46 protein-coding genes and 1 riboswitch (2 of these 47 running past the window's edge) are annotated in these 57671 nt (G+C 63.3%); of the genes, 23 read left to right on the top strand and 23 right to left on the bottom strand.

The features are described 5' to 3' along the window. The 3 genes from glnE to THIVI_RS03590 all read left to right on the top strand — a co-directional run. Nucleotides 1-2586: the 3' portion of a bifunctional [glutamate--ammonia ligase]-adenylyl-L-tyrosine phosphorylase/[glutamate--ammonia-ligase] adenylyltransferase gene (glnE, locus tag THIVI_RS03600; protein ID WP_014777283.1), read on the top strand. It extends 276 nt beyond the left edge of the window; the window shows 2586 of its 2862 coding nt (coding positions 277-2862); its start codon lies off the left edge, out of view; its stop codon occupies nucleotides 2584-2586. A 29-nt stretch (nucleotides 2587-2615) separates the two neighbouring features. Then, the gene (locus THIVI_RS03595) at nucleotides 2616-3539 is read left to right on the top strand and encodes a branched-chain amino acid transaminase (protein ID WP_014777282.1); all 924 of its coding nucleotides are present in this window, start codon (nucleotides 2616-2618) and stop codon (nucleotides 3537-3539) included. A 71-nt stretch (nucleotides 3540-3610) separates the two neighbouring features. Further along, nucleotides 3611-3808 carry a zinc-finger domain-containing protein gene (locus THIVI_RS03590; protein WP_014777281.1) on the top strand — a complete coding sequence of 66 codons (198 nt, stop codon included), beginning with the start codon at nucleotides 3611-3613 and terminating at the stop codon, nucleotides 3806-3808. Nucleotides 3809-3882: 74 nt separating this feature from the next. On the opposite strand, the gene THIVI_RS03585 is transcribed toward THIVI_RS03590, so the two are convergent. Next, nucleotides 3883-5151, bottom strand: coding sequence for an MgtC/SapB family protein (locus THIVI_RS03585; RefSeq protein ID WP_014777280.1), 1269 nt, complete (start codon nucleotides 5149-5151; stop codon nucleotides 3883-3885). 93 nt (nucleotides 5152-5244) lie between these two features. Further along, nucleotides 5245-6225 carry an MBL fold metallo-hydrolase gene (locus THIVI_RS03580; protein WP_014777279.1) on the bottom strand — a complete coding sequence of 327 codons (981 nt, stop codon included), beginning with the start codon at nucleotides 6223-6225 and terminating at the stop codon, nucleotides 5245-5247. 323 nt (nucleotides 6226-6548) lie between these two features. On the opposite strand from THIVI_RS03580, the gene THIVI_RS03575 reads away from it, so the two are divergent. After that, nucleotides 6549-7334: a DUF2189 domain-containing protein gene (locus THIVI_RS03575; protein ID WP_014777278.1), complete on the top strand. Its 786-nt coding sequence runs from the start codon at nucleotides 6549-6551 to the stop codon at nucleotides 7332-7334. A gap of 19 nt (nucleotides 7335-7353) precedes the next feature. Here the strand turns inward: THIVI_RS03575 and THIVI_RS03570 are convergent, their stop codons facing one another. From THIVI_RS03570 to grxC, 4 genes are read right to left on the bottom strand one after another with little or no spacing between them, the layout of a single operon-like run. Further along, entirely contained in the window at nucleotides 7354-8016 is a 663-nt protein-coding gene (locus tag THIVI_RS03570) for a sulfotransferase family 2 domain-containing protein (protein ID WP_014777277.1), read from the bottom strand. 40 nt (nucleotides 8017-8056) lie between these two features. Continuing rightward, nucleotides 8057-8515, bottom strand: coding sequence for a hypothetical protein (locus THIVI_RS03565; protein ID WP_014777276.1), 459 nt, complete (start codon nucleotides 8513-8515; stop codon nucleotides 8057-8059). A gap of 7 nt (nucleotides 8516-8522) precedes the next feature. Beyond that, nucleotides 8523-8948: an RNA-binding S4 domain-containing protein gene (locus THIVI_RS03560; RefSeq protein WP_014777275.1), complete on the bottom strand. Its 426-nt coding sequence runs from the start codon at nucleotides 8946-8948 to the stop codon at nucleotides 8523-8525. A 9-nt stretch (nucleotides 8949-8957) separates the two neighbouring features. Continuing rightward, nucleotides 8958-9212, bottom strand: coding sequence for a glutaredoxin 3 (gene grxC, locus THIVI_RS03555; RefSeq protein WP_014777274.1), 255 nt, complete (start codon nucleotides 9210-9212; stop codon nucleotides 8958-8960). A gap of 173 nt (nucleotides 9213-9385) precedes the next feature. On the opposite strand from grxC, the gene pepN reads away from it, so the two are divergent. Beyond that, nucleotides 9386-12031: an aminopeptidase N gene (gene pepN / locus THIVI_RS03550; RefSeq protein ID WP_014777273.1), complete on the top strand. Its 2646-nt coding sequence runs from the start codon at nucleotides 9386-9388 to the stop codon at nucleotides 12029-12031. A 69-nt stretch (nucleotides 12032-12100) separates the two neighbouring features. Here pepN and THIVI_RS03545 read toward each other — a convergent pair whose 3' ends face one another. Further along, nucleotides 12101-12448, bottom strand: coding sequence for a TraR/DksA C4-type zinc finger protein (locus tag THIVI_RS03545; RefSeq protein ID WP_245537369.1), 348 nt, complete (start codon nucleotides 12446-12448; stop codon nucleotides 12101-12103). A 12-nt stretch (nucleotides 12449-12460) separates the two neighbouring features. Here THIVI_RS03545 and lptF point away from each other — a divergent pair, with 12 nt between their 5' ends. The 3 genes from lptF to THIVI_RS03530 all read left to right on the top strand — a co-directional run bounded on the left by lptF (nucleotide 12461) and on the right by THIVI_RS03530 (nucleotide 15598). After that, complete coding sequence (gene lptF / locus THIVI_RS03540) at nucleotides 12461-13588, top strand: LPS export ABC transporter permease LptF (RefSeq protein ID WP_014777271.1); 1128 nt, start codon at nucleotides 12461-12463, stop codon at nucleotides 13586-13588. 65 nt (nucleotides 13589-13653) lie between these two features. Then, a complete protein-coding gene (locus THIVI_RS03535; RefSeq protein ID WP_014777270.1) occupies nucleotides 13654-14904 on the top strand; it encodes a lipoprotein-releasing ABC transporter permease subunit in 1251 nt (416 codons plus the stop codon). Beyond that, nucleotides 14897-15598 (top strand): ABC transporter ATP-binding protein, encoded by a 702-nt coding sequence (locus THIVI_RS03530; protein WP_014777269.1) that lies wholly within the window; start codon nucleotides 14897-14899, stop codon nucleotides 15596-15598. The genes THIVI_RS03535 and THIVI_RS03530 overlap by 8 nt, the downstream gene beginning before the upstream one ends. Here THIVI_RS03530 and THIVI_RS03525 read toward each other — a convergent pair. Continuing rightward, nucleotides 15541-16095, bottom strand: coding sequence for a DUF2062 domain-containing protein (locus tag THIVI_RS03525; protein WP_014777268.1), 555 nt, complete (start codon nucleotides 16093-16095; stop codon nucleotides 15541-15543). The genes THIVI_RS03530 and THIVI_RS03525 overlap by 58 nt on opposite strands. Before the next feature lie 170 nt (nucleotides 16096-16265). On the opposite strand from THIVI_RS03525, the gene THIVI_RS03520 reads away from it, so the two are divergent. Together THIVI_RS03520 and THIVI_RS03515 are read left to right on the top strand one after the other, a co-directional pair. Then, a complete protein-coding gene (locus THIVI_RS03520) occupies nucleotides 16266-17321 on the top strand; it encodes a transposase (RefSeq protein ID WP_014777014.1) in 1056 nt (351 codons plus the stop codon). 167 nt (nucleotides 17322-17488) lie between these two features. Next, the gene (locus tag THIVI_RS03515) at nucleotides 17489-19777 is read left to right on the top strand and encodes a DNA internalization-related competence protein ComEC/Rec2 (protein WP_014777267.1); all 2289 of its coding nucleotides are present in this window, start codon (nucleotides 17489-17491) and stop codon (nucleotides 19775-19777) included. A 201-nt stretch (nucleotides 19778-19978) separates the two neighbouring features. On the opposite strand, the gene THIVI_RS03510 is transcribed toward THIVI_RS03515, so the two are convergent. The 6 genes from THIVI_RS03510 to btuB all read right to left on the bottom strand — a co-directional run bounded on the left by THIVI_RS03510 (nucleotide 19979) and on the right by btuB (nucleotide 25670). Then, nucleotides 19979-21034, bottom strand: a complete 1056-nt coding sequence (locus THIVI_RS03510; protein WP_014777014.1) for a transposase — start codon at nucleotides 21032-21034, stop codon at nucleotides 19979-19981. Between the two features lie 106 nt (nucleotides 21035-21140). After that, a complete protein-coding gene (locus tag THIVI_RS03505) occupies nucleotides 21141-21395 on the bottom strand; it encodes a WGR domain-containing protein (protein WP_014777266.1) in 255 nt (84 codons plus the stop codon). A 181-nt stretch (nucleotides 21396-21576) separates the two neighbouring features. Then, nucleotides 21577-22374, bottom strand: a complete 798-nt coding sequence (locus tag THIVI_RS03500) for an adenosylcobinamide-GDP ribazoletransferase (RefSeq protein ID WP_014777265.1) — start codon at nucleotides 22372-22374, stop codon at nucleotides 21577-21579. Between the two features lie 2 nt (nucleotides 22375-22376). Then, a complete protein-coding gene (gene cobT, locus THIVI_RS03495; protein ID WP_014777264.1) occupies nucleotides 22377-23432 on the bottom strand; it encodes a nicotinate-nucleotide--dimethylbenzimidazole phosphoribosyltransferase in 1056 nt (351 codons plus the stop codon). Continuing rightward, nucleotides 23429-23590, bottom strand: coding sequence for a bifunctional adenosylcobinamide kinase/adenosylcobinamide-phosphate guanylyltransferase (locus tag THIVI_RS25525; RefSeq protein ID WP_083845692.1), 162 nt, complete (start codon nucleotides 23588-23590; stop codon nucleotides 23429-23431). The genes cobT and THIVI_RS25525 overlap by 4 nt, the downstream gene beginning before the upstream one ends. Nucleotides 23591-23783: 193 nt before the next feature. Beyond that, the gene (gene btuB, locus THIVI_RS03485; RefSeq protein WP_014777263.1) at nucleotides 23784-25670 is read right to left on the bottom strand and encodes a TonB-dependent vitamin B12 receptor; all 1887 of its coding nucleotides are present in this window, start codon (nucleotides 25668-25670) and stop codon (nucleotides 23784-23786) included. A 175-nt stretch (nucleotides 25671-25845) separates the two neighbouring features. After that, a riboswitch (cobalamin riboswitch) is annotated at nucleotides 25846-26093 on the bottom strand. Between the two features lie 358 nt (nucleotides 26094-26451). Here btuB and THIVI_RS03480 point away from each other — a divergent pair. After that, a complete protein-coding gene (locus tag THIVI_RS03480) occupies nucleotides 26452-26694 on the top strand; it encodes an AbrB/MazE/SpoVT family DNA-binding domain-containing protein (RefSeq protein ID WP_014777262.1) in 243 nt (80 codons plus the stop codon). Further along, nucleotides 26694-27032 carry an endoribonuclease MazF gene (gene mazF, locus THIVI_RS03475; protein ID WP_014777261.1) on the top strand — a complete coding sequence of 113 codons (339 nt, stop codon included), beginning with the start codon at nucleotides 26694-26696 and terminating at the stop codon, nucleotides 27030-27032. Before THIVI_RS03480 ends, mazF begins: the two co-directional genes overlap by 1 nt. 163 nt (nucleotides 27033-27195) lie before the next feature. Here mazF and groL read toward each other — a convergent pair whose 3' ends face one another. Then, nucleotides 27196-28830: a chaperonin GroEL gene (gene groL / locus THIVI_RS03470; RefSeq protein ID WP_014777260.1), complete on the bottom strand. Its 1635-nt coding sequence runs from the start codon at nucleotides 28828-28830 to the stop codon at nucleotides 27196-27198. 61 nt (nucleotides 28831-28891) lie between these two features. Beyond that, nucleotides 28892-29179: a co-chaperone GroES gene (locus THIVI_RS03465; protein ID WP_014777259.1), complete on the bottom strand. Its 288-nt coding sequence runs from the start codon at nucleotides 29177-29179 to the stop codon at nucleotides 28892-28894. Nucleotides 29180-29447: 268 nt separating this feature from the next. Between THIVI_RS03465 and THIVI_RS03460 the strand changes: the two genes are divergently transcribed. From THIVI_RS03460 to THIVI_RS03445, 4 genes are all read left to right on the top strand, one after another. Further along, nucleotides 29448-29855: a DUF6858 family protein gene (locus THIVI_RS03460; protein ID WP_014777258.1), complete on the top strand. Its 408-nt coding sequence runs from the start codon at nucleotides 29448-29450 to the stop codon at nucleotides 29853-29855. A 285-nt stretch (nucleotides 29856-30140) separates the two neighbouring features. Beyond that, nucleotides 30141-31001: a ModD protein gene (gene modD, locus THIVI_RS03455; RefSeq protein WP_014777257.1), complete on the top strand. Its 861-nt coding sequence runs from the start codon at nucleotides 30141-30143 to the stop codon at nucleotides 30999-31001. A gap of 148 nt (nucleotides 31002-31149) precedes the next feature. Further along, complete coding sequence (locus THIVI_RS03450; RefSeq protein WP_157174349.1) at nucleotides 31150-32208, top strand: efflux RND transporter periplasmic adaptor subunit; 1059 nt, start codon at nucleotides 31150-31152, stop codon at nucleotides 32206-32208. Next, the gene (locus tag THIVI_RS03445; protein ID WP_014777255.1) at nucleotides 32205-35297 is read left to right on the top strand and encodes an efflux RND transporter permease subunit; all 3093 of its coding nucleotides are present in this window, start codon (nucleotides 32205-32207) and stop codon (nucleotides 35295-35297) included. Before THIVI_RS03450 ends, THIVI_RS03445 begins: the two co-directional genes overlap by 4 nt. Nucleotides 35298-35333: 36 nt before the next feature. Here THIVI_RS03445 and THIVI_RS22505 read toward each other — a convergent pair whose 3' ends face one another. After that, entirely contained in the window at nucleotides 35334-38957 is a 3624-nt protein-coding gene (locus THIVI_RS22505) for a response regulator (protein WP_014777254.1), read from the bottom strand. Between the two features lie 129 nt (nucleotides 38958-39086). Here THIVI_RS22505 and THIVI_RS03435 point away from each other — a divergent pair, with 129 nt between their 5' ends. From THIVI_RS03435 to THIVI_RS03420, 4 genes are all read left to right on the top strand, one after another. Beyond that, nucleotides 39087-40283 (top strand): Bcr/CflA family multidrug efflux MFS transporter, encoded by a 1197-nt coding sequence (locus THIVI_RS03435; RefSeq protein WP_014777253.1) that lies wholly within the window; start codon nucleotides 39087-39089, stop codon nucleotides 40281-40283. Between the two features lie 16 nt (nucleotides 40284-40299). Next, nucleotides 40300-40989 (top strand): Crp/Fnr family transcriptional regulator, encoded by a 690-nt coding sequence (locus THIVI_RS03430; protein ID WP_014777252.1) that lies wholly within the window; start codon nucleotides 40300-40302, stop codon nucleotides 40987-40989. A 197-nt stretch (nucleotides 40990-41186) separates the two neighbouring features. Further along, nucleotides 41187-41375: a YgaP family membrane protein gene (locus THIVI_RS03425; protein ID WP_014777251.1), complete on the top strand. Its 189-nt coding sequence runs from the start codon at nucleotides 41187-41189 to the stop codon at nucleotides 41373-41375. A gap of 239 nt (nucleotides 41376-41614) precedes the next feature. Then, complete coding sequence (locus tag THIVI_RS03420; RefSeq protein ID WP_014777250.1) at nucleotides 41615-42763, top strand: GGDEF domain-containing protein; 1149 nt, start codon at nucleotides 41615-41617, stop codon at nucleotides 42761-42763. A 16-nt stretch (nucleotides 42764-42779) separates the two neighbouring features. Here the strand turns inward: THIVI_RS03420 and THIVI_RS03415 are convergent, their stop codons facing one another. Then, on the bottom strand, nucleotides 42780-43307 hold the full coding sequence (locus THIVI_RS03415; RefSeq protein WP_014777249.1) for a TIGR00645 family protein: 528 nt from the start codon (nucleotides 43305-43307) through the stop codon (nucleotides 42780-42782). Between the two features lie 331 nt (nucleotides 43308-43638). On the opposite strand from THIVI_RS03415, the gene THIVI_RS03410 reads away from it, so the two are divergent. Together THIVI_RS03410 and THIVI_RS03405 are read left to right on the top strand one after the other, a co-directional pair. Next, on the top strand, nucleotides 43639-45282 hold the full coding sequence (locus THIVI_RS03410) for a tetrathionate reductase family octaheme c-type cytochrome (RefSeq protein ID WP_014777248.1): 1644 nt from the start codon (nucleotides 43639-43641) through the stop codon (nucleotides 45280-45282). Further along, nucleotides 45282-45935: a cytochrome b/b6 domain-containing protein gene (locus THIVI_RS03405; protein ID WP_014777247.1), complete on the top strand. Its 654-nt coding sequence runs from the start codon at nucleotides 45282-45284 to the stop codon at nucleotides 45933-45935. The genes THIVI_RS03410 and THIVI_RS03405 overlap by 1 nt, the downstream gene beginning before the upstream one ends. A 120-nt stretch (nucleotides 45936-46055) precedes the next feature. Here THIVI_RS03405 and ubiT read toward each other — a convergent pair whose 3' ends face one another. Then, complete coding sequence (gene ubiT / locus THIVI_RS03400) at nucleotides 46056-46520, bottom strand: ubiquinone anaerobic biosynthesis accessory factor UbiT (protein ID WP_014777246.1); 465 nt, start codon at nucleotides 46518-46520, stop codon at nucleotides 46056-46058. Between the two features lie 125 nt (nucleotides 46521-46645). Here ubiT and THIVI_RS03395 point away from each other — a divergent pair, with 125 nt between their 5' ends. After that, nucleotides 46646-47599 carry a DUF808 domain-containing protein gene (locus tag THIVI_RS03395; protein ID WP_014777245.1) on the top strand — a complete coding sequence of 318 codons (954 nt, stop codon included), beginning with the start codon at nucleotides 46646-46648 and terminating at the stop codon, nucleotides 47597-47599. 72 nt (nucleotides 47600-47671) lie between these two features. Here the strand turns inward: THIVI_RS03395 and THIVI_RS03390 are convergent, their stop codons facing one another. The 4 genes from THIVI_RS03390 to THIVI_RS22500 all read right to left on the bottom strand — a co-directional run. Then, nucleotides 47672-49135, bottom strand: a complete 1464-nt coding sequence (locus THIVI_RS03390) for a protein adenylyltransferase SelO (RefSeq protein WP_014777244.1) — start codon at nucleotides 49133-49135, stop codon at nucleotides 47672-47674. Nucleotides 49136-49277: 142 nt separating this feature from the next. Next, nucleotides 49278-52790 carry a CHASE domain-containing protein gene (locus THIVI_RS03385; protein WP_014777243.1) on the bottom strand — a complete coding sequence of 1171 codons (3513 nt, stop codon included), beginning with the start codon at nucleotides 52788-52790 and terminating at the stop codon, nucleotides 49278-49280. 22 nt (nucleotides 52791-52812) lie between these two features. Next, on the bottom strand, nucleotides 52813-53736 hold the full coding sequence (locus THIVI_RS03380) for a GGDEF domain-containing protein (protein WP_014777242.1): 924 nt from the start codon (nucleotides 53734-53736) through the stop codon (nucleotides 52813-52815). Nucleotides 53737-53828: 92 nt separating this feature from the next. Further along, nucleotides 53829-57671, bottom strand: partial view of a response regulator gene (locus THIVI_RS22500; protein ID WP_014777241.1) — the 3' portion only. 732 nt of this gene lie beyond the right edge of the window; only the last 3843 of its 4575 coding nucleotides appear in the window; its start codon lies off the right edge, out of view; its stop codon occupies nucleotides 53829-53831.

Here is a 57671-nt window from a genome sequence, read left to right as displayed (position 1 = left end):
CTGGCGTTGCAGAAGTCGCTACGGCTGTTTCGACGCCGCGAGATGATGCGCATCGTCTGGCGCGATCTGGCGGGTTTTGCGCCACTCTCGGAGACGCTGGAGGATCTCTCCGAACTGGCGGATGCCTGCATCCGGCAGGCGCTGGACCGGCTGTCTGACTGGACCCACGCCGAATTCGGCACCCCCCGCGATTCGGCTGGCCGTCCGCTACGCCTGGTCGTTCTGGCCATGGGCAAGCTCGGGGCGCGCGAACTCAATCTGAGTTCGGATATCGACCTGATCTTCGCCTTTCCGCAGGGCGGGGAGGTGACGGACGGACCGCGTCGCCTGAGTCATGAACAATTTTTCGTGCGTCTCGCGCAACGTCTGGTCCAGGCATTGGCCACTCAGACCGTCGACGGGTTCGTGTTCCGGGTCGATACCCGGCTGCGGCCCTTTGGCGAGGTCGGCCCGCTGGCCATGAGCTTTCAGGCCATGGAGGATTATTATCAGTCGCAGGCGCGCGAGTGGGAACGCTACGCCATGATCAAGGCCCGTCCGGTCGCGGGCGATCCCGCCGACCGCGATCAACTCATGCTCATGCTGCGGCCCTTCGTCTACCGGCGTTATCTGGATTTCGGCGCCTTCGAGTCACTGCGCGATCTCAAGCGGATGATCGCCAAGGAACTCTACCGACGCGGCATGGAGGCCAACATCAAGCTCGGCCCCGGCGGCATCCGCGAGATCGAGTTCATCGGTCAGGCGTTCCAGTTGGTCCGCGGCGGGCGCGATCCCGACTTGCAGGTGCGACCGATTCGCCAGGTTCTCGCCTGTCTGGCGGACAAACGCTTGATGCCCGCGGACGCCATCGCTCAACTCGACGCGGCCTATGTCTTTCTGCGTCTGGTCGAGAACCGACTCCAGGCGTATCGCGACCAACAGACCCACAAGCTCCCGGAAGACGCCGCCGGTCAATGGCGTCTGGCGCGTTCCATGGGATTCGCCGACTGGCCGTCCTTTGCGCCGGTGCTGGAGGCGCATCGTCGCCTGGTCCAACAGCAGTTCGATCATGTCTTCGCCGCGCCCGACACCCACGAGGAACCGGGCGAGTCTAGCCTGAACGGTCTCTGGACGGGAACCCACGAAGCGTTGCATGACCTGGAGCTTCTGGAGCAGGCCGGCTTTGCAGATCCCGCGGCCGCCCGCATCCGGATCGAACAGTTTCGCGAAAATACCGCCCGCAAGGGTCTCAGCAGCCGGGGCCGCGACCGTCTGGCGCAACTGATGCCGATGGTGCTGCGGGTCATCGCCGCCAGCGAGCAGCCGGATCTGGTGCTGGAGCGGGTGTTGCGCGTGCTGGAATCCGTCGCGCGGCGAACCGCCTATCTCGCCATGCTGATCGAGTCTCCGGACATCCTGGCCCAACTCGCCCGGCTGTCCGGCATGAGCCCCTGGTTCACCGACCAGATCGGCCGTCATCCGCTTCTGCTTGACGAGATGATCGACCCGCGCCGGCTCTATGCCCCGCTACGCCGCGAGGATCTGGAGTCCGAACTCGACGCCCTGCTGGAGCATCTGGACGCCGACGATCTGGAGCAGCAGATGGAACGGCTGCATCAGTTCGCCCAGGGCAACATGCTGCGGGTCGCCGCGGCGGATCTCACCGAGGCCATCCCGCTGATGGTGGTCAGCGATTATCTGACCGAGATCGCGGAGGTGGCGGTCGCGCGCGTGCTGCGGCTGGCGTTCGCGCATCTGGTTTGCCAGCATGGACATCCGACATCGATCCTGGGCGAGGACAGCGGTTTTCTGGTGCTTGGCTACGGCAAACTGGGCGGGATCGAATTGGGGTACGGCTCGGATCTGGATCTGGTGTTTCTCCATGGCACCGAGCGGGTCAGCGCCATGACCGACGGCAAGAAGTCGATCAGCAACGAGCAGTTTTACGCCCGGCTCGGACAGCGCATGATTCATATGATGACGACGCGAACCGCTTCGGGCGCGCTCTACGAGATCGACATGCGACTCCGGCCGGACGGCAACAAGGGCATGCTGGCGCGTTCGATCAACTCATTCGCCGCTTATCAGGAGAGCGATGCCTGGACCTGGGAGCATCAGGCCCTGGTGCGCGCCCGTCCGGTGGCGGGCGACCGGCGGCTGGCCGAGCGTTTCGGCGCGGTGCGACGGGCGATTCTCTGTCGCGAGCGCAATCCCGAGACACTGCGCGACGAGGTGCGAACGATGCGCGAGAAGATGCGCGCCAATCTCGACAAGTCGCGCGATGAGCGTTTCGATCTCAAGCAGGGTTCGGGCGGTATTGCGGATATCGAGTTTATGGTTCAATACGCAGTCCTGCGTTGGGCGGCGGCGCATCCCGAACTGGCCGATTGGACCGACAATATCCGGCTGCTGGAGACCCTGACGCGGCTCGGCCTGTTGCCCGGACACGCGGCCGAGAACCTCACCGACGCCTACAAAGCACTGCGCGCGGTCTATCATCGCAGCGCGCTTCAGCAGCAGCCGAAGACCGTTCCCTTGGATCGACTTCAGGCCGAGCGCACGCGGGTGCGGGAATGGTGGCGTGTGTTGATGGAGAGCGGCGAGTGATCAATGAATTAAACGAGCGGAGTTGAAACATGTCGACGATGGCGGACCGTGACGGTCTGATCTGGCTGGATGGCGAAATGGTGCCCTGGCGTGAAGCCAAGACCCACGTTCTGACCCATACCCTGCATTATGGCATGGGCGTTTTCGAGGGCGTCCGGGCCTACAAGACCGCGCAAGGCGCGGCGATCTTCCGGCTGGCGGAGCACACCGATCGCCTGTTCAACTCCGCCCATATCCTGGGGATGCCGATGCCCTGGGATCGCGCGAACCTGAACCGGGCGCAACGCGACGTGGTGCGCGAGAACCATCTGGACTCCGGTTATATCCGCCCCATGTGCTTCTACGGCTCCGAGGGCATGGGCCTGCGCGCGGATAATCTCCAGGTCCACTGCATGGTCGCCGCCTGGCCCTGGGGCGCCTATCTGGGCGAGGACAACATGCGCAACGGCATCCGCATCAAGGTCTCGTCCTTCACCCGTCATCATGTGAACACCACCATGTGTCGAGCCAAGGCCAACGGCAACTACATGAACTCCATGATGGCGCTGCAGGAAGCCCTGCGCGACGGCTACGATGAAGCGTTGCTGCTCGATGCCTCCGGTTTCGTGATGGAAGGCAGCGGCGAGAACGTCTTCATCGTGCGCGACGGCATCCTCTACACGCCCGATCTGACCTCCGCCCTGGACGGCATCACCCGCCGCACGGTCATGACCCTGTGCGACGAACTCGATCTTCGGGTGGTGGAAAAGCGCATCACCCGCGATGAGGTCTATATCGCCGACGAAGCCTTTTTCACCGGCACCGCCGCCGAGGTCACGCCGATCCGCGAGGTGGACGGTCGCGCCATTGGAGCCGGAACCCGCGGTCCCATCACCGAACGTCTGCAAACGCTCTATTTCGATCAGGTCCACGGACGCCGCGACCGGCATCCGGAGTGGCTGACGCTGGTCTGAAACCCGCGTCCAGCCGGCCTCGACCGCCGCCTGGACGCGCCGAGATACACTCGATGACGGAGAGCCAACCCATGTCCCAGACCGCTACCGCGAGCCAGCCAGTACAACAGGCCATTCAGGTCGGCCGCAAGGATCTGCCCCTGTCCTGTCCGCCGCCGGACGCCCCCGTCTGGAACCTGCATCCACGGGTCTATCTGCCCATTGAGGACGACCCCAACGGAGAGGCCGTCTGCCCCTATTGCGGTGCGCGGTATGTCCTGATGGATTGAGCCTGGATGTGTTCCTGTCGGCGGTTTGGAACGAAGAGGATAGAAAATCCGTAGCCACCCTCCGATCAGATCGATCAGGCGCGCCAGATCCACAGCCAGGCCGTCAACAAGCCTAACGCGGCACTGCCCAGCAGCGGCAGTCCGACACGTAGCCGGATGGCAGATCCGCCGATGACCGCCGCCATGCAGCCCTTGGCCAAACTGTTGACCGACGCCGCGATGACGACCCCCATCGCGGCCACGGATAACGCCAGGTCGTTTCCGCTCATGCGCGCCAGCGAGAGCGTGATGGCATCGACGTCCGTGACGCCCGAGGCGGCGGCAAGCGCCAGAATGCCGGCCTCTCCGAACCAGTGATTCAGCGCTTTTCCAAAGAACATGATCAGCCCCAGCAAGAGTCCGAACACCAGCGCGGTTTTGATCTCCAGCGGGTTTTTCAGCGGGGATGTCACATTGGCCGCGACGCTCGCGGTCGAGCGCCAGAACCACGCGGCGGGACCAAAAACGCAGAGCGCCATCGCTCCCGTCGGCACCAGCAGGAGCTTGAACAACGCGGGATTGAGCAGGCTCGCGACCAGCAGCATGCGCGGAAACATGGTGCCGCAAGCCAGCAGAATCCCCATCGATAAGAGCGGCGCCGATGACTCCGCGTGGCGCGACAGACGCGCGAAATGCAGGGTGAGGGCAGTCGAGGAAGCCAATCCGCCAAACAGTCCGGTCAGGATCATGCCGCGCCGCATGCCGGCGATCCTGACGGCGAAATAACCGACGAACGACAGCCCCGCGATCAGCACCACCATCCACCAGATGGCGTAAGGATTGAGCGCCTGCCAGGGGCCATAGCCCTGATTGGGCAGAATCGGCAGAATGACCACCGACATGAGCAGCAGCTTGATGGTTGCGCGCAACTCCTGGCCGCCCAGGGCGTTGAGCCAGCCGTGAAGGATCGGCTTGGCGCTGAGAATCAGTGTGGTGACCACGGCGGATGCGGCGGCGACAGACACCTCGCCAATGGCCGCCAAGGCGCCATAGACGAAGGTCAGGAGCATGGCGATGAGGCTGGTGATACCCGCGTCATTGTCCTGACGCAGGGTTTCGGCATACGCCGTGGTCGCCAGCGCCGTCAGTCCGAGAAAGACCAAGCCAAGGAATAACGGCCCCAGAGAGTCGGCGAGCAGTGCGGACGCGCCGCCCAGCAATCCGACCAGGCCATGGGTACGAAAGCCGGCGACCCGCTTTCCCTCTTCCGCGTTGCGTTCCTGCCAGCCGCGTTCGGCGCCGATCAGGAGCCCGATGGCGAGAGCGACGCTCAGGTAATAAAAGGTCTGTTGCTCATCGCTCATCGGTTAGGTGTAGTGCTGTCGCGGGTCGTTGGCCTACTGCCATTCAGTTAACCCTTAACTTAATGGGGCAGTGAGGTCGTTAGCCAGATCGACTCAACCCGCCGCCCGCTTCTCGCGGCGCTTCAGCCAGACCTCCAGCCCCTGAGAGTTGAGATCGGTATCCACCGCCAGCAGTTCCTGGATGCGGGCATCGTCATCCGCAACACCATGGGCGCGCGCACTGGCGATCAGGTACTCGGTGACTGCGGTTTTGAGTCGGGTCTGGCGCTCGCTGTCGGGTCGGCTCTCCTGTGCCAGCGCCAGATCAGCCATGTCCCGGATGCTCAGGCGCAGATCGTCCACCAGAGCGTGGGGATGGTCGACGCGGCCATAGTGAGTCAGATACATGGCCTGAGGGGCGAAGGCCATCAGCTTGTCCAGACTGGCCAGCCACTGATCGGGGTCGAAGGCGACCGGCGTGGTCGGTGCGTACAGCCAGGGGCCTTTGGCGGTCTTGAATTCGCGGTAGGCAATGCCAAAGGTATCGCCGGTGAAAAAGCCCTGAGTTCTGGCGTCAAGGAGACAGCCGTGATGGTTGGCATGACCTGGGGTATCGACAAACGTCAGCGCGCGGCCATTGAGATCGAAGGTCTGCCCGTCCTCGGCCAGGATGACTCGCTCTTCCGAGACGGGGATCAGGGTGCCGAAATCCCTGGCGAACGCGGCCTCTCCATAGACGACCGTGGCCCCGGCGATGAGTTTGGCGGGGTCGATCAGGTGCGGCGCGCCCTTGGGATGCACGACCAGACGGGCGTTGGGACAGGCCGCCATGAGACCGCCAGCGCCGCCGGCGTGATCCAGATGGACATGGGTCGGAATCACGAAATCAACCTGCTCGGACGTCAGACCAAGTTCGGCGATGACCGCGAGCAGACCGGGGACGCTGTTGGCCGTACCGGTATCGACGAAGGCCAGTCGATCACCCTCGCGCACCAGATAGCAGGCGGCGAGTCCGTGCCGGTAGAGGCCGGTTTCGATGCAATGGATGCCCGCGGCAATCTCTTCAAACGCGGGCAAGACAGGTTGGTTGGACATGCTGGCTCCGATAGTGGTTCGGCGATCCCAACGGTTGGCGGGAACGCCCTTCTCGTTGGTCCGGCAGTCTAAACGAAGCGGTGCGTTTGCGCAGTTCGGCGTCGTCCCGATCCTTCGCCGACCCTGTCCCGCCGTCTTGGCCCAAGCGCCCGAGCGACGCGAATATAAGCAAAAAGACAATATCTAATACGTTGATTACTATAATCTTTACTTGCGTTTTCGAGAGAAGTCGTAGATCGTTTAATGCAGGTGTCGTGGTGTGCTCGGCATCGGCAAACCGCGTCAGCCATGACGTCCGATAATAAGATTTGGAGGAATTCAGCATGCAACAGGTGGCCGCCGCAGAACACTCCGACCGAGACGAACCTCGCGTCAATAAGATCGATTTCGAGAATATCTGGGTTTGGCTAGGCAAGGGATGGGGCGATATCAAGTCCGCGCCTGGCTACAGTCTGACCTATGGCGCGGGCATTGTGTTCATCAGCGGTTTGATTACCCTGTTGCTGATCGCGGGTCATCTGACGTTTATGGTGCCGTTTCTGATCGCCTGCTTTTTTCTGGTGGCGCCGCTACTGGCGATCGGGCTCTATCAGATGAGCGCGCACCTGGAGCGGGGCGAATCGCTGAAGACCTGTCAGGCATTGGAGGCGTTCAAACGCAATCAGGGACAACTCGGAATTGCCACCGGCTTTCTGGTGATGATCATGCAATTGTGGATTCTCGCCACGGTCTTTCTGTTCATCATGCTGTTCAACGCCCCATTTCCGACTTGGGGGAACTTCATCCCGGTCGTGTTCCTGTCTGGCGAGCACAACCTGATTTTGATCTCTATCACCATCGTCGGCGCCTTTTTCGCGGCCTGCGCCTTCTGTATCAGCGCCATTACCGTGCCGATGTTGATCGACCGGCCGATCGATGCCTTTACCGCCATGCGGACCAGCGTCCGGGCCGTCGCCGTGAACTGGGTTCCGATGCTGCTGTGGGCGACGCTGATCGTTTTGATCGTTGGCGCCGGGCTGGTCACCTTTTACATCGGATTGTTCATCGCCGTCCCGCTGGTCGGTCATGCGACCTGGCATGCCTATCGGGACTTGGTGCCACGAGACTGAGCGCGAATCTGGACGCGGTTTACTCCGGATCGAACCGATAATCGAGCAACGCGATATCGCGGGCGAAATGGCTGGCGACCAGTTCGGCGGTTTGATCGGTGTAATAGCCGCGATAATCCTGCTTGCGGTCCTGTGCCTTGCGGGCGTGGGGCAGGGCTGTTGGCTGGATGTCGATGCGCGCGCAGGCGGTCTCGAAATCCTCGTGCAGGCGTTCATAGCGGCCGATGAAATCCACGATCACCTGACCGTGCAGATCGATCAGATAGTCGGATTGCAACGTGATGGAGGTGTCGAGGTGGTATTGATAGGGCCGCCGAGGATCAAGCTTCCAGCGCAGAAAATCCTCGAAGGTCTCGTGACCGCCCAGAAAATGCGGGCGCTCCCGACGGATATGGTGAAAGGAACTCACCTGGAGATCCCAGGGGTTGCGCACGAAGGCGAATTTGAATAGCGCGTCGAAGAATTCCCTGGGGAGAAGTTCCTGAGCCGCGACGACCTTGGCGTGACGCGGCAGCTTGGTCGCGATGCGATGTCCGCTCAGATGGCTGAAGCGGCTGCACAGAAACATCGGGTAATACCAGGGATCGCGCCAGCGCAGACCTTCCAGGGCCGAGCGCACGCTGGTGCCGCCGGTCTTGGCGATATGGACGAAGAGAAACCGGTATTTGGGCGAGAGCAGCATGATGGAGCTGAATCCAAGTTGCGAATTGGGTGGAGCGGGCTTACGCCCGCGAACGCGAGCGCGGCCGTCCCCGATAGGCCGCGATCTGCTGCATGATGAGCGGGAAGGGCAGCCGATCTAGCGCGCCGAACCGCGCGATGGCCTTCTCGACCGTGGCACGGATATCCTCGATGAACATGGGCGCGGGTTCCTCTGGCGTCAGGGCAGCCTGAATGCCGCGCAGCCCGCCGACCTGGATGCGCATGGCCTTGGCATGGGGCAGGGCGCCGCTGGTGGCGGTCGATTTGAGGGCGAAGCGTGCCTGCTGACGCAGTCGCTCCAGAAGTTCCAGGCACCTCGCCTGGGCCGGATCGGAACCGCATTGCACCCCTTCGCGCTCGGCGAGACAGAATTTATTGGCCAGCGAGCAGGCGCACTGGTTGGTCAGGATAGCCTTCTCGTAGGGACAGAAGCGCTCGTTGATGGCGCGATAGGTACTGCGGAAGGCGTCGCTGTCCACGTCGATCTCAACTCCCGGTTTCGCTGTTGCCGGCGTCGCCCCGCCCGGTGAAGTGCTGGATCATCCGCCGGTCGCGTTTGCTGGGCCGACCCTCCGCGCCGCCTGGTCCCGTGCCGATGTCGCGGCGTTCGCGGAGCATCTCCTGACGCTTGCGCTGGCTCGCTTCATCCTCGGCGTAAAGCAGGGCTGCCTCGGTTGCCGAGCGCCGTTGCCGATCGATCGCGAGTACCTCGATCTCCCAGGAGAGACTGCCTTTGTGAATTTCCAGCCGGGTTCCCGGACGCACGGCGCGACCCGGCTTGGCGCGCTGACCGTTGACCTGGATCTTGCCGCCGTTGATGGCCTCGACGGCCAGATGGCGAGTCTTGAAAAAGCGCGCGCTCCAGAGCCATTTGTCGAGCCGCAGTTCCGGCGTGGGCGTGGTGTCTTTCATGCTTTTTCGTTATAAACCGAGCAGTGTATCCAGTTCGCCGCGCTCGTCGAGCAGGGCCATATCGTCATAGCCGCCGATGGACAGGTCGTCGATGAAGATCTGGGGAACCGTGTGGCGTTGACTGCGTTCCACCATGACCCGCCTCCGCTCCGGGTCGCGGTCGACCGGAATCTCGTCGAACCCGACACCCTTGCGTTTCAGCAGTCGTTTGGCGCGGCTGCAGTAAGGGCAGACCATGGTGGTGTAGATGGTGACCTGGGGCATCGTCTCACTTTATCCTTCGCATTCCGATTCGCGAGCTTCGCCGCTTGCGCGCAAGCCGTCAAGGCGCCCTTGAAAATGGGTGTCGGCGACCGAAAGACCAAGGGTCGGATGTCGCCATCATGCCGTTTGGCCAAGACGAGCGCCTCTCAATCGATTGAGTACCCAGGATTCTCATGTATCGAAACACCCCGCACCCCGTGTTCCTGCGCGATTATCAGCCGCCGGAGTTTCTGATCGATCGGGTCGATCTGCGTTTCGAGCTGGATCCGGAGCGGACCTCGGTCGAGGCGCGTCTCCAAGTGCGCCGCAATCCGGCCGCGACGCGCGGCGACGGTTCGCTACGCCTGCATGGCGAGCAGTTGGATCTGGAACAGGTCTCCATGAACGATCGCCTCCTGACGCCGGCCGACTATCGGGTGGACGCGGAGTCGCTGACGCTGCTGCGCGTGCCGGATCGCTTTGGTCTGATGACGCGGGTGAGGATCCATCCCAGCCTCAATACCGCGCTGGAGGGACTCTATCAATCCGGCGACATGCTCTGTACTCAATGCGAGGCGGAGGGCTTTCGCCGCATCACCTATTTCCTGGATCGACCGGACGTGATGGCCTGTTACGGCACGACCCTGGTCGCCGACCGGCGCCGTTTTCCGGTGCTGCTGTCCAATGGCAACCGGGTCGAATCGCGGGATCTCCCCGATGGGCGCCATCTGGTGCGCTGGGAAGATCCCTTTCCCAAGCCAAGTTACCTGTTCGCACTGATCGCGGGCGATCTGAGCGCGGTCGAAGATGGCTATACCACCGCCTCGGGGCGCGCGGTCGAACTCAAAATCTATGTCGAGCCGCACAATCTGGATAAGTGCGATCATGCCATGCGGTCGCTCAAAAAGGCCATGCGCTGGGACGAGGAGCGGTTCGGGCGCGAATACGATCTCGATGTCTTTATGATCGTCGCGGTCAGTCATTTCAACATGGGCGCCATGGAGAATAAGGGGCTCAACGTCTTCAACGACAAATATGTGCTGGCGCGTCCGGACACCGCCACCGATGCCGATTTCGAGGGCATCGAGGGGGTCATCGCCCACGAGTATTTCCATAACTGGACCGGCAACCGCATCACCTGCCGCGACTGGTTCCAACTGAGCCTGAAAGAGGGCTTCACCGTCTATCGGGATCAGGAGTTCTCCGCCGACATGGGGTCGCGCGGGGTCAAGCGGATCAACGATGTCCGGTTGCTGCGGGCGCATCAGTTTCCCGAGGATGGCGGACCGATGGCGCACCCGGTGCGCCCAGAGTCCTATATCGAGATCAATAACTTCTACACCGCGACCGTCTATCAGAAAGGCGCCGAGGTGGTGCGGATGCAGGCCAATCTGCTCGGCCCCGAGCGGTTCCGCCAGGCGACCGATCTCTATTTCGAGCGCCATGACGGCCAAGCCGTGACCACGGACGATTTCGTGCGCTGCATGGAAGCGGCGAGCGGCCGCGACCTTGGCCAGTTCCGCCGCTGGTACGACCAGGCGGGAACCCCGGAACTCAGTATCCAGGCCGACGATGACGCGGATGACGGCACCTACACCCTGACCATTCGACAGCACACTCCGCCGACGCCCGGTCAACCGGTCAAGATGCCCTTCCATATCCCGCTGGCGATCGGTCTGCTTGGCCCCGATGGCCAGGATCTGCCGACGCGGCTCGCGGACGAGCCATCCGCTACCGCACCCGGCACGCGCGTGCTGGAACTGCGCGAGGCCGAGCAGCGTTTCCGCTTCACCGGTCTGCCGGTCCGTCCGGTGCCGTCGCTGCTGCGCGGTTTTCCGGCGCCGGTCAAATTGCGCTTCGCGTACAGTGACGATGAATTGTTGTTCCTGATGGCCCACGACAGCGACGGTTTCAATCGCTGGGACGCAGCACAGACACTTTTGCAGCGTCTGCTGCTGGCGCTGGTCGCGGATCCGGAGGTGGGGATTCCAGACCAATTCTTCGCGGCCTTTCGGCGCGCACTGCTCGATTCGTCAAGCGACCGGGCGCTGCTCGCCGAGGTTCTCACCCTGCCCTCGGAGTCCTATCTGGGCGATCAGATGGAGGTGGTGGACATCGATGGGATTCACCATGCGCACACGATGCTCGGAAGGCACATCGGCGAACGTCTCGGCGAGGATCTGCTCCGGGTCTATCGGGACAATGGCGAGACCGGCCCCTATGTCTTTACCCCCCAGGCGAGCGGGCGGCGTGCACTCAAGAACCTGGCCCTAGGCTATCTGATGTGGGCCGGCGACGCGCGGGCGCTGGGCGATTGTCAGTCCCAGTTCGCCGCGGCGCACAACATGACGGACGTGATGGCGGCACTGCGTCTGCTGGTCGATCACGGTGGCGCGGAGGGCGCTCAGGCACTGGACGAATTCTACCGCCGCTGGTCACGAGAGTCCCTGGTGCTGGACAAATGGTTCAGCGTACAGGCGACCAGTCCGCGTCCGGATACCCTGGCACGGGTGATTCAATTGATGGGGCACAGCGATTTCTCGCTGCGCAATCCCAACCGCGTGCGCAGCCTGGTGGGCGCGTTCTGCAATGCCAACCCGGTACGCTTCCACGCGGCGAATGGTGGCGGATACCGCTTCCTGGCCGATTGCGTGCTGGAGCTCGATCCGCTCAATCCGCAGATCGCCTCGCGACTGCTCAAGGCCATGATTCACTGGCGGCGCTTCGATCACGACCGGCAGACGCTGATGCGCGCCGAGATCGCGCGGATCCTGGCCATCGAGGAGTTATCGAAAGATGCCTTCGAGGTCGCCTCGAAGGCATTGGAGGGGGCTGTTTAAGCGTTTTCCGAGCAATCTCGCCCCGCATCCGTGGGGCGGGAATTACCTTATTCTACAGGTTCCCCCGATTCAAGCCGCGCACCTTCGCGCCGGTAGGGCGCGGCTACGTTCCTCGGCCGCCTGGCAGGCGGCACAACGCTTGGCGTTAGGGACATGCCGGCGGCGGATTTCCGGGATCGGATCACCGCAATCGACACAGATATCGCTACCGTATCCGCGGTTTGCATACTCCTGGATCGCGGCAATCCGCAGCTGGATTTCACGTTCGGTATGGGCTTGGGCCAAGTCGAGCACGTCGGCGAATTTTTCCATCGGGTTTCCAATCTGTGCTTGAAAGACGAAACCCGAGTATGTTCCCGCTTGATGATGTTGAGATGAGTGTTCGATGGCGGGATTATGAATGGCGAGAAAGGTCATACAGGACGGAGCATGTTCGGAATCGTCGATCGTTATGTCTTCCGCGAGGTGTCGAAGGTCTTTATCGCCATCGTCGTCACCCTTTTGCTGATCGTCACCAGTTTGATGTTTCTGCGTACCCTCGAAAAGGTCAATGTCGGAGGACTGGGCGTCGAGTCGGTGTTTCAGTATCTGCGTTTTCAGATCGTCCAGGACACCTCCAGTCTGCTGCCGCCCGCTTTTTTTCTGGCCATGCTGGCCACCCTGAGCCGACTCGCGCGCGACAGCGAACTGATTGCGATGAATGCCTGTGGCATCGGTCCGCCGAGAATTTATCGCACACTGCTGTTGCTGGCCATTCCCGTCGCGCTCCTGACTGCCTGGTTCGCGCTCTTTCTTCAGCCGGAAGCCGCCGCAGGGATGCAGGAGATTCGTTTGAAGCAGCAGGAACAGACAGCGCAGATCGCCGGTTTGCAGCCAGGGCGGTTCTATGTGGAAGATCAAGGGGATGTGGTGGTCTATATCGGCGAGATCGACCGCCGCAAGCTCCTGAGCGATGTCTTTATTCTTGATCGGCGCGGGGGAAATTCACGTCTCGTCGTCAGCGATGGCGGTCGGCATCGGATCGAGGATGCGACCGGCGACCACCTTGTGACCCTGAGTAGCGGTCATCGTTTCGATGGCAATCCGGGCTCCGGCGCGTTTCTCATCGGCAACTTCGAGGAGTACCGGATCCGCATCCAGGGTTCCGGCGCGACGCCACGGGCCACGAACAAACGTTCGACCACGCCCACACTGGATTTGTTGGGTTCATCCGAACGAGCGGACCGCGCCGAACTCGAACATCGCCTGGCGGCGCCCCTGGCGATTTTTACCCTGGCCATCCTGGCGATTCCGCTGGTGGAGATCTCGCCGCGTCAGAAAACCACGGGGCGTCTGCTCCTGGCCTTTCTGGCCTATTTCAGCTTTTTCAATCTCCAGCGGCTCGCGGAAAGCTGGCTGGAAAGCGGGGTGACACCGCTCTGGCTGGGAAGCTTCTGGTATCAATTCGCGATCCTGGGGGTCGTCTATCTGATCCTGCTCCCGGAAAGCTTCTGGGTGAAGCGGGTGCGGCAACGCCTGTGGGGCGACCGGATGCCCGGATTGGGCGACAGGATTTGAATCCTGAAAATCGATCCGCTGTTTTTCAGGCGCCATGACGACGTTTGTGGTTAAATTCCGCCCCTATGTTTCATCCACTCCCACTCTATATCGGCTTGCGCTATACCCGCGCGAAACGCCGCAATCATTTCATCTCTTTTATCTCGGGCACTTCGATGGTCGGGATCACGCTGGGCATCGTTGCCTTGATCGTGGTGCTGTCCGTCATGAACGGGTTTCATAAGGAGATTCAGCAACGCATCCTGAGCATGGCCTCGCATGCGACCCTGACCGACCCTTACGGAGGAGGGATGACAGACTGGCGCGAGGTGCTGCAACGGGTGCGCGCGCATCCGGACGTGGTCGGCGCGGCGCCCTTCGTCGAGGTCCAGGGGATGCTGGTCAACAGTTCCTACGTGAGCGGCGCGCTGGTCCGCGGCATCGTTCCGACCGAAGAGGACGAGGTCGCCGATCTGCGCGAGCAGATGGTCAGCGGATCGGTCGACGATTTGGCCGACGGCGAGTTCCGGATCATCCTCGGACGCGATCTGGCGGCCTTTCTGGGCGTGGGTCCGGGCGACAAGGTGACGGTCGTCACGCCGCAGGTCAGTGCGACCCCGGTCGGGATCATGCCGCGACTCAAGCGCTTCACGGTGAGCGGCATCTTCGCGGTTGGCATGGCGGACTATGATCGCAACGCGGCCTTCATCCATCTGCGCGATGGGGCCAAGCTGATGAACTACGGCGAGGCGGTCTCCGGGGTGCGGATCAAGCTGACCGATATGTGGGAGGCGCCACGGCTGTCGCGAGAGATCGCCTACGATCTGGGTGGCTCCTACCGGCTGATCGACTGGACCCAAGTGCATAGCAATTTCTTCAGCGCACTGGCGATCGAGAAACGCATGATGGGCATCATCCTCTTTCTGATCGTGGCCGTGGCCGCTTTCAATATCGTCTCGACCCTGGTGATGGTGGTCACCGACAAGCAGTCCGATATCGCGGTACTGCGCACCCTGGGGCTCTCGCCCGCGCGGGTGATGGCCGTTTTCATGGTGCAGGGGACCGCGATCGGGCTGATCGGCACCCTGATCGGCATGTTCGCCGGCGTGGTGCTGGCTTGGAACGTCGAGCCGGTGGTGGGGACCATCGAAACGCTGTTCAGCGTGCATTTTCTCGATCCGACCATTTATTACATCAGTCAACTGCCGTCCGACGTACATCTGGCCGATGTGCTGTCCATCAGTGGCGGGGCCTTTCTGATGTCGGTCCTGGCGACCATCTATCCCGCCTGGCGCGCGGCCCAGACGCAACCGGCCGAGGCCCTGCGCTATGAATGAAGCCGCAGCGGTTCTGGAGGTCGCGGGGCTCGTCAAGACCTTCCAGCAGGGTCCGCAGGAGGTTCAGGTGCTACGCGGGGTGACCTTCCGCGTCGCCCCCGGCGAACGGATCGCCATCGTCGGCGCCTCGGGGTCGGGCAAGAGTACCCTGCTGCATTGTGTCGGCGGTCTGGATCGCCCGACTTCGGGCAGCGTGCGCTGGCTGGACCAGGATGTGAGCCGTCTGTCCGAGGCGAAGCGGGGACTGCAGCGCAATCGGCATCTCGGCTTCGTCTATCAGTTCCATCATCTGTTGCCGGAATTCACGGCTATCGAGAACGTGGCCATGCCCCTGCTGATCGGCGGCGCCCGACCGGCCGAGGCGCGCGCCAGGGCCGAGGATCTCTTGAAGCGGGTGGGACTCGAACACCGTGGCGCGCACAAGCCCGGCGAATTGTCCGGCGGCGAGCGCCAGCGCGCGGCCGTCGCCCGGGCGCTCGTGACCCGCCCGGCTTGTCTGCTCGCCGACGAGCCGACCGGCAATCTGGACCGTCACACGGCTGGCGGCGTCTACGAACTCATGCTGGAGTTGAACCGGGACTTCGGCACCAGTCTGGTGATCGTCACCCACGACACCGAACTGGCGGCGCGGATGGATCAGATCTGGCGATTGGATGACGGGGTGTTGAGCCGGGACGCCGCCATCGCGCGATAGCGTTCCTTGCGCGCACGGATCTGACGCGCCAGTTTCCAGCGCCAGAGGGCATGGATCGTCAGATACCCGAGCAGCGAACAGACGGCGCCGCAGATCAGGCAGCCCAGCGCCAGCGGCCCGATAACCTCCAGCCAGTTATGCCAGTCCAGCCAGAAATGCACATTGAAGCCCTCGATGTCATGGCCGAGGATCAGGCAGCCGACGACATAGGCGAAATAAAACATCGGCGGGATCGTGATGGGATTGGTGACCCAGACCAGGGAGGCGGCAATAGGTAGATTGACGCGCAGAAAGATCGCGATGCCCGCGGCGATGAACGACTGGCCAACGGGCGGCAGATACATGACAAAGAGTCCGATCGCGAACGCGCCCGCGACCGAGTGTCGGTTCAGATGCCACAGATTCGGATCGTGCAGCAGGGTGCCGAAGCAGCCGAGATGTCGATTTTCACGGATTGCCTTCGGGGTCGGCATGACCCGTTTCAGCCATTTTTTCACATATCGATTCCGCGTGGATGTAAGTCGCGTCCATCTTGGGATGTATCGTTTTCCGAGCACGCGAGTATAGGGCAGACACTGGCAAACTGGCTGATTTATCTTGCCAGCGCTCATCACCTATCACATTCTGGCAAACTGCCGCTCAGTCGATGTTGAGGTGATTGAGGATCATGGGAAGCGTCAAACGATTGGCTGATGAAGTGGCGTGCGGGCTGCGCGAGGTGCACCCGCGTCTGCGCAAGACGGTGGTGAGCAAGCTGGCGTTGGCGGTCGGGGCGATGATCGAAGGCCAAACCCCGAACACGGTGGAGTTGGCCAATCTGCTGCCCTTGGACACCGAGCGGCAGGACATGCGCGAGCAATGGCTGAGGCGTTTGCTGAAGAATCCGCGGTTGGGTCCGGGAATGGTGATTGAGCCCTTTGCACGAGCGGAGTTGGCGAAGGCGGCCAGCCATGGTCAGACGGTGTTGTTGAGCCTGGACCAAACCGATTTGGGTGATCGGATGGCGCTGCTGATGGTGGCGTTGCGGGTGGGTGATCGCGCGATACCGCTGGCGTGGCGGGCTGAGGAAGGGGCGGCCAATCTCGGCTTCGCGGGCCAGCAGGTGGTGTTGGAGCCGCTCCTGGCCTGGCTGCCGTCCGGGGCGCGCGTGCTGCTATCGGCGGACCGGTTCTATCCGTCGGCGGGCCTGTTCGGGTGGCTCCAAGCCCGGGGCTGGAGCGACCGGCTGCGCCTGAAGAGCAACGTGCTAACGGATACCGGGCAGGGCGATGAGACGACGACGGGCGCGTTGGCACACGGGGTGACGGAACGTTACTTCACCGGTGTGCGCCTGTTTGCGCAGGGGGTGATCACGAACCTCGGGATCCTGCACGAGGATGGCCACCCCGAGCCGTGGATCATTGCCATGGACGCCGCCCCGACACGGGCAAGCGTGCTTGACGACGCTGCTCGCTGGGCCATCGAACCGATGTTCTCCGACGTCAAGGGCCGGGGCTTCGACTTGGAGGATTCGCAACTCCAGCATGCCGAGCGTTTGGAGCGACTGGTGCTCATCATGGCCTTGGCCATGTACTGGTGTGTTCGCGCCGGCCGAGACGAGGGGCTGAACGATCCGACACCACTCGAAAAAAAGTCCAGGCGCAGAACGACCCCGCGCATTGGAGCTTCAGGAAACTCTATCGTAGCCTGGTCTCGTGGTTCACGCGCGGCCTGCGCCGTCTGAAGCGGTGCCTTCAAAACGACCTCCCGTTGCCCGCTTTTCATGCCCGTGAGTAACTGATAGGTGATGAGCTTGCCAGCGATCCGTCATCCCGGAAAGCCGCCGCCGATCCTCTCGCGGCGGCCCGCCGGTCTCGTGTTGGAACGGGTACGCGCTAAGGGGCGACGAGCATGGTTGCGGGTCTGATTTTCGGCGCGGGCGTCGCCGCTTTCTACCTGCTTCCCGCGCTGCCATCCCTCTGGCTTGCACTCGCGGCACTGGCGCTCATGGCTCTGGCCTGGCGTCTGCGTTGGCTTCGCCCGCCGTGCGTTTTCCTGCTTGGTATCGGCTGGGCGCAATGGCATACCTGCGCGCTGCTCTGCCAACCCTTTCCGGACGATCTGGCCCGTGCGCCGCTGGTACTGGAGGGACGCATCGCCGCCATTCCGGCGGAGACTGGCGTTGCCACGCGCTTTCTGTTCCAGGTCGAGCGCACCGTCCAGGACGGTCGTCCCGTTCCCTTTGACGGTCTGGTCCGGCTCTCCTGGTATCAAGGCGTTCCAGCGCTCAAGGCCGGCGAGCGCTGGCGGCTCCCGGTACGGCTGAAACCGCGTCATGGCTATGCCAATCCCGGCGGATTCGATTTCGAGCGCTGGCTCTTCGAGCAGGGCGTGAAGGCGACTGGCCATGTGCGCCGCAGCGAAGATCTCGAACGTCTGGATGCGGGCGCCGGACCCTATTGGCTGGACCGCTGGCGCCAGCGACTCGCCGGGCATCTTGCCGGCATCCTGGGAGAGGCCCGCGCCTTGGGCTTGATCCAGGCGCTGACGATCGGCGAACGCGCCGGTCTCGGTCCCGATGATTGGGAGGTCTTGACGCGAACCGGCACCAATCATCTGGTCGCCATCTCCGGCCTGCATGTCGGGCTGGTCGCCGCTGGCGTTCTATTTCTGACGCGCTGGCTGTGGTCGCTCAGCACCCGGCTGCCCCTGGTGCTGGCCGCTCCACGCGCGGGCGCGCTGGCGGGTGCGCTGGCCGCCCTGGGCTATGCCGCGCTGGCCGGCTTTGCGGTCTCCACCCAGCGCGCGCTCGTCATGCTCGCGGTGGTGCTCGGCGCGGTGTTCTGGATGCGCACCCTGCGACCCTATCATGCCCTGACGCTCGCGCTGGTCGCGGTGCTGGCGCTCGATCCTCGGGCGGTGCTGTCCTACGGATTCTGGTTGTCCTTCGGGGCGGTCGCCGTGCTGCTTTTCCACCTCGGACAACGCCTGCCGACGCGCGATCTCTGGACCCGCTGGGGGCGTGCCCAATGGGCCGTGGGCATCGGTCTGTTGCCATTGCTCTTCTTTCTGTTCGGGCGCGCCTCGCTGATCGCCCCGCCGGTCAATCTGGTCGCGGTTCCGCTGTTCGGTCTGCTGCTGCCGTTGGTGCTCCTGGCGAGTCTGTTGAGCCTGATTCCGGGATTCGCCTGGCCGTTGACGTTGATCGCCGAACTGCTCGGCTGGTGCCTGGACGGTCTGGCCTGGCTCGCCACGCAGCCGGGCGCCATGGCGACCCTTCCGGCGCGCCCGCTCTGGGCCTGGGGTGTCGCCATCGCGGGCGTTCTGCTGCTCCTGGCGCCGCGCGGACTCCCCGGACGCTGGCTGGGTGTGGTGCTGTTCCTGCCGCTGGTCTGGCTGCGTCCTCCCGTTCCAGTTCATGGCGAGGTCTGGTTCACCCTACTCGATGTCGGCCAGGGACTGGCCGCGGTCGCCCGCACCGGGGAGGGTGTATTGGTCTTCGACACTGGCCCTGGTTTCAACAGCGGTTTCAATACCGGCAGTGCCGTCGTGGCGCCCTTTCTCCTGGCTCAGGGGATCGACCGGATCGACCGGTTGGTGGTCAGCCATGCCGACCGCGATCATGCCGGTGGTCTGGCCGGTCTGGCGGAGCGGGTCATGATTGATCGGCTTCAGAGTGGCGAGCCGGCCGACCTGGACCTCCCCGGCGCCACGCCCTGCTACGCCGGGGAGAGTTGGATCTGGTCGGGCGTGTCCTTCCGGTTTCTACACCCCGAACAGGGCGGCGAGACGGGCAATAATGCCTCCTGCGTCCTGCGTATCGAGACCGGCGGCCATGCCATCCTGCTCGCCGGCGATGTCGAGCAGCGGGTGGAGCGGCAACTGGCCGCCCGGCTCGGATCGGCCCTGCGCTGCGAGATTCTGATCGCCGGCCATCACGGTAGCGCCACGTCCAGCAGCGCCGAGTTTCTGCGCGCCGTGGCGCCCGATCTGGTGCTCTTCTCCGCCGGCTATGCCAACCACTTCGGGTGCCCGGCGCGAACGGTACGCGAACGGGTGACGGGGCAGGGGATCGGGATGCTGAATACGGCGGTCGAAGGCGCGATCGAGATCCGGCTTGGCGTCGATGGAATTTTGGTTGGCCCCAGGGGCTGGCGCGAACAAGCCGGACTGTTATGGACGCACCGGCCTGGAGGGTAGGGCACGCGACCGCCAGCATGATGGTCTCTCGGATGGTCACTGCCATTAAGTTAAGCCGTTCATGGTTCGAGGGCCTCACCACGAACGGCTTAACTTAAAGACAGTGCTCTCGGTTGGTGCGGTCATCCCGCTGCTCATCACCTATCAGTTACTCACGGGCATGAAAAGCGGGCAACGGGAGGTCGTTTTGAAGGCACCGCTTCAGACGGCGCAGGCCGCGCGTGAACCACGAGACCAGGCTACGATAGAGTTTCCTGAAGCTCCAATGCGCGGGGTCGTTCTGCGCCTGGACTTTTTTTCGAGTGGTGTCGGATCGTTCAGCCCCTCGTCTCGGCCGGCGCGAACACACCAGTACATGGCCAAGGCCATGATGAGCACCAGTCGCTCCAAACGCTCGGCATGCTGGAGTTGCGAATCCTCCAAGTCGAAGCCCCGGCCCTTGACGTCGGAGAACATCGGTTCGATGGCCCAGCGAGCAGCGTCGTCAAGCACGCTTGCCCGTGTCGGGGCGGCGTCCATGGCAATGATCCACGGCTCGGGGTGGCCATCCTCGTGCAGGATCCCGAGGTTCGTGATCACCCCCTGCGCAAACAGGCGCACACCGGTGAAGTAACGTTCCGTCACCCCGTGTGCCAACGCGCCCGTCGTCGTCTCATCGCCCTGCCCGGTATCCGTTAGCACGTTGCTCTTCAGGCGCAGCCGGTCGCTCCAGCCCCGGGCTTGGAGCCACCCGAACAGGCCCGCCGACGGATAGAACCGGTCCGCCGATAGCAGCACGCGCGCCCCGGACGGCAGCCAGGCCAGGAGCGGCTCCAACACCACCTGCTGGCCCGCGAAGCCGAGATTGGCCGCCCCTTCCTCAGCCCGCCACGCCAGCGGTATCGCGCGATCACCCACCCGCAACGCCACCATCAGCAGCGCCATCCGATCACCCAAATCGGTTTGGTCCAGGCTCAACAACACCGTCTGACCATGGCTGGCCGCCTTCGCCAACTCCGCTCGTGCAAAGGGCTCAATCACCATTCCCGGACCCAACCGCGGATTCTTCAGCAAACGCCTCAGCCATTGCTCGCGCATGTCCTGCCGCTCGGTGTCCAAGGGCAGCAGATTGGCCAACTCCACCGTGTTCGGGGTTTGGCCTTCGATCATCGCCCCGACCGCCAACGCCAGCTTGCTCACCACCGTCTTGCGCAGACGCGGGTGCACCTCGCGCAGCCCGCACGCCACTTCATCAGCCAATCGTTTGACGCTTCCCATGATCCTCAATCACCTCAACATCGACTGAGCGGCAGTTTGCCAGAATGTGATAGGTGATGAGCATCCCGCTGAGCACGGCTTGCGTGAGGTCGACTGATGTGTCTGTTCAGCGGCGCTTTTCGCCGGTCGGCGAGGTCGACAATCCCTGAACACACTGATAGCCATGCTGCCGGCGACGCCGATCGATGGCCTTGATGCGTTCGAGCCCAGCTTCGTAGGAGGAGACGCCGGTTGTCCGCACCCGACCCCGGCGCGCATCGATGCTGCCCCAACTGGACACCAGGGTCCAGTCACCGAACAGATCCTTGATTAAATGCGCTTGATAATAAAGAGATTTTTCTGTCTGGATCCAGCTATACATGGTCCAATTCTCCTCGCGTCACTGAGACTTCAGCGCGGTCACCGGTGCCCGATCATCGCCCGCCGGCACCCTGAGCGGACCGATCGGGTCAGCGATGAAGGATGCGCCGCGGACACTCTGCGACTATTGTTGACACAGGATGATGAACGCTGTCAATAGGTTGCTAATTTTTAAGGGGTATTCAGGAAGGGATTGCGAGAAGGACGGCGGCGATCAGGAGCAGGGTTTCGGTGATTTCGACCAGGGCGCCAGCGGTATCTCCAGTGAACCCGGCGATGCGCCCGAGCATGGAACGTCTGGCGAATAGCAGGATGAGCAGCGATCCCAGGACCAGCGCCAGCCCTATCAAGACGCCGCTCCAGCCGCCGCCCCAGCCGAGGCCCAGCGGACATCCAGCCAGAACGAGCGCGACCGCCATCCAGGCAGACCGACGCGGAAGCTGGTTGACCTGATCCGAGGCCATGCCGAGCTTGCGCGCATAGGGCGTGGTCAAGAGCAGAAGCGGTAACTGCGTCCGCGCCAGCAGCGGTATCCACAACAGCAGCCAGGGTTCGCCGTGAACGATCAGCGCCGCAAGCCCCGCCCATTTGGCGATCAGCGCCAGCGCGATCGCGGTGACGGCTGCTGGACCGCAGCGCGGATCCTTCATGATCTCCAGGGTACGTTCACGGCTCGCCAGACCGCCGACCCAGGCGTCCGCGCTGTCGGCGAGTCCATCCAGATGCAGCCCGCCGGTGGACCAGACCCAGAGGATCAGGGTCAGCGCCGCCGCGACACCGGGGTCCGTGCCGGCGAGCATCCAGGCAACCAGCGCGATCAGCCCGCCCAGCAGCAATCCGACGAACGGATACCAAGGCACTCCCCAGCCGGTCTCGGAGGGCGTGACAGGGCCCGGATCGGGGAAGGGGAGGCGGGTCAGAAAACGCCCGGCGATCCAGAGCGGACGAAGTCGCGGCAGATCCAGAAAACGGTCGGTCATCCTCAGCCTTCGCTCACGCCGGCTTCGGCGAAGGTCGCCATGTTCTGATGCAGCGCGCAGGCCAGTCGCAGCAGCGGAACCGCCATCGCCGCGCCGCTCGCCTCGCCGAGACACATCCCGAGCTGAAGCAGCGGATCGGCGTTAAGCGCCTCCAGGATGGCCCGGTGACCGGGTTCGGCCGAACTGTGCGCGAACAACAGCCAGTCGCGGACATCGGGCTGAATGCGCACCGCCGCGAGGGCCGCCGCGCCGACGATAAAACCGTCGACCAGCACCGGCAGACCGCGTTGGGCCGCGGTGAGATAGGCGCCGGTCAGGGCGGCGATCTCGAAGCCGCCGAGTCGACCGAGCAGTTCCATGGGCGTGCTGCCAGGGGTGGCATGCAGCGCCAGGGCGGTAGCGACCACCTCGGTCTTGTGCGCGATCCCGGCGGCATCCAGACCGGTGCCGGGGCCGACCAGATCGGCGGGTGGCAGGTCCAGCAGCGCGCAGGCGAGCGCCGCCGCCGGGGTGGTGTTGGCGATGCCCATCTCGCCGCCGATCAGCAGTCTGGCGCCGCCATCGATGGCGCGCTCGACGGCGGCGCGGCCGGCGTTCATGGCGCCGGCCTGTTGTTCGGAGGTCATGGCCGGTTCGCGGGCGATGTTGCCGCTGCCCGGGCCAAGCCGCTCGGAACGCACGCCCTCGATCGGACCAGGGTCGGTGACCATCCCCAGATCGATGATCTCCAGACGCGCGCCGAGCGCCGCCGCCAGCACCGAGACGGCCGCGCCGCCACGGGCGATGTTGTGCACCATCTGGTTCGTCACCGACTGCGGAAAGACGGAGACGCTCTCGGCCGCGACGCCATGATCGGCGGCGAACAGCAGGATCTGGACCGGATCGGCCGCGGGCATGGGCTTGCCCTGCAGACCGGCGAGCCGGATGGCGAGTTCTTCCAGCCGGCCCAGCGAGCCGCGCGGTTTGGTGAGTTGGTCCTGACGCCGACGCGCGGCCTCGGCCGCCGTGCGGTCGAACGGGAGACAGGGTTCGTTGAGCCAGGCGAGTCCGGCGATCATGCCGCGCCTCCTGTGACCGTCAACGGCAGAGCGGCCACGGTCGGGATGAGTCGGTCGCGGCAGGCGGCGAGATCCTGATATGGGGTGCCGGCCAGGTCGCGGAAACGACGGGTGAGCGCATCCAGCGGGACGATTCCCAGGTTTGTCTCGTTCTTCATCGGCAAATTCGTCAACCTAGAGTGTCAGGCACTCGACGAGCAGACAGCGGTCGGGCGCGGATTCGCGAACGATAACGTCCGCGAGGGCGATGGGTTCCTCGATCATTCGCCGAGCATTGTAAACCGCGACCGGCATGGCAGGAGCGGTTTATGCGCCTGAAAGCGCCGATTGATCGTCGGCCGCCTGATCACATCACTCCAATCCTGGTTCAAACGCATACCGCAACGTCAGATACGCCGCCCGGCCCGGCTGGTTGAACAGATAGGCGGTTTCATACTCCTCGTCGAAAACATTCTCCAACCGCGCCTGGAGCCGTAAGGCAGGCGTGATGGCATATTCGGCGCGCAGATCGACCAGGGTGTAGCCGTCGAGCCGGGTGCGATTGGCCAGATCGTCGAAGCGTCGTCCGGCGACGAAGAGGGTCGCGCCGGCGGACCAGCGCTGGAACTGACGGTCGAGATCGAACCGGAAGGTCTGTTCGGGGCGGCGCGGCAACAGATTGCCCTCATTGGCCCCATCGGATCGGTTCTCCGGGTTCAAAAGCGTTAGATTGGCGGCCAGCTCGAGATCCAGAATCCGCGCCGATCCGGATGCCTCGATCCCCTGGATGCGCGCGCTGGCGATGTTGGCGGCGGCAAAGGTCGGCGCGTCGAAGGCGATCATGTCGTCGATCTCGGTCTGATAGAGACTGATCCCCCAGCGCCCGGACGCCTGCGCGCCGAGCGGCAGATTCCCGCCCAGCCCCAGTTCCAGACTGTGCGACTGTTCCGGATCCAGATCCGGATTGCCGAAGCCGGGGTAATAGAGTTCGTTGAAGGTCGGCCCCTTGAACGCCGTGCCATAGGAGAGCGAGAGCTGGATCCCATTGCCGAACAGGTATCCCAGGGCCGCGTTGCCTGTGACATGGGCGCCGAACTGCTGGTTGTCGTCCTGACGCAGACTGAGTTTCAGATCGGCGGCGCCAAAACGGCCCTGATACTCGCCGAAGACGCCGAGATTGTCGCGCGAGTCCTCGTTGTAGTCGACCGTGCCATCGACCCGGTCGTTGAGATAATCGACGCCGAGCGTGGCGATCTGTCCGGGCAGGATCGCGACATCGTTCTGTAGCGAGTAGGTCTCGCGCTCGGTGTTAAAGCTGTCGACAAAAAAATCGTCGAGACTGAGCGCGACATCCTCGTAAAAGGAGCGGTGCTTGTCCCAACTGTAACCGGCGGCCAGAATCACCGTCCAGGGCTTCAGGGGTTTCAAGGTTGCCGAGGCGCCCACTACTTGCTGTTCGGCGCGCGAAATATTGCCGGAAAACAGCGAACCGTCGAAATCCGAACGGTTCTCGGAGCGCAGCAGATGCACGTCGAGCTTGGCTGCGTCGCTGAATGCATAGCCGGCGCGCAGATTCACGCCGACATTGCGGTAGCCGTCGCGGTCGGGCTGAGTGACTCCGCAGCCGGCGAAGGGGGAGGGACTGCCATCGCAGGCATTGATCCCGTCGGTGCGGTCCAGGTTGGCGCCCAGGTTGAACCAGCCCTGGTCGCCGCCGCCGGACACTCCGGCGGAGACGCTGCCGGTACCGAGCGTGCCACCGCCGATGCTGGCACGGGCGGTCAGTGGACCGCCGCCCTGTTTGGTGAAAATCTGGATCACGCCGCCGATGGCTTCGGAGCCGTAGAGGCTCGAACGTGGACCGCGCACCACCTCGATGCGATCAATCTGCTCGATCGGCAGATTCTGCAGCGGCGCGGTGCCCAGCGTCGCCGATCCCACCTTGACCCCGTCGATCAGGACGAGGACGTGGTCGGCATTGGTTCCGCGCAAAAAGATCGAGGCCGGATGACCGGCGCCACCGCTCTGGGCGATGGCGACGCCGGGGATACCGCGCAGCAGATCCGGCACCGAACGCGCCTGACGGCGTTCGATCTCGGCGCGATCGATGACGGTCACCGAGGCCAGGGTCTGGCTTTCCGGCTCGGGCGTGCGGGTCGCCGTGACCACCACCGGGGCCAGTGTGGTCGCGGACTCGTCGGCCAGGGCAAGACTGGCCAGCGGCACGGTCAGCGCCGCCAGCATCAAAGGGTAATTCATCACAAGGCTCCAACAGCGGCCCGAGCGCACCCGCGCGGGCCAATCCAGGGAGGATCGGTGAGGAGTCAGGACGAGAGCGAGACCACGGACAAGCGACGGGGGCTAGCATCATCCCGGCCAGTCGCCCACGCGACCCCGGTGAGGAGCCATCTGCCATTCCGTTCGGGAAAGGTCGACGGCTCCAGATCCTCTGGCCGGTCTCCGGGCTCACGAGCGGGTATACCCCAAACGCGACGCCTTCCCATGAATGATCACAGTGGCATCAGGTCGCGTCTTGAACCGCATCCAGGGTCGGATGCGGTTCGCTCGTCTACCGTTGCGGGGGCAGCGTCGGCATTGCGCATCCATGAAGGCGCGCGCACCGACTTCCCGTTTAACCCATCAGGCGAAGGCCATCCGGGCACCGGAAGATCAAGCGGGCTATTTACGGCTTTTTCCGATGACGGGTCAATTGACAATTGTCATTCAGACATCGCATCATGTGGCGGCCGCATGACATTCGGATAAGAATAACCCGCAAAGGGAGGATCGTCTGTCGGCACACATTGTCGACTGATTAGTTGGAGGAAAGGCCGCGAGCGTGCCCGTCGATCGGGCACGCGCGCTACCTGCCTTAATCACCGAACCATGACGCTCCCTCGCATCCACCGAGTCGCGCCCGCGACATCGCTCTTCGATACGTTTGCCCGTACGCGATGATTGTCGATACTTTTGTTGATCCATCCGGTTTGCTGGCCTATCCTGTCGTCGGATCGACATTTGTTTCTACAGGAGTCGCAAAATGGCCGTTCAAATCGTCCGGAAATGGGGCAACAGTCCTGCAGTGCGGCTGCCTGCCGCCGTGATGGAGGCGGCGCATCTGATGCTCGATCAAGTCGTCGACGTGCGCGCGGAACAGGGTCGAGTCATCATTGAGCCAGTCGCGCCCACGTATTCGCTGGAGGCGCTTCTCGCGGGAATCACCGACGAAAATCGTCCTGACGAACAGGATTTTGGATTCGCCGAAGGCAGGGAACAGCTCTGATGACGACGCCCTACGTGCCCGACGAGGGCGACATCGTTTGGATGAACTTCACGCCATACAGCGGGCACGAGCAGGCTGGACGACGACCAGCCGTCGTCTTGAGTCCCAAGGCGTATAACCGTCGCGCCGGATTGCTCGTGTGTGTCCCCATCACCAACCAGATCAAGGGCTACCCATTCGAGGTCGCGCTGGCGGGTGCAGATGCCAGCGGCGCCGCACTGTCGGATCAAGTCAAAAGCCTGGACTGGCAGACTCGGCAGGCTGAGCGCAAGGGCAGGGCGACGCTCTCCGAAATCGTCGAAATCAAGGTCAAAATCAAGTCGCTATTGGGACTGTGAGCGGTGATCGCCATCCCGGCGTGCGAGAAGACGGGTGGACGGGTGGACGGGTGGACGGGTGGACGGTGAAAATTGTTGAGCAAAGACCGCGCGCCCGCTAACCGGGCGCGCGTTTTCTAACTAACATCACGAAACGACCAACGATTTCACGCGAGTGAAATCATCAATAGTCCATATCATCCATGCCGCCAGCGCCTGGACCCGCCGCCCCCTTTTCCTTCTTGGGTTCGTCGGCAACCATCGCCTCGGTGGTGATCATCAGACCGGCGACCGACGCGGCATTCTGCAACGCGGTGCGCGAGACCTTGGTCGGGTCGATGATGCCCATCGCCATCATGTCGCCATATTCGCCGTTGGCGGCGTTATAGCCGAAGCTGCCGGTGCCTTCCGCGACCTTGCTCATGACCACCGAGGATTCCTCGCCCGCGTTGGCGACGATCTGACGCAGCGGCTCTTCCATGGCGCGACGCGCGATGGCGATGCCGACATCCTGATCAGCGTTCGCACCCTTCAGATCCTTGACCGCGCCGATGGCTCGCACGAGCGCGACACCGCCGCCGGGCACGATGCCTTCCTCGACCGCCGCGCGCGTGGCGTGGAGCGCATCCTCGACGCGCATCTTCTTTTCCTTCATCTCCATCTCGGTGGCCGCGCCAACCTTGATGACCGCGACGCCGCCGGCCAGCTTGGCCAGACGTTCCTGCAACTTCTCGCGGTCATAGTCGGAGGTGGTGTCCTCGACCTGACTGCGAATCTGCTCGCAACGCGCTTTGATGTCGTCATGCGAACCGGCGCCGTCGATGATGGTTGCGTCGTCCTTGCCGACCTGGACCTTCTTGGCCGAACCCAGCTCGTTCAGGGTCGCCTTATCGAGCGACAGACCCACTTCCTCGGCGATCACGGTCGCGCCGGTGAGGGTGGCGATATCCTGCAACATCGCCTTGCGACGATCGCCGAAGCCGGGCGCCTTGACCGCGCAGACCTTGAGGATGCCGCGCAGATTGTTGACCACCAGGGTCGCCAGCGCCTCGCCCTCGATATCCTCGGCGACGATCAGCAGCGGCCGACCGGCCTTGGCGATGGCTTCCAGGATAGGGAGCAGATCACGGATGTTCGAGATTTTTTTGTCGTGCAGCAGGATGTAGGGATCTTCCAGATCGGCCTTCTGACTCTGCTGGTTGTTGATGAAGTAGGGCGACAGATAGCCGCGGTCGAACTGCATACCCTCGACCAGGTCGAGTTCGTTGTTCAGCGACTTGCCTTCCTCGACCGTGATCACGCCTTCCTTGCCGACCTTTTCCATCGCCTCGGCGATGATGTTGCCGATGGATTCGTCGGTGTTGGCCGAGATCGTGCCGACCTGGGCGATTTCCTTATTGGTCGAGCAGGGACGGGAGAGTTTCTGGAGTTCCGCGACCGAGGCTTCGACGGCTTGGTCGATGCCGCGCTTGATGTCCATCGGGTTCATGCCGGCGGCGACCGCCTTCAGACCCTCGCGGACCATCGCCTGGGCGAGTACGGTGGCGGTGGTGGTGCCGTCGCCGGCGACATCGGAGGTCTTGGAGGCGACTTCCTTGACCATCTGAGCGCCCATGTTCTCGAACTTGTCCTTGAGTTCGATCGCCTTGGCGACCGACACGCCGTCCTTGGTGACCGTCGGCGCGCCCCAGGACTTCTCGATCACGACATTGCGGCCCTTGGGACCGAGCGTGACCTTGACGGCGTTGGCGAGGATGTCGACGCCGTGGAGCATCTTCGTGCGGGATTGTTCGCTGAAAAAAATCTGTTTTGCGGTCATGGGGTGCAAGCCTTAGTGAAAATATGGAGTGTTCAGTGGTCGGTGAAGCGTCGGCGGGGCGCTAGGCAATGACGCCCATGATGTCGTCCTCGCGCATCACCAGCAGTTTTTCGTCCGCCAGTTTGACCTCGGTACCCGAATATTTGCCGAACAGCACCCGGTCGCCGACCTTGACGTCGAGCGGGCGCACGCTGCCGTTGTCGAGCAACTTACCGTTGCCGACCGCGATCACCTCGCCCTGAATTGGCTTTTCGGCGGCGCTGTCCGGGATCAGGATCCCGCCGGCGGAGGTGCGTTCCTCTTCGCTGCGGCGAACAACGACACGGTCATGTAAAGGACGGAGTTTCATGGATAGCGATCTCCCTCGGGGAATCTCAAGGTTTCAAAGAAACTGGGGTTGGTCAGAACAACTCAGCACAGGGGGCGATGCTTGTTAGCACTCGTCCATTTAGAGTGCTAACAATGTAATGCAAAAAAAAGCCTTGTCAAGCGAGCCGATCGCCGACGCTCTCTGCATGGCGAGCGTCGGAATTGCGAATCTTCAATGCTTGCCGCGCGACATTGCTTAGAATTTTAGTTGGTTATCCGCCCACCTCCAAACCATCCAGAGAGCACCCATGCAACAGTTCCTTCTGCAAGAGAAATACCCCGTTTATAGCCTCGAAGTGCCGAAAACCGAGACCCGGTTCACCGATGTCGACGCCATCATCGCCTATCTGAACGACTGCGTGAGCGAGCACAAGATTGCCAGGCTGATCGCCACCTTCGATCATTTCGAGCACACCACCGCGCTCCCCGAGGGTGAGATCGCTCATGACATCCTGGCTGCCAAGCACATCATCTTCTGTTTTGGCACCCATCTGCCGAATGCCCATGTGATGGCCGTGCGCCCTCGATCGATCGGCGTGGTCGAGAAGCCGGACAGCTTCGTGGTGACCTTTCTGGAAGCGCCCATGCCGCTGGCTAATCTGGCGATGGAGTCGTGGGTCAGGGCGATCGTCGATGTCGCGGACGAGTGCGCGTAAACCGCGTTTAGCTGTGAGTCGGTCACGTTGACCTTGAAGTCGGAAGATCGATCGCAATGCAAGCACGCGCGTTGCAACGCGCGCGCGGAGCTTGGACAGTTTGGCATCCGCCTTGGAACGACCTGTGCGCCGTTGGAATCACGCCGACGTTATCGGCATCCAAGATTGCGCATAATGTATATTATGTAAAGTCAAGTAATCAACTGATCCCAAATCCAGGGTGCTGCGCTGAATATCGCTAGAATGTGCCTCCCCCAGTCCAACCAAACCCGATAGGAAGATTCAGTGATCGCACCGACACTCTCGGTCCTCGGTGACCATGAACTCCACCAGTTGCTCGCCGAAGATGTCCCTTATGGCGATCTGACCACCGACTCGCTCGGAATCGCCGCACAATCTGGACGTATCCGCTTCTTTGCCCGCGACCCGATGGTGGTTTGCGGGGTCGAGGAAGCGGCGCGTCTGTTCGAGTTATGCGGCGCACGGGTTGAGATTCATGCGGCTTCAGGCAGCGATGCGCCAACCGAAACCCTGTTGTTGGAGGCGCGCGGCCGAGTCGATGCCCTGCATCGTGGCTGGAAGACCGCACAGACTCTGATGGAATGGTGCTCGGGTATCGCCACCAGCGCCGCCGCGATCGTCGCTGCGGCACGGCGCGGACATCCGGATGCCATGGTCGCCGGAACCCGCAAGAACGTCCCCGGAACCCGCCGGCTGGCCGCCAAGGCTTTTCGGGCCGGCGGCGCCGTGATGCACCGCAATGGTTTGTCCGAGACCCTCCTGATTTTCGCCGAACATCGACTGTTTCTCGATCAGGAACGCCACGCCGAGACGGTCGCGCGGCTGCATCGCCAATGCCCGGAAAAGCGTGTGGTGGTCGAGGTTGCGAACCTGGAAGAAGCCTTGGCCTGGGCGGATGCGGACGTGTTGCAACTGGAGAAGTTTCAGCCTCAGCTCGTCGCCGAGGTGGCCGCCGCGCTTGCCGCTCGCGGATCGACGACGGCGATTGCCGCCGCTGGCGGTATCCATGCCGGCAACGCCGAGGAGTATGTCCGGGCTGGCGCTCGGCTGATAGTCACCACGGCACCCCATCTGGCGCCGCCACGCGATGTTCAGGTCCGCTTTGCACGGGACGAAAACCATTGATTCAACGTCTTTCGAGCAACTTGACGCTCGCTTCCGACGCCACGTTCACGTCGGCCCCCATCGTTCCGTTGACGAAGTCGCAAGAAAACCCTCTATGAACCCATGTTTTCCTTTATTGATCAGGCGGCTCGCCCTGATCTGTCTGAGCTTGACGTCGATCTTTCAGCAATCGCTTGCCGCAGACGGTTCCGGGCAGCCGACGATCGCCGCCCTGACGGTGACGACCACCCTGGCCCGCCTAGACGACTGGCCGGTCGCCATCCCGGCCAGCGGCAGCCTGACGGCTTGGCAGGAGGCGGTGATCGCCGCCGAGATCGGTGGCTTGAGAGTGGTCGCGCTGACGGCTGACGTGGGTGATCAGGTGCGGCGTGGCGATGTCCTGGCGGATCTGTCGCAGGCGTCCGTGCGCGCCGATCTGGAACTGGAGCAGGCGCGTGTCGAACAGGCTCAAGCCGCACTCTCGGAGGCGCTGGCCAATGGCGAGCGGGCGCGCAACTTGGCTGGCCGCGCTACGCTGTCCGGGCAGGAAAGCAAGCAGTATCTGGTGGCCGAGGAGACCGCGCGGGCCAACCTCGCCGCCGCCGAGGCTCAACTCAAGGGGCAACGGATCCGACTCGACCAGACCCGGATTCGCGCCGTCGACGATGGGGTTATCGCGTCACGCACCGTGACCCTGGGCAGCGTGGTCCAGGCCGGGACCGAACTCTTCCGGCTGATCCGCCAGAACCGCATCGAATGGCGCGCCGAGGTGATGGCCGAGCAACTCGCGCGCATCCGGCCCGGTCAGGCCGCGCGCATCCGACTCAGCGAAGACGTCTCGCTGGACGGCGTGGTGCGCCTGCCGGCGCCGACCTTCGATCCGACCACCCGTCTGGCGCTGGTCTATGTCGACCTGCCCGACCCTGGCGCGGCCCATGCGGGTGACTTCGCGCGCGGCGAGATCATCGTCGGCCAGACGCCGGCGCTGACGGTGCCCGAATCCACCGTCGTCCTGCGCGACGGCAACCGCTATGTCTTCGAGGTCAGCGACGACCGGCGCGTGATCCAGCGCAAGATCGGCACCGGACGCCGTGCCGGGAACCGCATCGAGATCGTCGCCGGACTCCCGACCCCGGCGCCGCTGGTGGAATCCGGCGGGGCCTTCCTCAACGATGGGGACAGCGTGCGCGTCGTCCCGGCCGATCCGCTCACAATGGGTCGGCCATGAACGTCTCCACCTGGTCGATCCGCAACCCGGTCCCGGCGATTCTGCTGTTCGGGCTGCTGACCCTGCTCGGGTTCATGGGCTTCCGCGCGCTCGGAATCCAGAACTTCCCGGATATCGAACTCCCCACGGTCACCGTCACCGCGCGACTGGAAGGCGCCGATCCGACCCAGCTCGAAACCGAGGTCGCGCGCAAGATCGAGGATCAGGTCGCGACCCTGGGCGGCGTGCAGCATATCCGCACCACCCTGAACGACAGCAGCGCGACGCTCCGGATCGAGTTCGATATCGATATCCCGATCGAGACCGCCTTGAACGATGTGCGCAACGCCGTCGACAGCGTTCGCGCCGAACTGCCCCAGGACATGACCGACCCGGTGGTCTCCAAGGTCACGACCGCCGGCGGCGCCATCCTCACCTTCACGGTGGCGTCCGAGCGTCTGGACGAGGAGGCGCTGTCCTGGTTCGTCGACAACGAGATCGGCAAGGCATTGCTGGCCGTCCAGGGCGTGGGCGCGGTCAAGCGGGTCGGCGGGGTCGACCGCGAGGTGGCCGTCGATCTGGACCCGACCCGGATGGCCGCGCTCGGCGTCACGGCGGCGGACATCTCGGCGCGGCTCAAGCAGATCCAGCAGGATGCATCGGGCGGACGCGGCGATATCGGCGCCGGCGTCCAGTCGGTGCGCACGCTCGGCGCGGTGCATGACATCGCCGAGATCGCCGCGCTCGACATTCCCTTGACGGGCGGGCACAGCGTGCGGCTTGATCGGATCGCCCATGTCCACGACAGCATCGCCGAGCGCACCGCTTATGCGCTGCTCGATGGCCAACCGGTGGTCGGTTTCTCGGTGACCCGATTGAAGGGCGCGAGCGAGGTCGCGGTTGCGGCGGATGTCCGTCAGGCAGTGCAAGCGCTGGGCGAGCGTTTTACTCAGGTCCGGATCGAGGAAGCCTACGACACGGTCGCGGCCGTCGAGGACAATTTCAAAGGCTCGATGGAACTCCTCTACGAAGGGGCCATTCTCGCCGTGCTGGTGGTCTGGTGGTTCCTGCGCGACTGGCGCGCGACCCTGGTTGCCGCCGCCGCCCTGCCCCTCTCGGTGATCCCGACCTTCGCCGTGATCCACTGGTTCGGCTTCAGTCTCAACGCCCTGACCCTGCTGTCGCTGGCCCTGGTGGTCGGCATCCTGGTCGACGACGCCATCGTCGAGATCGAGAACATCGTGCGCCATCTGCGCATGGGCAAGGGGCCGATCCAGGCCGCGATCGAGGCCGCCGACGAGATCGGTCTGGCGGTCATCGCCACCAGTCTGACTCTGATCGCGGTCTTTCTGCCGACCGCCTTCATGGGCGGCGTGCCCGGCAAGTTCTTCCGCGAATTTGGTATTACCGCCGCGGTCGCGGTGTTTTTCTCGCTGGTGGTCGCGCGCATGCTGACCCCCATGATGTCGGCCTATCTGCTCAAGTCGCACGACGCCGGACCTGACGACGGACGCTTGATGCGCGGTTATCTCGTCGCCGCGCGCTGGTGTCTCCGGCACCGCAAGACCACGCTGACGGCCGCCCTCCTCTTCTTCGCCGGCTCGCTGGCGCTGGTGCCGCTGCTGCCGACCGGCTTCATGCCGGCGGCGGATCGCAATCAGACCGCGGTCAAGCTCGAACTGGCACCGGGCAGCACGCTGGAGGAGACACGCCGCGCGGCCGAGTTGGCGCGGGCGCTGCTCGCGCCGGTTGCCGACATCACCCGCGTCTTCACCACCGTCGGATCGGTCGCCGGCTCCGGCCCCTTTACCGAGGGCGGCAGTAGCGACGTGCGCAAGGCGTCGCTGACCATCCTGCTGAAACACCGGCACGACCGACCGCGCAAGCAATCCGCCATCGAACAAGAATTGCGCGAGCGTCTGCGCGAACTGCCTGGCGCGCGCATCTCGGTGGGTCTCGGCGATGTCGGCGAACGTCTCCAGGTGGTGCTGGCCGGCGACGATCCGGGTCTGCTCGATCGCACCAGTCAACTCGTGGAACGCGATCTGCGCACCCTGGAAAACATCGGCAACGTCACCTCCAACGCCAGTCTGCAACGCCCCGAGATCCATGTGGACGTGGATTTCGCGCGCGCCGCCGATCTGGGCGTCACTACCGCCGCCATGGCCAGCGCGATCCGGGTCGCCACCGCCGGCGATTTCGAGGTGCAACTGCCCAAGCTCAATCTGCCCGAGCGGCAGATCCCGATCCGGGTGCGTCTGGCGCCCGAACTGCGCGGTGATCTGGACGCCCTCGCGCAGCTGCGCTTGCCCGCCTGGTCGGGACAGGTGCCCTTGAGCGCCGTGGCCGAATTACGCCTGGGAAGCGGTCCGGCGCAGATCGACCGGCTGGACCGCAACCGCAACGTGACCATCGACGTGGAACTGGCCGGACAGACGGTCGGTCAGGCGCTGGAGCAAGTCGATCAGCTGCCGTCGCTGCAACGCCTACCACCGGGCATAAGTCGGCCCGCTTCGGGCGACGCCGAGCGCATGGCGGAAGTCTTCGGCGGTTTCGGTTCGGCGATGCTGACCGGCATTCTCTTTATCTATATCGTGCTGGTGCTGCTGTTCCACGACTTCCGGCAACCGGCGACCATCCTCGCCGCACTGCCGCTCTCGGTCGGCGGGGCCTTCGCCGCCCTGCTGCTGACCCATAACAGCTTTTCGCTGCCCTCCGTCATCGGTTTGTTGATGCTGATGGGCATCGTCACCAAGAACTCGATCCTGCTGGTCGAATACGCGGTCAAGGCGCGCCTTGAACACGGCATGGAGCGCACGGCGGCGCTACTGGACGCCTGTCACAAGCGCGCCCGCCCGATCCTCATGACCACCATCGCCATGATCGCCGGCATGGTGCCGATCGCGCTCGGCCTGGGCGCCGAACCGAGCTTTCGCTCGCCGATGGCCATCGCCGTGATCGGCGGTCTGCTGACCTCGACGCTGCTGTCGTTGCTGGTGATTCCGGTGGTTTTCACCTTCGTCGACGATCTGGTCGGGCTTATCCGGCGGGCGGGAAACTGGATGCAGCGGGCGAATCATGGACACGCAGCCGCGTCCAGCACGCCCTAGGAGCGCCGACTCTCATTCGGCGGTTTTCATCACTGCTTATGACGGCCACGGGCGCCGATCATCCTCGCGGTCGAAGACCTGGTAGCGATTCTTGCCAGTTAGCTTGGCCTGATACATGGCCCGGTCGGCCTGGCGCAGCAGTTGATCCGCGTCGATCTCGTCCGGTTGCGGATAAAAGGTGACGCCGATGCTGGCCGAAACCTGCACGACCAGCTCGCCGAGCGGCACCGGCGCGGCGGCGGCGGCGAGCAGCCGTTTAAGCAACGGCACACTGGCGTCGCTGTCCGCAAGATCGACCAGCACGGCCACGAATTCGTCTCCACCGAGCCGGGCAAGTGTGTCGCCTTCGCGCACGGCCTGCTGCATGCGCTCGGACACAACCTTCAACAACTGGTCGCCGGCGGCGTGTCCGTGACGATCGTTGATGGCCTTGAAACCGTCCAGATCGAGATAGGCCAGCGCCAGGGATTGTCCGCGCCGCAGGGTCTGCACCATGGCCTGGTGCAGACGGTCGGCCAGCAGCAGGCGGTTGGGCAGCCCGGTCAGCGCGTCATAATGGGCGAGGCGCTCAAAGCGCGCCTCGCTCTCGCGCAGTGCCTGCTCGCGCTTGCGCAACTCGATTTGCAGGCCAACCCGCAGACGCAGCACCGGCGGATTGATCGGTTTGGAGATGAAATCCGTCGCGCCAGTCCGCAGGGCACGGGTCTCGCTCTCAAGATCCTGGCTGGCGGTGACGTAGATCACCGGAAGATCCCGCCATCGCGGGTCGCCCCGAAGCCATCGGCACAGGGCATAACCGTCCATCTCGGGCATCATGAGGTCGAGCAGGATCAGCGCTGGCGGCGCCCCGATGTTCAGCCGTTCCAGCGCCCGCGCCCCGGATAAGGCGAATTCGCATTGGTAGTCGGACATCAGCGCCGCCCCCGCGAGTTGGACGCTGACAGGGTCGTCGTCGACGATCAGGATCTTCTTCAGCCCTGTCTGGCAGGAGCTGCGTCGTTGCGAGCGGTCGGCGGCATCGAGGGACGGATCCGGCTCGGGCGCCAGAAGCGCCAGCGCCTCGTCAAAGCGCAGCAAGCGGATCGTCTCGGCCAGGGCCGCGGTCGCGGCTTCGCCGTCGCGCCGCACCAGGGCCGGCTCCAGAACCTCGAACAGCGCCAATGCCGCCAGATCGCCGCGGATCAGGGCTGCATGCAGCGCCGCCAGTTGCGTCGAGTCGAGCGCATTGGCCGCGCCCGCGCTCGCCGCCGGCTGGGTGGATTGTTCCAGCCAGGGCGCGAGCGCGGAGAGCAGCGCGGCGAGTTGTCCCTCAAGCGTATCGATCATGTCCTCGAGATCGGTGCGCCCATCCAACAGGCCCTGCTCCAAGGTTCGGGCGGTCTGGATCAGCTCGCGCGCGCCAAGATAGCCGAGGCGCCCTTGCAGGGAATGCAGCCCCAGGGCGGCGTCGGCCATCGCGCCACGCGCCAGGTCGTCGCGCGTGCGTTGTGCCGCGTCGCGAAAGTCCATGGTCAGTTTCGGCAGCAGCTTGATAAAGAGCGACCAATCGTCGCCGAGGAGTCGCGCAGCCTGATGGGTGTCGAGTCCGGGGATGTCGGGAAAGACCGTGCGCGGCGCCCCGGAGAGCGTTCGTGTCGGGACGCCGGTGGGCGGTGCGGCGTCCGCCGCGGGCGTTGCACACCAGCGCTGGAGCACCGCGACCAGATCCTCCAGATCCATGGGCTTCGCCAGAAAGTCGCTGAATCCGGCCTCGTGCGCCTGTTGACGGTGCTCGGCCAGCACGCCCGCGGAGCAGGCGATGACGGGCAGCTCGATCAGGCCGAGTTCCTCGCGGATCGCGCGCGCCGCCGTGAGCCCATCCATCACCGGCATCTGGATGTCCATCAGCACCGCATCGATTGCCTTGGGGTGGTCGCGCAGCCAGTCGAGGGCCTGCCGACCGTCGGCAACCAGCGTCACACGGGCACCCTCGCACCTCAGTGCGCGCTCGACCAGCTCCTGATTCAGTGGGCAGTCATCCGCCACCAGACAATGCACGCCGCTCAGGCGCGGTCCGAGCGTCCGCTCGGCGGGCGCGGCCTTCTCCAAGGGGATGGCGTCGTCCGCGCTGGCCCGCGCGAAAGGCAGTTCGCACCAGAAGGCGCTGCCGACCCCGAGGGTGCTGTCGATGCCGAAGGTACCTTCCATCCGCTCGACCAACTGTTTGCTGATGGCCAGCCCAAGCCCGGTACCGCCAAACCGGCGGGTGATGCTCCCATCCGCCTGGGTAAAGGCGGCGCCCAGGGTGGGCAGATGCTCGGGGGTGATCCCGATCCCGGTGTCCTGGATCTCCAGACGCAGCCGCACCCTCTGGGTGTCGATGTCCGCTTGGCTGACCTGGATGCGCACCTCGCCGTGGTCGGTGAATTTCACCGCGTTGCCGACCAGGTTGACGAGGATCTGCTCCAACCGAAGCGAATCGCCGCGCAGCCAGGCGGCGAGGTTCGCCGGTGCGTCGATCCGGAAGGCGAGCCCTTTGGCGCGGGCCTCTTGACCCAGGAGGCTTGCGACCTGCGCCAGCACGGCCGCCGGGGAGAAGGTCCGCGCGGTCAGCCGCAGTTGACCGGCCGCAAGCTTGGAGAGATCGAGGATGTCGTTGACGAGCGCGAGCAGGGATTGTCCAGCCTCGCGCAGTCGTTGGACCAGATGGCATTGCTCCGCCGACAGCGCCTCGCCTTCCAGCAGTTGCGCCAGGCCCAGCATGGCGTTGAGCGGGGTGCGGATCTCATGGCTCATGTTGGTCAGGAACTCGGATTTGACGCGCGCGGACTGTTCTGCCTGCTCCCTAGCCTGCTTAAGATCGGTCACGTCGTAGAAGTTGAACAAGTAGAGGCCCCCGAAGGCGGGGCCGAGGTGGGTCGCGCCGCCCTGAACGGTGCGGACCCGGCCATCCTTACAGCGGACGTCGACCGCCAGCAGCTCGTCCAGCGGTTCGAATCGCCCGCCCGCCTGCTCGACGTGCGCCAGACGCTCCTGCAAAATGCCCTGGACCCATTGGCGATAGTCGGGGTCCGGGTAGGCCCGCGGCCACCAGTCCGCCAGGGTGGGGACGTCCTCCAGGGTATAGCCGAACATCTCGATGAAGGCGGGGTTTAAGTAGTTGATGCGCTGCCCCTCGTCGATCACGGCAATGGGGACGGGCGCGGCGTCGATGATGGCGCTGGCGTATGCTTGGCTGGCTTGCAGGTCCGCCGCGATTTGCTTTTTGTGCGTGATGTCGACCGTCATGGCCAGGATGCAGAGCTTGCCGTGCAGGACGAGCGTGCTCAGATGCACCCATTCCCACTGCAACTTGCCCTCGGCGTGGCGATAGCACCATTCGAATTGCTGCGGGCCTTCCAGGATCGTCTTGGTGGCCCACTGCACCGAGTCTTCGATAGAGTAAGGCGGTTCGAGCCAAATCTGACCGAAGCCGGCCTTGAGCGACTCGAACGAAGCATATCCGTACTGCGCGCAGGCGGTGGGATTGGCCTCCAGCATCTCGCCGGTGTCCGCGTCGTGGATCAGGATGCAGAGCGGGGCGTTCATAAACATCGCTTGGAACAGTGGCTCGCGGTCCCGCAAGGCACGGTCGGTCGGGCGGCATTCGGCCGCTTCGGGTCGGTCATCCTCGTCTGTCATTCATTACCCCGCAACATTGTCCGTCGACTGGCGCATCCTAAACCCGGTCCATTATGATAGTTGATGAGCACGATATCGGAACGGCCAAACCGATCCACCCGCCACGCACCTCACACCGGACGCGGTTTCATGCCAATCCGCCCTACCCTCCTGATCGCGCTTGGCCTGTTGGCTGGCCTGACGCCCTTCGCGATCGATCTGTATCTCCCAAGCCTGCCCTCCATCGCCCAGGATCTGGCCTCGTCGATCGAACTGGCGCAGATCACCGTGACCGTCTATCTGGCGGTCTTCGCCACCGCCCAACTCTTCCTCGGGCCGCTGTCGGATATCCTGGGGCGGCGCCTGACCATCGGGGGCGGACTCGTTCTGTTTCTGCTGGCGGATCTGGGCTGCGCGCTGGCGCCGAGCATGGAGTGGCTGCTCGCGGCGCGCGCGGTACAGGCGCTCGGCGGCGCGGCCGTGGCGGTGACCATCCCCGCCCTGGTGCGGGATCTCTACGAGAAGGACGACTATGCTCGGGTCATGGGGCTGGTCATGCTGGTCATGTCCATGGCTCCCTTGGTGGCGCCGACCGTGGGCTCGCTGATCATCAGTCTGGCAAGCTGGCGGATGGTCTTTCTGGCGCTCTTTGTCATTGCCTTGATCGCGGCCCTGCTCTTTTTTCGACTGGTGCACGAAACGCTTCACGCGCACCATCGTCATGTCTTCGATCTCGGCCTGATCCTGCGCAACTATCTGCGGATCCTGCGCCATCGGGTCGCGCTGGGTTACCTGCTGACCGCCGCAGCCAGTTTCGCCGGCATGATGACCTTCATCGTGACTTCACCCTATGTCTACATCCAGCTCCATCACCTCCCCGCCACCTGGTTCGGCCCCGCCTTCGGCGCGAACGTGGCGCTGGGGATGGTGTTTTCCTTGCTGAACGCGCGCTTCGTGGCGCGTCTGGGGTCTGACCGACTGCTGCGTTGGGGACTGAGCGCGCAGGGGCTGGCGGGCGCCCTGGCGCTGTTGCTCTTGATGGTCGGCGAGACGCCCTTGTGGGCGATCGTGACGATGGCCGCGCTCTATCTCGGCATGACCGGGGTGGTGCTCGGCAACGCCATGGCCGGCTTCATGTCCTTTTTCCCCAAGAGCGCGGGCACCGCCTCGGCCTTCGCGGGCGCGACCCGCTTCGGCGCCGGCGCGCTGATGGGCACCCTGGTCAGTCTGCTACACGACGGCAGCGCCGGACCGATGCTGCTCGGCATGGGCGTTTCGGGCCTGCTGGGGCTGGCGACCTTCGGGATCTTGTGCCATGGTTTCCGCTCCATTCCGCTGCCGCGTTGAGAGACAACCAGCCAGAATGATCCAGGATTCCAGCCAGCAACGCCGTCTGATCGAGCGCTTTGCGTTTCTGCGCGACGGCGGCGAGGCACTGCGCGAGACCTTTTTCGCGCAGGCAAAGGTGGCGACACTCCCGGCCGAGCACATCATCTGTCGCGACGGCGGCCAATGTTCCCAACTCGCGCTGGTGCTCGCGGGGACGGGACGTGTTTATAAACTCGGCGAGAATGGCCGCGAAATCACCCTGTACCGGATCGAGGCCGGTCAAAGCTGCGTGGTGACGGCGTCCTGCATCCTGAGCCAACGCCCCTTTCCCGCCTTCGCCGTCTGCGAGACCGAGGTCGAGGCCGCCGTGGTGGCTCAGGGCGATGTGCAACGCTGGCTGACCTCCTCTTCGCACTGGCGCGATTTTATCTTCGCTCAGGTGGCCGAACGCATCGGCGAGGTCTTCTCGGTTCTGGACGCGGTGCTGTTCCAACCGCTGGATCAGCGACTCGCGGCGCTTTTGCTGCACCGCGCCAGACGGTCGCCGAAAGGCGCCGCGAGGGGTCGCATCCTGCGTGTCACGCATCAGGAATTGGCCGTGGAACTGGGCTCGTCGCGCGAAGTGATCACGCGCCTGCTGAGGGATTTCGAAAAAACGGGGGCGCTGCTGACCGGACGCGGTCAAATCGAACTTCTCGATCCGAGCATCCTGGAAGCGCGTTGACAGAACCCGGCGCCCGCCATCGCCAACACATAAAGTTGATCACAAGGATTGCCGTACCGGGTTTTTCTGCTACCCTATTGGATGCATGGTTATCGCTTGTGACAATGTCACAGAGCGCAACGAGAGACTCCGATAGGCTGACAACTTGTCGACTGAAGTCGCTTCGTCAATCTCCACACCACAACAGGATCTTCCAGATGAATATGCCCAAAAACATCGGTGACACTGATCGTAACATCCGTTTTATCGCGGGCGGTGCGGTCGTTTTGCTTGGTCTGATTTACACTTGGTGGCTTATTCTGATCGGTCTCATTCTGATCGGGACCGCGTATCTGCGTTCGTGCCCGGCCTATACGCTCATCGGCATGGATACCAACAAAAAGTAAACGGCTGGGCGACACCGGCCTTTCAAAACGCGCCGCGATCCCGCGGCGCGGATCGCAAGTCAGTCCGTCCGCTCGGGACGACTTTACCTTGACCGCAGTTTGCCGTGTTCCTGAACCCTGTGCGTGGCAGGAAATCTTCCGCTCCCCCTTTATCTTCCCGCGATTCCCGATTCGGCACTCGTCGGCGCCTCAATGAAGCGGTACTCTTCCCGTTCTTGTACCCTTGGATTGGAAGACGCATGGATCATCGTTCGACACGCCAACAGGGCCTTATCGAGCCCAACGAACAGCTCGAACCTTTATCGATACCCGCTGGCGGCGGCTCATGCGCGCCAGGCTCCGAACAGGCCGCGCTGGAACAATTGGCCGTGACCCTGCGCGTTTGGGGTCAGTATGCTTTCGATCTGGACGAGATCGATGCGTCCGCCATTCGCGAGCAAATCGAACACTGGGTGCTGAATTTGCTGGTCGCCCGCGCGCCAGCGGAGACCCTGTCGAGCAGCCGGAATGCCGAGCCAGGCAGCGCAAACCCCTGCGATTGGGCGGGGCTGAGCGAATTCGTCACCCTCATGCGACGCCGTGAGCAAAACTATGTGAATCGGCAGATTTTGGGCACGCGCCAGGTGATGGGGGATTTCGTGCAAACCCTGGGGCAGATCCTGGCCGAGGATCAGGAAGAGCAGACGCGGGTCACCAGCATCATCGGCAAACTTCGCTGCGCGATCGAGAGCAACGCCCCGGTGGAAACCCTAAGCCAGGAAGCGATTCACGCCATCGATTTGATCACGCATATCACCCAGGAACGCGAGCAGCGCCATCAAATCATGCTCCATCATTTGACGGCCAGGCTACAAACGCTACGCGGCGAATTGGATGCCGCGCAGCGGGAGATGGAACTGGACTCGATGACCCGTCTCTATAATCGCAAGGCTTTCGATACACAGTTGGATCGGGTCTTCGAACTCAGTAAGCTCTCCGGGCAGCCGGCGTGTCTTATGATGGTGGATGCCGATTTTTTCAAAACGATCAATGACCGGTTCGGACACCCCGTCGGCGATCTGGTGCTGCGGCGGCTGGCGAATTGCTGCGCCGAGGCATTTCCGCGCAAAACGGATTTTGTCGCGCGCTATGGCGGCGAGGAGTTCGCGGTCGTGTTGCAGGATACCTCGCTCAAGACGGCGATCCAGCTCGGCGAACGCCTGCTGGACGCCGTCCGTGCGATGACGATCGAGCACGAATCGGGGGTTATCCGCATCACCATCTCGATCGGTCTGGCCGAAATCGATCCGCATGCGAGCGCCGGCCAGTGGCTGCGCGCGACCGACAGCGCGCTCTATCGAGCGAAAAGCAATGGACGCGATCAACTCGCCTGCCTGACGGCAAGTTGATCGCCGAAACAGGGGCCTAATGCGCGTCGTCCTTGTCTCCATGATCGCGATGGGAGGCAAATGACATGCGGTCCAGTACGCCCATCAGCAGTGCCGACACCACGAAGGTCAGGTGGATGATGACATACCACATCAGCTTGTCGTTCGGGACATGGGGGATGTTGACGAATTCCTTGAGCAGATGAATCGAGGAGATGGCGACGATCGACGCCGCCACCTTCAGCTTGAGCGTGCCCGAATCCAGTTTCCCTAGCCAATCCAGCTTGTCGTCGCCCTCGCGCACGTCGATGCGGGAGACGAAGTTCTCGTATCCGGCAAACATCACCATCACCACCAGACTAGCCACCAGCGACAGGTCGATCAGCGACAGAATCATCAGAACCATGTCCGATTCGGCCGTCTCAAGGATGTGGCTGAACAGGTGATAGACCTCGTGAAAAAAGATGAAAGCGATCGCGATCAGGGTGAGCGATAAGCCGAGATAGATCGGCGCCAGCAACCAACGGCTGGCATAGAGCGCTCGTTCGATAATGCGTTCCAGCACGGAATATCTCCAAGTATCAGGTATCAGGGGGTGAGTGATGTGATTCCGCGACAGCGGAACGCCGTTCGAACCAATGGGATTAGGCGGCGCAAGTGTCCGGACCTTCCTCGGTCGCGTCAAGTTGGCGAAGCGGTGCGAGGCGCATCGCTGCCGTTTGAATCCCGACAACCCCCTGACGTACCGACAATCGACATGCAGCAGCGGTCGCCTTGCCGCAAGTCATGGAAACCGAGAACGATTGATAGCAGGATGACGCGGCTTAGACCGCAGACTGGCGACCGTAAGTCCATTGATCGCCCAGCCCGGTCTTTCAGAAATTGGAGCACATCCCATGCGACCGACAATCGGATTTCTCCTGGCCCTGGTGCTGGGATCTTTCGCGCTGACCTCGACACAGACCACGGCGGACAACTGGCCGACGCCTCCCGCCACGGTCGCGCCAGTCCCTTCGCAAATCTCCGGTCCGCTCACCGGCGGAACCGCCGACCACAGCAAATTCGAGGCATTGAAACAGCCATTCGCCTCGGGTCCGGAAGTCACCAAGGCGTGTCTAAGCTGCCATACCGAGACCGGGCAGCACTTCATGAAGAATATCCACTGGACCTGGGAGCGCCGCAACCCGGAGACCGGTCAACTGCTCGGCAAGAAGCACCTGATCAACAACTTCTGCACCAATTCGCGCGGCAACGAGGGAATGTGCGCCCAATGCCATGCCGGCTATGGCTGGAAGGACGAAAACTTCGACTTCAGCGACGAGACCAACATCGACTGTCTGGTCTGTCACGAAACCACCGGCACCTATTATAAAACGCCCAACAGCGCGGGCAGCCCGGCCTGTTCGGTCATGTTCGAGGGCAAGCCCGCGATCGACCTAGCGCTGGTGGCCCAGAGCGTCGACCTGCCGCAGCGCGCCAACTGCGGCGCCTGCCATTTCAATGGTGGCGGCGGCGATAACGTCAAGCACGGCGACTTGTCCTCGGCCCTGAAACACCCGCCACGCAAACTCGACGTGCACATGGGCGAGGACGGGCTCAACTTCGCCTGCACCGCCTGCCATGTCACCAAGTCGCACGTCTGGGCCGGCAGCCGCTACGAGATTGCCGCCAAGGACCATGAAGGCATCGGAAAACCCGGCCAGCGTCGCGATGTCGCCACCTGCGAGTCCTGCCACGGTCTCGAACCGCATCCGGTCGATTCGCTCGCCGCCTTCAAGCGCAACGACCATATCTCCAGCGTCGCCTGCCAGACCTGTCATATCCCCGAGTTCGCCCGCGGCGGCGTCGCTACCATGACCGATTGGGACTGGCGCACCGCCGGCAAAACGCGCAACGGCGAGGGCTATCACGAGCACGGCTACACCCAGGGCAACGGCGAGCATCGCTACACCTATAAGTCGATCAAGGGCGATTTCATCTACGACGAAAACATCGTACCGCTCTACCGTTGGTTCGACGGCCAGATGAACTACACCACCATCGACACCAAGTTCGATGTCAATCAAGCCGTCGCCATCAACGACTTTACCGGTTCGCGCGAGGATGGCGACTCGCGCATCTGGCCCTTCAAGGTCATGCGCACCTGGATGCCCGCCGATCTCGGGAACGGCACCCTGGTCTACAACCACCTGTGGGGCGAGGACGATGACTCCTACTGGGGCAATTACGACATGGGCAAGGCCATCGAGCACGGGATGAAGCAATTCAATCTCCCCTACTCCGGCCAATTCGGCTTCGTCGAGACGCTCTCCTATTGGCCCATCACGCACATGGTCGCACCCAAGGAAGACGCCCTGGCTTGCGAAAGCTGTCATGCCGAAAAGGGGCGCCTGGAGGGCGTGGAAGGGATCTACCTGCCGGGACGCGACCACAATTACTGGGTGGATCTGATCGGCATCCTGGCGGTTGTCGGCACCCTGCTCGGCATTCTGATCCATGCCCTGATCCGTCTTTTCTCGCCCAAGGGAGCAAAACACTGATGGCCATTCGTCGCGTCAGGATTTTCACGCTGTTTGAACGTTTTTGGCACTGGTCACAGATGCTTCTGATCATGTTCCTGATGATCACGGGTTTCGGGATCCACGGATTCCATCAACTGTTTGACTTCGAGAACGCCGTCACGCTGCACACCCTCGCCGCCTTCGCGCTGCTGTTGCTCTGGGCCTTCAGTATTTTCTGGCTGTTCACGACCCGGCACTGGCGCCATTTCATCCCGACCGTCAAGGGGATGTGGGGAGTGCTGCGCTTTTATATCCTCGGCATCTTCAAGGGCGAGCACCATCCCTACCGCAAGGCGTTCTGGCGCAAGCACAACCCCTTGCAGGCGCTCACCTATCTGATGCTCAAGATCGTGCTGTTCCCGCTGATCTGGGTGTCCGGGTTAGCCTATCTGTTCTATTTCCTGTGGCGCGACGTGCCCGATGCGACCCAATGGCTGGAAGGCGTGGCGCTGGTGCATACCGCGGCCGCCTTCACGATCCTGACCTTCGTCCTGATCCACGTCTATATGTTGACCACGGGGCACTCGTTCCGCGAGCACATCATGCCGATGATCAATGGCTTCGACGAAGTGGATCTGACCCCGGAAGAGGAAGCCTATCTGCAGAACGACGAGCCGGAGAACATTCGTTAGGCGAGGATTCACCGTCGACAGCACACAGGGCTGGACGAGACGCCCATCCCTGTGTGTTTCGCGCGTTGTTATAACGCGTTCCTTTCAGTCGCCACCGATTCGGATCGGCGCGGTGGCGGATCAACGACCGGGAAAGCGGATACTCGCCATTCGATCCAATGCCCGAGTCAAGGGTACCCAGCGCTCCGGCGGCTCGAAGGCATCGAAAAAATTCTTTAGATACAAACCCAGTTCGGTATCGCCGGACATCCTCAACCGACGTTGAAAAAAGAGCGTATCCGCATCCTCGCGCCGCGCGGCAAGGAGCAGAAACTCCCGCAGACCGCCCGCGATGCTGGCATCGGCCTTGGACTCGTTGCCATATCCCCGGATGCGCCCCTCGCTGAGCCCCAACAAATAACGCACACCGATATCATCGATCTCGATCGCGACCCGGCGCCCTTGCAGAAAATCCAGTTCGCCTTCCAGCAGGGCTTCTTTCATCACCTGATTGAGCATCGTCGCCAGCACTCGGCTGTGCATGACACTCGGCATGAGCCGCAAGGGGAAGGTCAAGGGATAGAGAAAACGTGGTGGAGCGGACATAGCGGGTCTCGTTCGGATTATCCAACAAAATAACCGGGAATTTTCCACGCTCTCCCGGCTCGACACAAGCGAATCCAGCCTGTCAAATACACCTCTTTGTTCAAGAGACCGGAAGTAAGGACACCATGGCAACCAGCCTGCTTGCATTGATTGACGATATCGCGACCGTTCTGGACGACGTGTCTCTGCTGACCAAGGTCGCGGCCAGAAAAACCGCCAGCGTCCTGGGCGACGACCTCGCGCTGAATGCCGAGCAGGTTCAGGGAGTCCGGGCCGAGCGGGAACTGCCCGTCGTCTGGGCCGTGTTCAAGGGATCGCTGATCAACAAACTCATTCTGGTCCCGGCCGCGCTGGCGATCAGCCTGCTCGCGCCCTGGGCGATCCTGCCGTTATTGATGGTCGGCGGGCTGTATCTCTGTTACGAAGGCGTTGAAAAGGTCGCGCACAAATTTCTGCATTCCGGGGCCGAAACCGACGCCCGCCACGCCGAACTGACCGCCGCGCTCGCGGATCCCGGCACGGATCTGATGACGCTGGAGCGAGACAAGATCGCCGGCGCGGTCAGAACGGATTTCATCCTGTCCGCCGAGATCATCGTCATCACGCTCGGAACCGTCGAAGCGGCTCCGCTCCTGACCCAGGTTCTGGTTCTGAGCGGCATTGCCCTGCTGATGACCGTCGGCGTCTATGGCCTGGTCGCGGGGATCGTCAAGCTCGACGATGCCGGGCTCGCCCTGAGCCGCCGGCACGGCGAAAATTTTTTCAGCCGTTGGCAACGCGCCTTCGGACGCGGCATTTTGCGCGCGGCACCTTTACTCATGAAGGGACTTTCCATCGCGGGCACCATCGCGATGTTTCTGGTCGGCGGTGGAATCCTGGCCCATGGACTCCCCGGCGTGCAGGACTGGATCCATCATCTGAGCGAGGGACTCGCGCACGCGCGCGGGATGGTTCGCGTGCTGTCCGTCATGATGCCTATCGCCATCACGGCCGCGATTGGCATCATCGCCGGCGCGGTCGCGCTGGGTGCGGTCAGCCTGGTGACGCGCATGCGGATGGCCTTATCGGCACAGGGTTAGGTGGGTTTGACCGGCCGATCCAGGCGCGAGCGGACAACGCCACGGCCTCGCGGCGTCCATCGACGAAGACCGTCAGGTACCGCAGAACGTCTGATGCACGATCTCGTGCGGTTCTGGCGGCCGGGTGTAAATCCCCCGCTCGGGCCGCTCGTCCCAGGGCTTGGCGAGCGCGTCCAACAGCGCTTCAAGGGGTCCGAGGTCGTCCTCGACCGCCGCGTCGAGCGCCTCCTCGACACGGTGATTTCTCGGGATGACCGCCGGATTTGCGCAACGCATTCGCTGTGCCCGCGCGTCCGTGCTGGCCTCTTCGCGGGCGAGGCGCGCACGCCAGCGCGGTATCCATGTCTCCAGAATGTCGCGACCGCCAGGCTGGACTCGCAGCGCCGCGTCGTTTCCCGTCGCGGCATCGCACAAGGCGCGAAAGATATTGGTAAAGTCGGCGGCGCCCCCGGCCATTGCACGCAGCAGCGTGTCGATCAGATCCGCATCCTCCTCACGGGATTCCATCAAGCCCAGCTTGGCCCGAAAGCGCGCGAGGTAGGCTTGCTCAAAGTGATGACGAAAGGCATCGACCGCGGCCTGGGCTTCCGCGACCGCTTGGTTCACGTCTTCATCGAGAATCGGCAGCAGCGCCTGGGCAAGTTGGCCGAGATTCCACTGCGCGGCATGAGGCTGGTTGCCGTAGGCATAGCGCCCCCGATCGTCGATCGAACTGTAGACCGTGCCTGGATGGTAAGTATCCATGAAGGCGCAGGGGCCATAGTCGATGGTCTCGCCGGCGATCGACATGTTGTCGGTATTCATCACGCCGTGAATGAAGCCGACCCCCATCCAGTCGGCGACAAGGTCCGCCTGCCGCGCGACGATCGCATCGAGCAGCGCGCGGTAAGGCCGCTCCGTCTCCCGCGCCTCGGGGTAATGCCGCACGATGACATAGTCGGCGAGGCACTTGAGCGCCTCGCTATCCTGGCGCGCGGCGAAGTACTCGAAGGTTCCCACCCGCACATGGCCGCGCGCCACGCGGGTCAGCACCGCCCCCGGCAGCGCACGCTCGCGATAGACCGGCTCGCCAGTCGCGACCGCCGCGAGCGCGCGCGTCGTCGGAATGCCGAGCGCCTGCATGGCCTCGCTGACGATGTACTCCCGCAGAACCGGACCAAGCCAGGCCCGCCCATCGTTCCCGCGCGAAAAGGGCGTGCGCCCGGAACCCTTGAGCTGGATGTCGAAGCGCTCGCCCGCCGAATCGACGATCTCGCCCAGCAGGATCGCCCGCCCGTCGCCGAGTTGCGGGACGAAATGCCCGAATTGATGCCCGGCATAGGCCATGGCCAGCGGCTCGGCGCCTTCCGGAATCCGGTTGCCGGCGAGCATGTTCAGACCCTCGGGGGAGTGCAGCGCCCGCGGATCAAGTCCAAGTTGGGAGGCCAGCGCCTCGTTGAGCCTGATCATGTCCGGTCGCGCGACGGGAATCGGCGCAAGCCGGGCGTAGAAGCGGTCCGGCAACCGCGCGTAGGTGTTGTCGAAGGCGAATGTCATCTTGCACCAAGGATCAGGAAGTTGAACATGACTGTACCCTAACGACGTGCGAGTCTGCGGGCTTGATCCCGGGCGACGGGATTTGGCTCCTACGCATTTCGCCCGCAAGCGGGCTCCTACGTCAAATTTGGACGGCCATCTCTTACCCAACCCGCCGACTGCTTCCGTTCAGTAACTGGCGCATCTGCAACAAGAGCGCGGCATGGAAACCGCGCAGTTCCTCCAATTCGGCCGGCGTCTCGTTCTCACGGCCTTGGGCATGATCTTTCAGTAACTGCCGGGCCGACTCGTGCAACCGCCGATGCGTGCGCATGATCGCTTGAAAGGCCGGCCGCGCGCCATGACGCGCCGCGCCTTCCCCTGCGAGCCACTGCCCCAGATGGCAGTCATGAAGGTCCGGGCCCAACGCGCACACGCCCTTTCCCTTTAGAGCGTGTTCGATGGCCAGCATCCAGGCGCGGTGCTCGACGATGGCAAAGAGAATCGGCAACTCATCGCGGTCGAGAGGCTGCTGCTGGCTCCAGATCCGATCGGGATGCCAGGAGCGAACCCAGTCCGGCACGGCTTCGCCCGGCATGGGTCTGGCAATGCCATACCCCTGGGCCAGTTCGCAACCGAGTTGCAGCAGGATCTCGCCTTGCTCCAGACTCTCCACCCCTTCGGCAAGCGCCTGATGGCGAAAGGCGGCGGCCAGTCCCAGGACGCTCTCGACGATCGCCAGATCCTCCGGATCGTCGAGCATGTCGCGCACGAAGCTCTGGTCGATTTTGAGCAGGCTGACCGCCAGGCGTTTGAGGTAGGTCAGCGAGGAATATCCGGTGCCAAAATCGTCCAGGGCACAGAGGACGCCGATCTCCCGACAGGCATCGATCACTGTCGAGACACGGTTCAGATCCTCCTGTGCGCTGGTCTCCAGCACTTCCAGTCCAAGGCCATTCGGAACGATGTCCGGATGGGCGAGCAGGCGTGCCCGCAAACACTCGACAAAGTTTGTCTGCCGCAACTGGCGGGCGCCGATATTGACACTGACGGGGAGATTCAGACCGCCCGCGCGCCAGACGTCCATTTGGGTTAACGCCGTCTCGATCACCCATTCGCCGAGATCGATCGCCAGCGGGTGATCTTCGATCACCGGCAGAAACAGCGCCGGGGCCAATAGGCCGCGTTCCGGATGTTGCCAACGGATCAGCGCCTCCACACCGATGACCGCGCCGGTCCGCATGTTGACTTTCGGCTGATAATGGAGAATGAATTCGCTGACCGTCAGGGCACGACGGATTTGCTCCAGGTTGGCGTGATGACCCCGAATACTCTGGTCCTGCTCGGCGTCAAAGAAGCAATAGCGATTTTTGCCGGATAGCTTGGCCTGATACATGGCCTGGTCGGCCTGGCGCAGCAGTTGATCCGCGTCGACCTCCTCCGACTGCGGATAGAAGGTGACGCCGATGCTGGCCGAGACCCGCAGGACGAGACCCTCCACAGGCACGGGCTGGGCCGCCGCCATGAGCAGACGGGTGAGCATCGGCACGCTGCCCGTCTCATCTCCCAGATCGACCAGCACGGCGACGAATTCGTCGCCGCCAAGACGGGCCAGGGTGTCGCCCTCGCGCAGACTCTGCTTCATGCGCCCCGCCACGATCATCAGCAATTGATCGCCGGCTTCGTGCCCGTGGCTGTCGTTGATGGCCTTGAAACCGTCCAGATCGAGATAGGCCACCGCCAGGCGTTGCGCGCGCCGCTTGGTCTGCGTCATGGCCTGAAGCAGACGGCAGGAGAGCAGCACGCGGTTGGGCAGCGAGGTCAGCGCATCGTAATGGGCAATATGTTCGAGCTGGCGTTGATGCTCCTTGAGCGCGGTAATGTCGGAGAACAGGGCGACGTAGTGCTGGGGGCTGCCCTGCGCGTCGCGCACGGCGCTGATGGTTTGCATCTCGGCGTACACTTCGCCATTCTTGCGACGATTCCAGATTTCGCCGCTCCAATGGCCATCCTCGATCAGGGTCCGCCACATCGACTCGTAGAACTCGCGTCCCTGACGCCCCGAGGTGAGCAGGCGCGGATTGCGGCCCAGCACTTCGTCGCGGTCGTAACTGGTGATGCGGGTAAAGGCGTCATTGACATCGATGATCGTGCCTTCGGCGGTGGTGATCATGATGCCTTCGCTGGCGTGGGTGAAGACGCTGGCGGCCAATCGAAGCTGTTCTTCCGAGCGTTTCCAGGCGGTAATGTCGGTATAGGTACCGATCATGCGTAGGGGTTTGCCCGCGTCATCGAAACTGACCACCATGCCGCGCACCAGCATCCATTTCCAATCGCCATCCTTGCAGCGGAGACGGTGTTCGCTGACATAACATGGGATCTTGCCGTCGAAATAGGCTTGAATCGTTGCGAGGGCGTGCGCCTGGTCCTCGGGGTGGATGCGGCCTTCCCATTCCTCCAGGCGGTCGCAGATCTCGTCCTTGGCAAAACCGAGCATCTCTTTCCAGCGCCGGGAATAAAAGACCTTGCCGTCTGGCACGCTCCAGTCCATCACGCCGTCGCCGGCGCCTTCGAGGGCAAACCTCCAACGGAATTCGCTTTCCTTCAACAACTGCTCGCGCCGCCGGAGCTTGTCGGCCAGGTTGCGGGCGATACGGATATTGGCGCGGGTGTTGACGACCGACAGCATCAAGCCGAACAGCAGGCCGCTGAGCGCCAGTCCGCCAAGCAGGGTTGCCCAGGCCCAGGCAGCGCGAATCCCGGACGTCTGCGAGGTCTGATCGAAGACCAGCAGCCAGCGATGGCCGTTGAAACCGAGATGCCGTACCTGTTGGCGTAGCGCGGAAGAGGCGTGCGCCTGCCGCCCTCCCCGGCTGTCGAACAGCAGCGTCTCGGGGGTCGCCAGGGAACCATCGTGGATACGCAAATCGATCGGCTCGCCATCGTAATGCGTCCAATCGCCCAAAATCCCGATCATCAGATCGTTCATCCGGTAGGGGCTGTACGACCAGCCGAATAAGGCCGCCCGTCGTTGCTCGACGCTCTCCAGAGGCCAGCCGTTGCGATAAACGGGGACATACATGAGGGCTCCCGCCTGCACCTCGGCGCCGCTCTCCTGCACCAGCACGACCTTGCCGGACAAGGCCGCTTCGCCGGTATCGCGCGCCTGTTCCATGGCGGCCCGTCGCACCGGTTCGGAAAACATGTCGTATCCGAAGGCACGCAGATTGCGGTCGCGGAAGGGCTCAAGATAAATGATGGCGGTGTAGATGGCACGCTCGCCCGGCGGATGCACCTGGTACTCGGGAAAGCCTTCCGCGCGGATACGGGAAAGATGGCCGTCGAGTTGATCCGACGGGAACACTTGCGCAAAACCGATCCCCTGCACGCCGGGCAGGCTGTCCTGTGCCCGCAGGGTTTCGACATAGGACCGCCATTCTTGACGGTCGACCATCCCCGATGCCGCGAACAGCGCCGCGCCGCCGCGCAGAATCAGCGCATAGGCGCCCAGACGCTCGCGGATCTTCAGGGTCACCTGGTCGCAGTCGAAGCCGAACTGACGGACGGCGTCCGCCTCGATCCCCTGCTTGACTTGAACGCTGATAAAGAGCGTCGCCAAGAGTCCGCAACCGAGCGCCACCCAGGCATGCCATGATTCTTCTTGGATTTTCATCATTGGCGTCCCGCACAAGCATGTATTAATAACCGTCCTCGAACTCGTCGGCCAGACAGATCCGATTTCGCCCCGCGCTCTTGGCTCGGTAGAGCGCGCGATCCGCCGCCATCAGCATGGCATCCACATCCTCGTCAGCGCTCCAGATCTTGACCCCAATGCTGATGGTGACGGGCACCTGGCCCGCTTTGGTGGGGATCGGACGGTCCGAGATGGCCGATAGAAAACGCTGATACAGCATCCTGACATTGAGGTGTTCGATCAACGGGGTGATCACCACGAACTCCTCTCCGCCGAAGCGACCTAGGAAATCATAGGGTCTGAGATTGCTCTCCAGGATCCGGGCGAATCGGCAGAGCACTTCATCGCCCACCAGATGACCGTAGGTATCGTTGACCAGCTTGAAATGATCGATGTCGCAAATTCCGACGGCCAGACCGTCAGGATGCCGCCGCCGCTCTCTGGACAACTGACGCGCGAGCGCGTCCAGGATGGCCCGGCGGTTCAGCAGGCCGGTCAATGGATCGTGCGTGGCCTCGTGCGCCAGCGCGTTGCGCGCCGCGAGAAATTGAGCCTGCATCTCGATCAGGCGTCGACCGACTTCGATGCGCGCGCCCAGTTCGCCGGGATCGAACGGCTTGGCCAGATAATCGTCGGCACCGCCATCCAGCCCGGCGACGATGTCGGCCTTTTCCCCCTTGGCGGTCAGCATGATGAGGTACGGCGGCCGGTCGGTCGGCAGCGAGCGAACGCGACGCACGACCTCCATTCCATCCATCTGCGGCATCATCCAGTCGAGAATGGCCAGGGCGGGTGCGTCGGGACGCTTCAATACCTCCAAGGCATCGGCGCCGTTGACGGTCTCGATGACGTCATGATCGATCTTCCTCAAGATGCCCGCCAACGCCACGCGGGAGGTCAAATCGTCTTCGGCGATCAGGATGCGCACGCCACATCCTCCAACTCATTGAATCGGTGCCCACGCGCCGCCGACACGTATGGCTGCTGCGCTCGGATGACTGTGGCCAAACAGGATCGCGATTACAACCGATCCGGGTCAGTCAGGAGTGCAAAATCCTTAACCATCGCGTGCCTCAACCCATCGAACTCCGTTTCCAGATCGGCCAGACGGTCTTTTGCAGCGCTCAAGTCTCCGGCCTTGGCCGCTCGCTCCATCGCGAGGGCCACCGCGCGCAAGCGCTGACCGCCCATATTGGCCGACGCGCCCTTGATGTTATGCGCCTGCCGCTCGGCGCCGGGGGCGTCTCCGACATCCAGACTACCTCGAAGCGCCACGATCTGTCGTGGCAGATCGGACAAAAAACCCTCGGCAACCGTCCTTGCCAGGACGTCGTCCTCCATCAGCCGCGACATCAAATCCGCCCGGTCGAAAACCGGTACCTCCGGTTCCTGAACAAAGCGCGCGGCGGTTTCCTCGACGACTTCCGATGACGGATGTGTCGCGGACGGCAATTCCCTGGGCAACCAGCGCGCGAGCACCTCCGCCAGGATCGCGGGGGAAACCGGCTTGGAGACATAATCGTTCATCCCCGCGTCCAGGCACTGTTCCTGGTCGCCCCGCATGGCGCCGGCGGTCATGGCGATAATCGGCAGACCAGGATTCCGGACGGCTGACGAGGACGCGCGAATGGCCCGTGTCGCCTCCAGTCCGTCCATCACGGGCATCTGCACGTCCATCAGAACCAGGTCGTAGGGGATGCTCGCGAGTGCCGTGACCGCTTCCGCTCCATTCGCCACGGCGTCGGCGTGCAGACCCATTTTCTTGAGGATGCCCAAAGCGACCTGCTGGTTTGTGGTGTTATCCTCGGCAAGCAAGATGCGTACCTTGCAGCCAGCAAACAGGTTGAGGATCTCGCGCGCCAGGTAGCGCGTGGCGATCGGCCGCGAGACCATCTCTGCGGGAGACCGAGCGGTCAACACCAGCGACAGCACGGCTTTCAATTCCTCGTGCCGAATCGGCTTGGTGATATAGGCCGCGAATCCGAGTTCCTGGAAGCGGCGCGCGTCGCCCCGCATCCCGAGCGAGGTCAGCATGACCATCCGGGTATCGGCCAGGCGCGAATCCGCACCGATGGCTCGACCCAGGGTCTCGCCGTCCATCTCCGGCATCTGCATATCGATGACGGCGACACGGAATGGGTCGGGTTCATCCAGCGCTCCCGCAAGACGCCGGAGCGCCTCGGGGCCGTCGCGCGCCTCGGCTGGACGCATCCCCCAGGACGTCAGGCGAGTCATCAGGATTTCGCGATTGGTGGCATTGTCGTCCACGATCAAGACCCGCACGCCCAACAGATCGGCCGGCAAAGATAATTGACGGTGCGCGGATTCGGGTTGCTTGGCCAGACGCGCCGTGAACCAGAACTCCGAGCCCTTGCCGGCCTGACTGATGACGCCAACCTCGCCGTCCATCAGTGCGGCCAATTGCTTGGAGATGGCCAGACCGAGACCGGTGCCGCCATATTGCCGGGTGGTGGAGGCATCGACCTGACTGAACTTATCGAACAGCAGTCCAAGCTTGTCCTCGGGGATGCCGATCCCGGTGTCGCGGACCGCAAAGCGCAGCAGGACGTCCTCGGTCCGCTCCTCCAGGACCGAAACGCGGATCGCGACCTCCCCGGAAGGCGTGAACTTGATGGCATTGCCCGCCAGATTGGTCAGGATCTGGCGCAAGCGGCCTGGATCGCCACGCAGAAACGCCGGAACCTCGGGGTCGGCGTCACACAGGAATTCCAGCCCTTTTTCCTGGGCGCGGAGCGCCAGCGCGGTGGCAAAGTCTTCCAGCGAGAGCGACAGATCGAAGTCCAGCATTTCCAAGTCGAGTTTGCCCGCCTCGATCTTGGAGAAATCGAGGATATCGTTGATCAGACGCAGCAGCGATTCGCCGCTGGCCCGCACGACCTCGGCAAAATGACGCTGCTCGTCATCGAGATCCGTCTCCAGCAGCAGACCGGTCATGCCGATGACCCCGTTCATGGGCGTGCGGATTTCGTGGCTCATGTTGGCCAGAAATTCGCTCTTGGCGACACTGGCCATCTCGGCCCTGGCCGCCTGTTCCCTGGCGAAGACGGTCTGTTGCGCCAGATGTTCGTTCAGCCGGTCCGCCTCTTCCTTGGCCCGATGCAACGCGTCGTCGGCCCGCTTGCGCTCGGTGATGTCGGTATGCGATCCGGCCATCCGGTACGGATTGCCAGCCTCGTCGCGAATCGCCGCCCCGCGGGCATGGATCCAGCGATGACGGCCATCCTTGTGTCGCAGACGAAACTGAATGTCATAGTGTTCGAGCGATTCGCACAGATAGTGCTCGATATAGGCCATCACCGCCGGTTTATCGTCGGGATGCAAAAGGTCTTCAAAGGTCGCGAAGACATTGCTCAGTTCCTCGTCCCGGTAGCCGAGCTGCGCCTTCCACTGGGGCGAGAGGAACAGGCTATTTTCGCGCAGATCCCAATCCCAGATGCCGTCGTTGGAGCCCTTGACCGCCAGTTCATACTGTTCGCGACTCGCCCGCAGTTCCGTCTGTTGGGTGCGGATATCCTGATCGGCGCGGCGCACAAGCACCAGGATCATCCCCAGGAGCAGGGCCAGCAGCACGCCTCCGGTCGTGCCGCCCAGGACGAGTAAACGCGCAAAGGCGTTCTGTTCGGCGCTGGTGTCAAGCATGACCAGCAGCGCCCCGATCTCCCTGCCGGCGGCGTCCCGCAACGGCGTCGCCGAGACCCGCCAGGGTTTTCCGTCGAATGCGATCTCGCGCTCCGGCGGATGACTGGGATGACGACCGGCGGGCGCGCGATCGACCAGCGTCGCGAAGGCGTCGGGCAGACGACCCTGCGAAGCATAAATGACAACACGGTTGGGGAAACGCTCCCAATCGGACTCCCGCTCCAGCCAGCGCATGCCCTCTTCCCAGGTCTGGCGAACGAGAAATTCCTTACCGATCGCAATGGCGAGTTGGCTGCCAGAGGGCCGATAGAGCGCGCGGATGACATCCTCGATCTCCTTGCCGAATTCCACATAGCCGACCAGCGCGCCGTCGTCGAAGACGGGCTGGACGACCCGCAGGGTGAAGGTGCCCAGCGGCCCGAGTTCGATACCCGAGGCGGTCCGACCGGTACGCTCGGCCTCCAGGGCGGTGAAACGGGCAATCCGGTCGCCGCTTTTCTCTGGCTTGTGAAGGCGCAGCAGGCAGACGCGGTGACGGTCGAAGAAATAAAAGTGCGTGAGGTTGCGATCCCGTCGCAGCGTCTCGTAGAGGGGACGCCAGTCGGCCAGAAGGCGCTCGATATCGTGCTTGGCAAGCGCCGCGCGCACTCGCGTGTCGGCCGTGATGACCTGAAGCGCGGTGGCCAGACCGGCGGCCTGCAACTCCAGGCTTGCGCTCAGTTCCCCCGTAACCTGGGCGGCCAGATGGGTGCTGGTTCTGGCCAATTGTTTTTGATGCTGCTTCCACAGCAGCGTCCCGGTGCCGACGAACAAGAGCAAGACCATCGCCGCCAGTGGCGGCAAAAGACGCCTGAGCACCGGTTTCGGCGCGGTATCGACGCGGCGGATGAACGCCAGCGCGGTTAACACGCCGATCAGCAAGACAAACGTCAAACCGATCGGGAGTGCCGAACGCGCGGCCAGATCCCAGCGCCAGTCGCGGGCGTCGATGTCGATCCCCATCACGGCGAGGGTCTCACCGCTGCCTTTATAGGCGCCGGCGCAGACAATCAGATCGTCCACTCGCTCGACATAGGTCGTCTTGGCCTGGCGTTTGTGGTTGAGCGGATTGACGTATTGATAATCGACCCAGCCGCTCCCCGAGGACAGGGCGACGTCCCGGATCTCGCGCCGAAAGAACCGGCCTCCGGACCAGTCTTTTCG

The organism is Thiocystis violascens DSM 198 (genome assembly GCF_000227745.2).
GTDB lineage: Bacteria > Pseudomonadota > Gammaproteobacteria > Chromatiales > Chromatiaceae > Chromatium > Chromatium violascens.
The sequence above is the reverse complement of the archived record's forward strand: the minus strand, read 5'-3'. Positions and strand labels throughout refer to the sequence as shown.

Coding starts and splice junctions, on each gene's coding strand:
- btuB (WP_014777263.1), bottom strand. CDS start 25,670: ATGAATTACCCTTTGATGCTGGCGGCGCTGACCGTGCCGCTGGCCAGT.
- THIVI_RS03435 (WP_014777253.1), top strand. CDS start 39,087: ATGCCAATCCGCCCTACCCTCCTGATCGCGCTTGGCCTGTTGGCTGGC.
- THIVI_RS03570 (WP_014777277.1), bottom strand. CDS start 8,016: ATGCTGCTCTCGCCCAAATACCGGTTTCTCTTCGTCCATATCGCCAAG.
- THIVI_RS03385 (WP_014777243.1), bottom strand. CDS start 52,790: ATGATGAAAATCCAAGAAGAATCATGGCATGCCTGGGTGGCGCTCGGT.
- ubiT (WP_014777246.1), bottom strand. CDS start 46,520: ATGTCCGCTCCACCACGTTTTCTCTATCCCTTGACCTTCCCCTTGCGG.
- THIVI_RS03530 (WP_014777269.1), top strand. CDS start 14,897: ATGAATGAAGCCGCAGCGGTTCTGGAGGTCGCGGGGCTCGTCAAGACC.
- THIVI_RS03560 (WP_014777275.1), bottom strand. CDS start 8,948: ATGAAAGACACCACGCCCACGCCGGAACTGCGGCTCGACAAATGGCTC.
- grxC (WP_014777274.1), bottom strand. CDS start 9,212: ATGCCCCAGGTCACCATCTACACCACCATGGTCTGCCCTTACTGCAGC.
- THIVI_RS03595 (WP_014777282.1), top strand. CDS start 2,616: ATGTCGACGATGGCGGACCGTGACGGTCTGATCTGGCTGGATGGCGAA.
- THIVI_RS03545 (WP_245537369.1), bottom strand. CDS start 12,448: ATGACCTTTCTCGCCATTCATAATCCCGCCATCGAACACTCATCTCAA.
- THIVI_RS03405 (WP_014777247.1), top strand. CDS start 45,282: ATGGCCATTCGTCGCGTCAGGATTTTCACGCTGTTTGAACGTTTTTGG.
- THIVI_RS03445 (WP_014777255.1), top strand. CDS start 32,205: ATGAACGTCTCCACCTGGTCGATCCGCAACCCGGTCCCGGCGATTCTG.
- groL (WP_014777260.1), bottom strand. CDS start 28,830: ATGACCGCAAAACAGATTTTTTTCAGCGAACAATCCCGCACGAAGATG.
- THIVI_RS03535 (WP_014777270.1), top strand. CDS start 13,654: ATGTTTCATCCACTCCCACTCTATATCGGCTTGCGCTATACCCGCGCG.
- THIVI_RS03505 (WP_014777266.1), bottom strand. CDS start 21,395: ATGTATAGCTGGATCCAGACAGAAAAATCTCTTTATTATCAAGCGCAT.
- THIVI_RS03420 (WP_014777250.1), top strand. CDS start 41,615: ATGGATCATCGTTCGACACGCCAACAGGGCCTTATCGAGCCCAACGAA.
- THIVI_RS03590 (WP_014777281.1), top strand. CDS start 3,611: ATGTCCCAGACCGCTACCGCGAGCCAGCCAGTACAACAGGCCATTCAG.
- THIVI_RS03500 (WP_014777265.1), bottom strand. CDS start 22,374: ATGACCGACCGTTTTCTGGATCTGCCGCGACTTCGTCCGCTCTGGATC.
- lptF (WP_014777271.1), top strand. CDS start 12,461: ATGTTCGGAATCGTCGATCGTTATGTCTTCCGCGAGGTGTCGAAGGTC.
- THIVI_RS03580 (WP_014777279.1), bottom strand. CDS start 6,225: ATGTCCAACCAACCTGTCTTGCCCGCGTTTGAAGAGATTGCCGCGGGC.
- THIVI_RS22505 (WP_014777254.1), bottom strand. CDS start 38,957: ATGACAGACGAGGATGACCGACCCGAAGCGGCCGAATGCCGCCCGACC.
- THIVI_RS03480 (WP_014777262.1), top strand. CDS start 26,452: ATGGCCGTTCAAATCGTCCGGAAATGGGGCAACAGTCCTGCAGTGCGG.
- THIVI_RS03395 (WP_014777245.1), top strand. CDS start 46,646: ATGGCAACCAGCCTGCTTGCATTGATTGACGATATCGCGACCGTTCTG.
- THIVI_RS03430 (WP_014777252.1), top strand. CDS start 40,300: ATGATCCAGGATTCCAGCCAGCAACGCCGTCTGATCGAGCGCTTTGCG.
- THIVI_RS03510 (WP_014777014.1), bottom strand. CDS start 21,034: ATGGGAAGCGTCAAACGATTGGCTGATGAAGTGGCGTGCGGGCTGCGC.
- THIVI_RS03585 (WP_014777280.1), bottom strand. CDS start 5,151: ATGAGCGATGAGCAACAGACCTTTTATTACCTGAGCGTCGCTCTCGCC.
- THIVI_RS03515 (WP_014777267.1), top strand. CDS start 17,489: ATGGTTGCGGGTCTGATTTTCGGCGCGGGCGTCGCCGCTTTCTACCTG.
- THIVI_RS03390 (WP_014777244.1), bottom strand. CDS start 49,135: ATGACATTCGCCTTCGACAACACCTACGCGCGGTTGCCGGACCGCTTC.
- THIVI_RS03575 (WP_014777278.1), top strand. CDS start 6,549: ATGCAACAGGTGGCCGCCGCAGAACACTCCGACCGAGACGAACCTCGC.
- THIVI_RS03460 (WP_014777258.1), top strand. CDS start 29,448: ATGCAACAGTTCCTTCTGCAAGAGAAATACCCCGTTTATAGCCTCGAA.
- THIVI_RS03425 (WP_014777251.1), top strand. CDS start 41,187: ATGAATATGCCCAAAAACATCGGTGACACTGATCGTAACATCCGTTTT.
- mazF (WP_014777261.1), top strand. CDS start 26,694: ATGACGACGCCCTACGTGCCCGACGAGGGCGACATCGTTTGGATGAAC.
- THIVI_RS03465 (WP_014777259.1), bottom strand. CDS start 29,179: ATGAAACTCCGTCCTTTACATGACCGTGTCGTTGTTCGCCGCAGCGAA.
- cobT (WP_014777264.1), bottom strand. CDS start 23,432: ATGATCGCCGGACTCGCCTGGCTCAACGAACCCTGTCTCCCGTTCGAC.
- pepN (WP_014777273.1), top strand. CDS start 9,386: ATGTATCGAAACACCCCGCACCCCGTGTTCCTGCGCGATTATCAGCCG.
- THIVI_RS03410 (WP_014777248.1), top strand. CDS start 43,639: ATGCGACCGACAATCGGATTTCTCCTGGCCCTGGTGCTGGGATCTTTC.
- THIVI_RS03520 (WP_014777014.1), top strand. CDS start 16,266: ATGGGAAGCGTCAAACGATTGGCTGATGAAGTGGCGTGCGGGCTGCGC.
- THIVI_RS25525 (WP_083845692.1), bottom strand. CDS start 23,590: ATGAAGAACGAGACAAACCTGGGAATCGTCCCGCTGGATGCGCTCACC.